Here is a 56679-nt window from a genome sequence, read left to right as displayed (position 1 = left end):
TCCTCCGGCGAATCACCCTCGATCTGGCTGGTCGCATCCCGACACGCGAGGAAACCGACGCGTTTCTCAACGAGGAATCACCCACGAAGCGGGCACGGCTCATCGACGATTTACTCGCCGGTGTGGACTTTCCCCGGCAGATGGCCGAACGCCTCAACATTTGGTTGATGGAACGGCGTGGCGAAAACGCGGAATGGCAAAAGTTCCTACGAACGGCGTGCGAAGAAAATCAATCTTGGGCGGAAATCGTGCGGCGGATTATCAAGCCGGACGATGCCGACGAAAACGCACGCGGGGCAGCATTCTTCATCACGCAACGTCTGGTTTCCCGGGGTGCAATGGCGGCCGTCGATGTGCCGGGACTTACCCGCGATGTCGGGCGGTTATTCGCAGGTGTCGATTGGCAATGTGCTCAGTGTCATGATCATCTCACCGTCGACGATTATCACCAGGAAGATTTCCAAGGTCTGCACACGATTTTCGAAAATGTTGCCACGCGTAATGGTGCCAAGTTTCCGGCGATCGACGAAAAACTGATGACCACGCCGCAGGAATTCATGTCAGTGTTCATTCAGGAACCTCGTACGACACCGCCGCGTGTGCCCGGTGGTGCAGAAATTGCGATTCCCGAGTTCCCCAAGGGTGAGGAATACGAAGTTGCACCGGACCGTAAAAAACGCATTGCCGGTGTGCCGAAATTCAGCCCATTGCGTGAACTTTCCGTCGGTTTGACCGCTGCCGAGAACAGGATGTTCAGCCGCAATATCGCGAATCGCTTGTGGTGGATGATGACCGGTCGCGGATTGGTTGAACCGCTCGACTTGCATCACACCGCCAACCCGGCGACGCATCCGGAATTGCTCGATCTACTGGCGACAGAATTCGCCGCCCATGATTTTGACATCCAATGGATGCTCCGACAAATCGCACGATCGAAGACCTACCAACGCACCAGTCGGCTGCCCGAGGAAACTCCATCACCGGCAGCGTACTCTGTTGCGAGCGAGAAACGACTTTCTGCCGAACAACTCTTTTGGAGCGTCTTGATTGCTACCGGCGAATCCGATCGACTTGCCGAGCCCGGTCAATCGCTGGAAGAAATTGTAAAAGCTTCGAAGGAACTGCAAAACCTGCGGAAAACCTTTGTCGACACTTTCGCCAATCCACCGACCGAAGCGGAAATCGACTTTGAACCGTCTGTCAAAGCTGCTTTGTACCTGATGAATAACGACGACGTGCAGGGACTGCTCAAACCCAAAGACGGCAACCTCATTAATCGACTCACAAAGCGTTCAGATGCGGAAATTGCCGACGAGATGTTTCTGACGATCTTGATTCGTCGTCCCACCGACGAAGAACGCCGAGACGTTCAAAGTTATCTCGCCGAGAATTCGAATCAACGAGACCAAGCCCTTCAGAATCTCGCCTGGGCGTTGTTGTCGGGGACCGAGTTCTGTCTGAATCATTGATAATTCCCATATGTGCCACGGTTCTGTGAGCCGTGTAAATCGATGTCCATTTGGAAACACGGCTTACCGAGTCGTGGCATACGAAGTGATAGAAACCGAGGAAAACTAACATGGCTCATCCTCGTTGTCAGATTGCAGATCACACGTTGTCACGACGTCGTATGCTCGGCACGCTCGCCGGGGCGGCGGGTGGCCTGGCCTGCGGCGGATTGCTGCAACCAACTTTTGCCGAGGAGTTGAAGAAGAGTGACAAGCAAATGCTGCTGATGTGGCTCGACGGTGGTATGAGTCAGCTGGAAAGTTGGGACCCGAAGCCCGGCACACAATTCGGTGGCCCGTATCGATCGATTCCGACCACGCTGCCGGGTGTGCACCTCAGCGAACTGATGCCCCGACTCGCGAAGCAAATGCACCGCTTCAGCATGGTTCGTAGCATGCGGACCGAAGACCCGAATCACTCCAGCGGAGTCGGCAAAATTCTTCGGGGACATCCTAAAAACCGCGGCGTGGAATACCCGTTCATCGGCTCCGCGTTGGCGAAACTGATGGGACCGACGGCGAGTAGTCTGCCGCCGTATGTGTGGGTCAAACCGGGCAACGGCGGGTTTATCTCGAAACACGCTGGTTTCCTCGGGGCAAAATATGGTGCGTTTGCGTTAGGCAACGGCAAGCCGCCGCAGAATTTGGTGCGTCCCGATTCGATTTCCAACGAGGATGATCACGCCCGCCAAATGCTTCGGGAGAAGTTCAACCGCCGATACGCGAAACTTCATCCCCCCAACAATAGCGAAGCCAATAGCTATGTGTTCGACGTCGCCCAAACGCTGATGAAACATGCGGACTTGTTCGACGAAGCCACGCTGGCCGACACCGACCGCGAACGTTACGGCCGAACGGATCTCGGAAAACACACGCTTTTGGGGCGGCGGCTGATCGAAGCTGGCGTGCGGTTTGTGCAAGTTCAGTCGTACGGTTGGGACACGCACGGCGACAACTTCAACGCCCATGCCAGTCGGGTGCCGAAGGTCGATCAGGCGTTGTCCGCACTCCTCGAAGATCTCGACGAACGCGGCCTGACGGAGCGGGTTTTGGTCGTCGTGATGTGCGAATTCGGTCGCACACCCCGGATCAACGGTTCGGTCGGTCGGGATCATTGGCCGAATGCTTGGTCGTTGGCGATGGCGGGGTGTGGCATCCGTCCCGGAACGGTCATCGGTGAGACGACGGCCGACGGCACGGACATCGTCGGTGAGCCGTACGACATCGGCGCTCTGTTCCACACTTGGTATCACGCTCTGGGGATCAACCCGGAAGCGACTGAGTTCATGAACGGCACCCAACCGCTGCCAATTGCCCACGACGATATGCAACCGATCCGCGAACTGTTGAGCTGAACAAGGTTTGAGCATGTTCAAGACCGAAGACACCACTCCACAAGAAGTCCTCGCGAGCCACGCGGATCGACAAATCGCGACCGCACGCTTTCATCCGACTGGCGAATTCCTCGTGACGGGCGGTTACGACGGTTCGCTGCGTCGCTGGCGAATTGAGGATGAAACGTTCACCGAAACCGCGTCGATCAGCGGGCACAACGGCTGGATCGAACGGATCGCATTTCACCCGAATTCCGCCGTGGACATCCTCGTAAGTTCCGACTCATGGGGACGGCTGATGATGTGTCATCCATCCGGCGAAACCATCGAACCCGCCTGGCGACACGAATCTGCTCACGATGGCCGGATTCATGCGTTGACATTATCTGCAGACGGCGAGCGAATCATTACTGGCGGCCAAGACGGGCATGTCCGTATCTGGGAAACGAAAACCGGCCGACTGCTGCACGAGTGGAGGGCTCACGAATCGGAAGTCATGGCGACAGCGATGCATCCGAATGGAAAATCTGTCGTCAGCGGCGATCTGTTCGGCAACGTTCTTGAGTGGAACATCGAGTCAGGCCAAAGTGTTCGCGAATTCGATCTGTCGCAGATGCACTATTACGAACGCGACCAAGACGTTGCCGGTCTGAAGCACTTACGATTCTTGGACGGTGGTGCGACACTCGTTTGTGCCGGTTCGGATCCGAAACGCACGGGCAACGTGAACGGCATTCCCAGTCTGCATTTCGTCAATTGGAAGACTGGGACAATCGACAATTCGCTCTTGCTGGGTGATACTTCGATGGGGTTTGTCTTCGACTTTGAAAAACTCGACGACGGTTCGTTCCTCATTGCAACCAGCGGAGCACCGGGCAACGGTCGTGTGCTCTGGCGACATCCGACTGAGGAGTCGTTCCGCTTCGAATTCAAGAAGCTATCGAATTGTCATGCGTTGGCATTGCATCCTGATCGGCGACGGTTTTTCGTCTCCGCTACGAACCGCAATAGTCAAGGAAATGGGGCGGTTCGGGACAAGGAAACCGGTGCGTATCTTGGCAATACGTCACCCATGCACTTGTTCGCACTGCCCGAGAACGCTGCTCAGTGACGCAACCGAAGATACACCGCAAGCCGATCGATTTCCGTAAAGCCGATGTCGTGATAAATCCGTCGTGCCACGTCATTCCGTGAATCGACCGCTAACACAACTCCGCTTTGTCGATGCTCCCGGGCGGCATCGAGCGCGTGTCGAATCATCGCTTGTCCAAACTGGTGTCCCCGCGCCTCCGGCACAACGCCGACATACACTAACTCCCAGATATCATTGTCACGCGGGTTCAGCAAACACAGTCCGATTGGCTTGTTTTCGACTATGAATAGCGACCAGAACAGCTTATCGCATTCCACGCCCTCCCGATGACCTTCCAAGGCCTCCGCACCCGTGCGAAGTCCGTTTAGCTCTGGGCAATCTTGCGTGGCTTGCCAAGTTCGCTCAAGCACATCGGCGAATAACCGGACGCTCTCCGAATTGTGATGATCATACGCGGTTCGCACCCAGTCCGGTGAGACTTCCGAAGATGACGTCGGCTTCAAAGAATGCAATAAGTAGTGCAGATCGGTCGTCCAGCGAAACCCGCCCGCTGTGAACAGTTCGCGTTCAGACGGTTCGGGTCGCGAGAGAATTTGACCGATGCGAACATTCTCGGCATCCAACCGATGACCGATTTCACGGAGCAAGGCAATCTGAATCTCCTCCGTCGACGGGTCGGAAGGCAAGACCAAACAGCTTGGGTCTGCCATCGGCTTCCAGACAAAAGCCGTCGAACCGGGGTGTCGGGAGTAGAACCCCACTCCAACCGGCCGCCCTTGCACCAAGGCCCAAATCAACCCATCCAACGGAACCTCGCCCGATGCGTTCGCCGCTAACCACTGTTCCACCAATAGCTTCCGTGTAGTCGGCAAGTTGTGATGGAAGAATAGTTGCAACGCTTCCGAACGTCGGTCCTCTGGGACCGTTTCAATCTGGATCGCCGGGAGTTGCTGGTCTGGAATGGGCGTCAAGGGGGTCCCGTCGTGATCACGAGTCGAAGTTGGTCAGCCGCAATGATCTTCTATTCCAATGTAGCGAGAGTTGGTCGAGTGTCGAGTCTGCCATGTCGGTTGCCGACGTGCGAGTTCCCGGTCTACAATCCCTCCCCGCAGTCAATTTTGCCGAACGCAACCACTTGCTGGTTCCCGACGACCGAATCATAACTACGCTGTGCACGGACCGAGTTTATGTCATCTTCACTTTCGCACGCCAAAAGCAAAGCCGAATTTCAGCGAGCCTCGCAGTCTATTCCTGGTGGCGTAAATAGTCCCGCGCGGGCCTTCGGTGCGGTCGGTGGGCAACCGGTGATCATGGCACGTGGCGAAGCACAGTATCTCTACGACATCGACGGCAACCGATATCTCGATTACATCGGTTCCTGGGGGCCACACATTTTGGGACATCGCCCGGAATTTGTGACGTCTGCGATTCAATCCGCTTTGGAAACGGGCACAAGTTTCGGGGCTCCGACGGAACTCGAAACGCAGATGGCCGAACTCGTTTGTGAACTCGTGCCAAGCGTGGAAAAAGTTCGCATGGTCAACAGTGGCACCGAAGCCACCATGAGTGCGATTCGGGTCGCACGTGGATTCACCGGGCGGGACGTGATAGTCAAATTCGCCGGCTGTTACCACGGGCATGTCGACGCACTACTCGTGCAAGCCGGAAGCGGTGCGTTGACACACGGCACGCCGTCCAGCCCTGGAGTTCCGGCCGGTTGCACCTCCGATACGTTGGTTCTGGAATACAACGACATCGAAGGGCTTACGGCGGCATTCGAGAACGAAGGTGACAAAATTGCCGGGGTGATTCTCGAACCGGTCGTCGGAAACATGGGGTGCGTGTTGCCGGAACCAGGTTTTTTGGAAACTGCTCGGGAACTATGCACCAAATACGGATCGGTGCTGATTTTCGATGAAGTGATGACGGGGTTCCGCGTCGCGCTCGGTGGTGCTCAGAAGCGATTCGGGGTCACGCCGGATATGACGACCCTCGGAAAAATTCTCGGTGGCGGTTTGCCAGTCGGTGCATATGGCGGACGTGAAGACATCATGCAAGCCGTCTCCCCAACCGGCCCGGTTTACCAAGCGGGTACGCTCTCCGGGAATCCATTGGCGATGGCATCCGGACTGGCGATGTTGCGGGAACTCAAAGCCAATCCACCGTACGAACGGTTGGAAACGCTGACTTCAAAACTGGTCGAAGGTCTTCACCAAGTGGCCGAAGACGTGGGAATTCCCCATGCACTTGCCCAATGCGGCAGCATGTTCACGCTGTTCTTTAACCCAGAGAAAGTCACTAGTTACGCGGTTTCCGCCAAGAACGACACGGATCGATTCGCCCAGTACTTCATGGGCATGCTCGACCGTGGCGTGTATTTGCCTTGTAGCCAGTTCGAAGCGAATTTCGTGTCCAACGCCCATACGGATGCGGATATCGAAACCACGATTTCTGCCGCCCGCGAAGTTCTCTCCATCCTCTGATCGATACGATCTTCCAAGTACCATCCGCTATGCGAACCGCAAACCGGTTGCATTGATCCGCATAGCGGACCCTTCCTGTTGACTGATCTTCTCCACAACGAGCAAACGTTCGATGAAAGCACTTATCTTCGATCTTGACGGAACATTGGTCGATACGGTTTATGCACACACGTTGGCCTGGCAGCGGGTGTTCGCCGCTGCCGGTTTTGCAGTGCCGGCGTACCTGATTAGCTCTCGAATCGGCATGAACGGAGAGCTGTTCGTGCGATCTGCGTTGCGGGAGATTGGCGAAACGGTCACCGAGGAACAATCCGCCGATTTGCGAAAGCGACACGGCGAAGTTTACTTGGAAATCCTTCCATCCCGTACACCATTGCCTGGGGCCGTCGAAATTCTCCGTTCACTCCGAGAACGCGACATACCGCATGCGATTGCAACTTCGGGCAAACCAACGTCGATCAAAGAATCGTTGGATGCTTTGCAATTCGAAGGGGAAACAGCAGTGGTGGATGCGTCCGATGTGACGCAAGGCAAACCGCACCCGGAAGTGTTTTTGGTGGCAGCCAAAAAAATTGGCATCGCCCCGGAAGATTGTCTTGTCGTGGGGGATGCCGTTTGGGATGTATTGGCGGCTCGACGAGCCAGCATGTGGTGTGCAGCGGTATTATCGGGTGGCAACGAACGAGCTGAACTATTGCAGTCGGGGGCCTACCGTGTTTTCCGCGATGTCGGAGAATTGCACGAAAATCTGGATCTCTTCGGATTCGCGCCCGTCGAACAGTAACGGTCCCATACGCTTACGCCACCACGAGTGCAGCCGACCGTTCCGATTCTGGCGTGGACTCCGATTGATACATCGCCCGCAATTCGTGTGTCATTTTGGTTTTGAATTCCGACAATGTCGGCCAATCCTCACGATTGGGGTGAGCCTTGACCAAACGCTCCCGCAAATCAAATAGACACTGATTGATGCGTGGGTCCGAATTCAATTCTTGAATGACTTCATTCAGTGAACGTTGTGTTTCATCGGTCATGTCGACCTCAATTCCCATCTGACCCTTTGAGAGTTCGAGAGTTTATGCGACGGCTCAGTTGAGCAAAACTACGCCGTCTAAAGAGAGTGCCAGTAGTATAGAGTGCGTATTTCTCAAAAAAGGTTCCGGACAAATTTGGTGATTCCGCTTCTTTCTACGAACAACCTAGTTCACCGGTTCAGTAGATTGGGCAAAGAAATCCATTTTTTCGGCGATTAGTTTGTCCCTATTTAAATACCCTTCGCAACGGCCGATTAGCCGGACTTTTCTTGGCGATTCCAAGAAATGGCTGGAATTTCATCGCATCGCGCATAGAGAGTATTCCCTGCGAAGACAGGGGCAGATACCCGGCATCCGAGCCTGAAGAATGGCATCTTTCAAGCGGAGCATGATATGGAAGTGCCTGCAAACGCTGAGGTTAGCGCACTTCCCATAGAGCGGCATTCGGTCTGACTGTATTCCAGCCTTCCGTGTTCGCCTTAAACGCGAAAACGCTTTGGTTTTGCGATTTCCGCCAGACCGAATCCGCTGTGAGCCAATGCAGATTGCTTTAACTGAATCGAGCGTAAGCAGGGATGTCGCCGACTAGCGGGCGAATATAGTCCATGAACGCGGCGGTAACGTCCATGCCATCCTCGGCGATGAACTCCTCCGGCATGGGGCGTTCATGATTGGCTACCTCTGACAACGGTGCGGAACCGAACGCGGTTTCGTACGGATCGTTTGAACGACGGTCGATGGTGACCATCTCCCCGCTTTGACCGGCAACGGCTCGGCGAACCGCCTCCTGACCGCATCCGTAAGCCTCTTCGTAATCAAGACTTACTCCACGATCCGCGGCACACATTTGCAGCGATTCGGTCACTTGGAACTCACCACGCCAACCGAATTCGTCGGACAAAATACGATGAAGCATCATGGCTGCACTTGTGCCGCCCATCGCTCCGAACTCGACGTTATCGAATTTGTCGCGTGTCGTTGATGCACTTACCGGGTTGCCATCGGCATCGGTAATGCCCTCGCCGCACACAATCGACACAAACCCGTACTCACTCTGGGCTTGCTTCACTTTCGCGAGAAATGCTTCGCGATCGAAGGGACGTTCCGGCAGCAGAATAACATGTGGCGCATCGCCAGATTGATGGCGAGCCATTGCGGCCGCCGCTGGTAACCAACCTGCGGAACGCCCAACGGTTTGGAAGATGTTGAACTGATCGACTTTCTGCATATCCCGAGCCAGAACCCCGGCTTGGAGCACGCTTAATGCGACATAACGGGCGGCACTTGCAAACCCAGGCGTGTGATCGGTGCCGAACAGGTCGTTATCGACAGTTTTCGGCACACCCACGCCACGCAATTCGTAACCCTGGGTAGCGGCGTACTCGGTCACACGGTGGATGGTGTCCATCGTGTCGTTCCCGCCGATCATAAAGAAATACCGAATGTTACGTTTTTTCAAAGCCGCAAGAATCGGCTCGAAATGGTCTTCTTGAAGCTTCAGACGAGTCGAACCCAACGCGCTACTGGGTGCTTGTCGGATTGCATCAAGCAACTCGCGGGGTTGTTCGGAAAGCGCGATGAGATGGTCGTTCAACACGCCTTCAATGCCGAATCGCATTCCGTAAATCGTTTCGATTGCGTCGGCTTCGATACAGGCATCGACCACCCCGATCAATGACGAATTGATCACTGCCGTCGGTCCGCCAGATTGTCCCACAATCGCATTTCCACTTGTCATCAGTTTGCTCATTCTTGTCGTCTAAAATCGTGATTCAATTGTCAGCTGGCTTTTTGCGCGAGTTACGCCAGCCAAAACTCGCAGTCAGGGTTGAGGGATACGCCAATTTGAAACTCTAAGTCGTCGTTGACGTCTAGAAACCCATCATCGGCGAGGTAGTAAGCCCCTTGAACATAACATTCTTTAACAGTTTCGAGAAACGACTCCAGATTCGGTGAGACGAGTGAAGTGCCTTGCGAATGATCGAGCCAATAAATTCCGGAGTTATCATCTGCGGTTAGGAAATAATCACTCGAATAATTCGTTAGAAACGGCGTTCGCCCCAGTACATTGAAAAGTTCGTCAACTCCATAGAAGCTCTGCAACGATTCACGGACCGAGGGGATCTCTGTTGCCAGCATGAGTCGATCTCCAGGCAAAAAATCCATGAAGGATTGCTCGGTGATATCGTGTGGTGTGCCCACTGCATACTGATAAATCGCCATCAAATTGGTCGGTAGACCGACAGGCTGGTAGCCGCCAACTTCTGTGAATCCAATGCTTTCTGCGTAACCGGGCCGCGATTTGTCGGCAATTTGGATGATTGATTTCAACGTGAACATTGCTCAAAACCGTTTGGGGGCGTAGCCCCGTCACTCGGCTCTCTTTCTCCGCAGATATGACAGCAACTGCTTCCAAAATTGGGCGTACAGATCACCGACTTCGATGGGTTCTGCACCGGGGGCTTTGCCTTCGACGCGACCCTCGCCCCAATCGACCCAGCCGCCGACCCAATGTGGTGCAACATCCGTCGCCAGAGCGGCCGTGTGCCCTTTGTCGTAAGTCCCGACCACTAACAGTGGAAGGGTTTCAGCCACGTCGAGATGAATCGCTCCCGCCTGGTCGATCGTCAACTTGAGTCGATCCGCTGACAGGAGTTCCGTTGCGTCGGGTTTTGTTTCGAACCGATTCAGACCGCCGATACATGGAGGTCGGTCTCGCCAGGGAAGTCCGTCGATGGCGGGATGATGGTGTACAGACCGCACGACGGCAGACTGATCGCAATTGATCCGGTCGTCGTCAGACCGCATAACCACCGGCAACGCCTCTGCGATTCGTGTTCGGTCCCAATTCCCACCAAGCCCGTGAAACGATTCCCAACCGCCGATCATCAGCAATCCGGTGTCTGCGCGAACTGAACTCAGTAACGTCGCTTGGGCGTCGTCACTCATCTGGTCGGCAGGGTAATCGGAAAGAATGACCAGATCGCGGCCAGTCAACTGGTCTGGTTTGACGCATTCCGTGCTGGGAATATAGTCGAATTCCCAGCCCCACGACGACATCATGCCCACCAAATACGAGGCGGCCGTATCCAGACTTGTGTCGCCACAATAGAGAATCGAAGTCATTGATTGTTGATCGTGTCGTAATCCAAGGGAAGGAAACTGGCAGCCATTGTTGTCCAATCCATCGGCAAACACAATTCACTGGACAGAGTCCGACGGGAGATCGTTTTCGAAGATAGTCGAGGCGGACGCGAATCGTTACACTCGGTGGTTTGAAAGCGTGTAATTCAGACTTCACCCCAACGGTGCGATGACCAACTCCGAATCTGCAATTTGCGTTGTTCGCCCCGCTCACACTCAAGACGTGGCGGAATTGGCGAGCTTCATTGAACCTTTCGTCGAGTTGGGCCAACTGTTGCCGCGAACTCCAGATGAATTGGATGGCTTAGTCCATCATGGTTTTGTCGCGGTAATTGGCGACCGTATCGTGGGCTTCGCCGCGTTGGAAGTGTATTCGAAGAAGTTGGCCGAGGTGCGAAGTTTGGCGGTCGATCCGAATGTGCGTGGCCTGGGCGTGGGTAAACGGCTTGTCCAAGCGTGTGTGGATCGTGCCAAAGAAATGCATGTGCTTGAAGTGATGGCCGTCACCGCGACCGAGGAGTTTTTCCGCGCGTGCGGGTTTGATTTCACCTTGCCCGGCCAAAAGAAAGCGATGTTCATCCAAACACGAGACGAAGTATAATCGGACGACAAGCCGCAAAAGACAGCCGGTAGAGAAAGTAATCCGCGAGCATGATTCTTGAAGGCATTGTGACGACCTATAACGTGGATCGAACGGTGAACGTCGCCCCGATGGGACCGATCGTCACCCCCGAAATGCATACGCTCCGGCTGCGTCCGTTTCAAACGTCGACCACGTACCAGAACCTTAAACGTCACGGGCAAGGCGTGTTTCATGTGACGGATGATGTGTTGCTCATTACGCGGGCGGCTTTGGGATTGTTAGAGCAAACGCCACCGACGTTTTCTGCTAAGAATATTGACGGTGAAGTGATCTCGGATGCATGCCGTTGGTATGAGTTTCGCGTCAGTTCGCTCGACGATTCTCAAGACCGCACCGAGATTGATGTGGACGTGATTCACACCGGACGGATTCGGGATTTCTTCGGATTCAATCGGGCGAAACATGCAGTGATTGAGGCGGCGATTTTGGCGACTCGCATTCACTTATTGAACGCCGACGAGCTCACGCAGCAAATTGACGCACTGCGTTCGCCAGTGGAAAAAACCGCCGGACCTGTCGAGCAAGAAGCGTTCACACTCGTCGAGAATTTCGTGGCCGAACAGTTGGCGGCAGCGTGTGGTGAATCGACATGACGACGATTCGCGTGGAAACCGGTTGCCGACTTCACTTTGGTTTGCTTTCTCAGGCCGGTAAGAACCATGGACGGTTTGCAGGTGTGGGGATGATGCTGGACACACCCGGCGTGCGTCTCGTGGCGAAGACCTCACCGAACGATCATGTGGTCGCGGATCAGTTCAACACGACGGCCCGAGACCGAGTTCGCCAGTTCGTTGCGCGGTTCCGAGACGCGTGCCCACTTGACCTACCCAAATGTGAAATCTTGGTGGAATCGGCGATTCCTTCGCATGCGGGGTTGGGCTCGGGCACACAACTCGGGTTGGCCACCGCGACGGCCTTACTACGGATCGGAAAACCAACGAATGAAACCGAACCGTGGGAACTCGCGGACTGGGTCGGACGCGGGCGTCGATCGGGCATTGGCATCGCGGGGAGTCTCGGTGGTGGCTTGCTGATCGATCACGGCGAACGTGGAGACACTGCAGACCGAGTGCAGCGAATTCCCGTGCCCGATGCATGGCGGGTGGTGCTCGTGACGCCGCTCGACGAGACTGGTCTTTCCGGGGCCGATGAACTCCAAGCCTTCGCGGAAATGCCGGACTCTTCTCAAACCCAGGTCGACCACTTATGGCAGTTGGCCACCGAAGTGATCGCCCCGAGTTTGCAGCGGGGAGATTTTGCGGCATTCAGTGAAGCGATTTATCAGTACGGTTTCGGTGTCGGACAGACGTTTGCCGCCGTTCAGGGCGGACCGTTCGCGAACCCGACGACGTCAGCCATTGTGGAATTTCTCCGAGCCAACGGTGTGCGAGGTGTCGGGCAAACGTCGTGGGGACCGACGGTGTTCGCATTGGCGACCGATCGGAACACCGCTGGCGATATCACCAAAAAACTGCATGCACAAACGAAATTCGGTCGACTTGCGGTTCACATCACCCGCCCCCGCAACACGGGCTTGATGGTCATTCATTCCGATTGATGTGTCCGCATCACAGATTCACGTGTCAGGGGAGTGGTTGCATGGCACGTCCATCGTTGCGTTCAATGCGGAGACGAATTTGCTCCTCGTTCGCAGCGACTGCATTGGAAATAAACCGAACCGCTCCATCACAAAAACACGCGTGGTAACCATCGTCGTACCAACCGCCGAATTTCGGGAGTCCTTTGGCTTCTGGGTCGTAAGCAATGTCGTCCGGTTTGGTCCAGGGGACTTTCTTTTTCGCTTCGACGAGCATGATGGTATTTGAGCTGCCGTCGATGATGTCACGCAGTCGCACACCGTCCCCGTCCTTCGGCCCCCACGCGGTTTTCTCACCGACGATGGCAAAATAGCTGGTGTTCGTTGAGTCCGGTTCGTCTTCCGGATGTCGAAATACAGGCGGCATTTGATCGAGCAGTTTTTTGTTGTGCTCGCTGTCCCAAGGTTCGTCGAAATGGTACTGCTTGTGGAGTTCGTTCGCATCGAGGAAAGGCAAAATCGCCACTCGCCAACTGACCGGTGTTTTTCCGTCGGGGCCGATGATCACCGGCGGCGGAAATTGCTTATGGGTATCGTGATAGTTGTGCATGGCAATCGCGAGTTGCTTGAGACTGCTCTTGCATTGTAGTCGGCGTTGCCGATTCCTCGCCTCAATCAAGCTCGGCGCAAGAGCGGCGAGCGTTTCATTGATCTTCTTCATTGGCACACTTGCGGTGATTCGAATGGTATGATCATCACGTGTGATTTCGGTCGTCCTCACCAACTCGTCCGAAATCTGCAGGATGGCCGTAAAGGCTTTCGATTCGGCGTTATCGAGTTGTTGATCTTGTTCGGTCATAAATCCGAATGCATTTCGTTTCAGCACACGCATGGCATGAAGCGTTTCTTCGACTTCTTCAACGGAACCGTTCTCTTCGACACTTGCGATCGCGTCCAACTCCAGGGCATCGCTGGCAGTAAAATTCCAGACGATTGTGTCCAAATCCTGCCAGAGCGGGGCGATCATGCCCACAAGTGGTAGAATCATTCCAAGGTCGAGCGAGACGGAAAACGGGCGGCCTCTGCCAGGCCCAACGGACCGCAACATATTCACGCCCATTTCGATGAGTTCCTCGGCCCGAGCGGCGTTCTCGTAGGCAAATGCGGATGCATCGGGTTTGACGTGTGCTCGCCAAGTGGGGGAGAATTTTAGGTCGACGGCATCGATGACCGCTTCCATCCCACCATCGCCTTGCGTAATGACGTATGTGTTCGCATCCGGGAACCATACCGAGAGCGCTTGAAATTGAGCATCGGTGTCCTTGCGGTATTTCTGACCGCCGTACAGGACTAGACGACTATGCGGCATCACCGTCTGAATGATGCTTTCCGAGTCGATTGGCTCCTTCGTTTGCAAGACGATCGCGGATTGATACCGACCCTGCGTCGGGTCGATGAGCGAAAACGTCATCATGAGTCGTTCGACATCCTCGATCGGGACGCCATGAAGCGGACGGAGCAGACCGGCGTGTTCCGCGAGTGGCTTCATGCCTTGCAACGGTTCCGCTGCGATGAGTTGAGCGGGACGAATTCCAATGGCGAACAACGCGTGTTTCGGAACATACCGTACGGGAAATGCCGACTTCGATTCCTGTGCAAGCACGCCAGAGGCTAACAGCTTCAAGGCGAGACAACCGAGAACGCTCACCGTGATAGTTTGCCGCAACGTGTTTCGACCCATAGGAAGCCTCCTGAAACTAAGACGCGATTGCTGGTCTTTTGTTTCAGTCTACTCCGGTTCGGTCGACTTGCCAATTCGTTGGCAGTCGGCATGGAAATCGCGTTGTTGGTCATTGGGCGGCAAAACCGTTTGTGTTTGTTGCTCAAATGCCTCACGAACTGGTGCGATGTCGAATAACCGCATCACACAGGTTTCGAAAAGGCGACACGATTATCAACTGGTATAGTGTGATTCTCATGACAACTCTCGAATTCGCAAAACGAATCCAACTCAGTCGGCTATTGCTTGGTGTCGCCGTGCTGGGCGTCGTGCATGTCATTGAAGATGTCGCAGCCGCAGGTGATTGGATGTATCGGCGGTCGTACTACAGCCATGAGATCCCTGAGGAAGTCGCCGAACACCTTCCGCCACCACCGCCACGACGCACAGCTTATCGACAAGCAATGACCGGGTACGGCCCCGGATTCGCGGTGCGAGGGGCTTACCGTTGGAACCGGATTACGCTCGGTCGTGGTCGCAACACCGATACCACGATCCTCCGCGAAAACTTCTTTGAGTTCCGCCCGTGAGTCGAATCTGATCTTGCCGAGTTTGGCGAAGATCTGTTATTCCCCCCGCCTCTCTTCACTCACTTTTGATCATCTTCAGCTTGTCGTTGGCATGGGAGGCCGATTCCGTGTTACGAACCCTTGCGCTTATATTCGGCGTGGGATGGGCAGGGTTCGCTGCCGTCTCCGCCGCTGAGACAGACGAGATTCCTCCGGCTCCTCTGGTGCCGCCTAGTCCAACGACCGAAGACACAACTGTCACTGAAGACGTACCTGTCGAAGCGATGGGAACGGCGACGATTCAACTCGCACCGCCAGACGAAGTGTTCGCCACGACCGTAGTCGATGACAAAACAAATACCGAAAGTTGTACGTCAATCCAGGTTGGGACGGACAACGATTCCGATCTCTGGCCGAAAGTGGCGGACTTTTCGGCGTCACGATGGTACCCGGATGGCGGCGGACTCACGTGGTTGCCGGGACATCGGGATCGATTCGGCATGTTCACGCTGCGTTCGGAATCAGCCACTCAAATTAGCGAGTGGGATAATCTGTCGTTCCTCAGTGGAATGGCATTTCACTTTCTGAACGGGCCGGTGAGCACCGATTTGCCCGGAAAGCTATTCGATTTCGACTGGGGGTTGCATTGGAATGGGGAAGTCACGGATGGCTGGTGGGCCAATCTCCGCGTGACCGCCGGTGTTTATTCCGACTTCGAGGACAGCGCCCGTGACGGTTGGCGGTTTCCATCGGAAGCGATTGTATTCACCGACTGGTCGAACGATGTGCAGGCCGTGTTTGGCGTGGAATACTTCGATCGTCGCAATCTCACGCTGTTGCCGGTCGGTGGCGTGATTTTGCGACCGGATGACGGACTTCGACTGGAACTATTGTTCCCCGAGCCCCGAGTTGCCTGGCGAATCGCCGAGGATGATGACGATGGCGAACGGTGGTTATCGTTGTCTGGTCAGATTGGTGGTGGCGAATGGGCCATCGAACGCTCTGACACGGATTTGGCCGATGTGGTCACCTACAACGATTACAGCCTAGTCTTCGGGTTTCATTCGTTCACACCTGGGAAAATCGATAGCCTGTTCGAAATCGGTTATGTGTTCGCCCGTGATTTGGAGTACCGCTCCGGCGTGGGCGACTTCGAACCGGACGATTCTGTGTTCTTCCGGTTGTCGGCTCGTCATTGATCGCGACAGGTTCAGGAATTCCTTGATTCGACCCTGCCCAAACTCTAGGGACCGTCGTAGAATGGAAACCAACTTGCCGGCGGAGTCCGGCGAATGATCTTCCGTTCCCGAGGTTGCCAATCCATGAATGAACCGTTGACTGCCGCCGAGTCTACTGCGATGGAGTTCTCAGCCGACGAAGCGAACTTTTTTGAGCAAAACGGCTTCATCATTTCCCGCGGATTGTGCGAAGAAAGTTTGCGGGCGGAGTTGATGCAACTGACGCTCGACGGACTGGAGCGGGAACTGCAGCCGATCGAGTATGAAGCCGACGTGCATTACCCAGGTTCGCCGGAATCCCGAACGGCCACCGGCGGACGTACCGCGCGACGCCTCAAACAAGCCCACAGCCGAGGAATTGCGTTCACGGAATGGGCGATGCATCCGAAAGTTGTCGGTCGCCTGCGTCAATTGCTCGGGCCGGAGTTGGTCATGCCATTGGCTCATCACAATTGCGTGATGACCAAACAACCGCAGTTCAGCAGCGACACCGGTTGGCATCAAGACATCCGTTATTGGTCATTCGCCGAGCGAGAATTGGTCAGCGTGTGGTTGGCCCTTGGTACTGAGAATGCTCAGAACGGTTGTCTGCAAGTCATTCCTGGTACGCATCGGATGTTGTTCGATCGGGAACGCTTCGACGACGACCTCTTCTTTCGCACCGATCTGCCCGAGAATCAACAATTGATCCAGCAGAAAGTCATGGTGGAGTTGAATCCGGGTGACGTGCTGTTCTTCCATTGCCGCACGTTCCATGCAGCGTCGCGGAATCACACGACGCAGACCAAATACTCTCTGGTCAACACTTACCGGCCGGAGATGAACCGCCCCCGTCCCGGCACACGATCCGGCACTTGGCCGGAGTTGGTGATCCCGCCGATGGAATCTCCGTAGTTGCTCCTACGATTGGGTTTGGCTCTCTACTGGAATTCCGTCCCGCTCGTCGATATATTCGGGTCCCATCGAACCCCGTCCCTTTGCGATCGAAGTTTGCGGAAACGGTTATCATGCCCACGGTCAATTTCGTTAACGAGAAGAAAAAGATCGAAGTCCCCCAAGGCGCGAATTTGCGGAAAGAGGCCCTGAAGGCCGGCATTCCGATTCATCCGCCGTTCAACCGTGTGCTGAATTGCAAGGGCTTAGGATCGTGCGGGACATGCCGGGTGCTGGTTCGCAAAGGCGTGGAAAACGTCAGCAAACAGGGACTCCGCGAGAAGCTGCGTTTCCTAGCTGGGCCGCTGTTGTTCTTTGCTCGATTGGGGAAAGAAGACCAACTGCGACTCGCCTGTCAGACAAAGGTCAACGGCGATTGCGAAATCGAAACGCAACCCGATAACAACTGGCACGGCGAAAAATTCTGGGCGTAGTCGTTACCGAGTCAATCCGCGAATCGGAGGGAACCCGTGCGAGACATCCGCATTGCGGCCGCTCAATTCGAGCACAAGAACGCCGATCCGTCGTTCAATCTGTCTCGCATCGACGCACTCACCAAGCAAGCCGTTGCGGCCGGTGCGGAAGTCGTCAGCTTCCATGAATGCTGTCTTTCCGCGTACTCCTTCGTGCAGGCGTTTTCGAAAGCCGAATTACTCGACGTCGCGGAACCCGTGCCTGACGGACCCAGCGTGCAAGCGTTGATGGAACTTTCTCGTGAGCATGGTGTGCCCTTGCTCGCCGGTTTGTTCGAACGCCGACGCGAAGCCGACGGCGAGGACAACGTTTACAACACCTACGTCTGCGTCGATGGGAACCGACTCGTTGCCAAGTTCAGCAAACTGCACGCGTTCGTGAATCCGCATCTCTCATCGGGATCGGAATACGTCGTATTCGATTTGCTGCGGTGTCGGTGCAGCATTCTAATTTGCTACGACAACAACTTGGTCGAGAACGTGCGAAGCGTCACACTCAAGGGGGCTGAAGTGGTTTTTATGCCGCACGTGACGGGTTGTCTGCCGTCCGTGATGCCCGGCCGCGGCGTGGTCGATCCGGAATTGTGGGCCAACCGAGATCGTGATCCGGTGCGATTGCGACAAGAATTCCAAGGTCCTAAGGGACGCGGTTGGCTAATGCGTTGGCTGCCCGCCCGGGCCTACGACAACGGCATCTACGCGGTCTTCACGAATCCAATTGGCCTTGATGATGGCGAAGTCCGCAACGGCAACGCGATGGTGCTGGACCCATTCGGCGAAGTCATCGCAGAGTGCGACAAACTCGGTGACGACGTGACCGTCGCCCTCTGCACGCCCGAAAAAATCGACCAATCCAGCGGCCGCCGCTACATCCGCGCCCGCCGCGTGGACCTCTACGACGAACTCGTCAAACCCTCCAACGAACCCCCCGTGACACAACCGGGTTGGACACTGCGAACGACACGCTGAATTTGTCTAAATCGCAGGGACTTGTCGACTGTGTCGACAGGTGACCGGGTTAGTCACTGTTGCATTCAACCCAAGAATGGTCTTCGTACGCAAAGCGAAAGAACTCGATCAGCCGGATTGCGGACGCCGACAGCGACGGAGGCAAAGCATTCGAGCTTCTCGCATGCTCAAGTTCGTTTGCAAGGCGGCCACAACGGTCCGGGGGTATCCGTGGACCGTCGTAGAATTCCTCCCATAGTCGGCTCAACTCGGGGTAGTGACCATCACGATACGTCGAATCCAGAATCACTTCCTCATCCCGGTCGATACAATCTTCCCGATGATTAGCAGTCATGTGGAATGCCATTGATGTGGACTTAAGCAAGGTAGGGAAATCGTCAATCGACAAGCATCCAATGCCTATACGATTTTGTCGAATCCCGCACTAAGGACCGAATTCACCGAAACTCCATCCAGCATACTCGGTTTGATACGTACGGATTAATTCGTCCGCAAAATTTTCAGATTCCGTAGAATCAGAATCAACGACCGAGAGGGAATGCCGATGCGTCTGTTCGTCATGTTGTCCGTCGTGTTCTTGGGAATTCACTCGGCCTCCGCTGAGAATTGGCCGCGGTTTCTGGGGGCGGATGGTCGGGCAACGAGTGCAGACAGCAAGCTTCCCACCACGTGGAGTGAATCCGAGAACCTCAAGTGGAAGGCGGAAATCGGGGCCGGTTCGTCGAGCCCGATTGTATGGGACGACACCGTTTTCGTAACCAGCTACACAGGGACCGGTGAGGACGTCAAGCGAATCTTGCACTGCTTCGATCGTGCCGATGGCTCCGAAAAATGGACCTTCGAAGTCGCGAATTCCGGACCGGAAGACCCGTATCGCGGGTTCATCAACGAGCACGGTTACGCCAGCAACACACCTGTGACCGATGGAAAACTCGTCTACGTATTCTTCGGCAAAATGGGCGTTTACGCGGTCGATTTCGAAGGCAATCAGAAGTGGGAAGCCCAAGTCGGTAAGGAGTCTAGCAGTCGTGAATGGGGTTCCGCCGCTAGTCCGATCCTCTATGAGAACATGCTGATCGTGAGCGCTGCAGATGAAGCCCGGGCCGTCTACGCATATGACAAAACGACTGGCAAAGAGATCTGGAAAACCCCGGCCGAAGGTCTGGAAATGGCCTACAATACGCCGATCGTGGACGAAAAGCATGACACCATGATTCTCGCTGTCCCCGGCGAACTTTGGGGCTTCAATCCAGAATCCGGCAAACTCCGCTGGTTCGCCGAGACGAACGTTGGCGGCAATGTCTCCCCAAGTCCGATTCTTGACGGCGATACTGTCTATCTTTTCGGTGGCATTCGTTCATCTGGAAGTCACGCGTTTCCGACCGGTGGCACAGGTGACATCACCGAAAAAGAAATTTGGAACTCCCGAACGAGTTCCTATGTCGCGACGCCTCTGTTGCACGACGGGCACCTCTACTGGTTCGACGATCGCGGCATTGCCTACTGTCAACGCGCATCTGATGGCGAATTAGCCTATCGCGAACGAGTACCCGGACTCGCCAGCGGCGGTCGCCCGGTGTATGCCTCACCCGTGCGAGCCGGCGATAAAATCTATATCCCCAGTCGACACGACGGCACCTTCGTCATCCCCGCAAAACCCGAATTCGAAGTTCTCGCTCAGAACAAATTCGAAAACGACGACACCGACGCCAGCGGCACTCCCGCCATTAGCAATAATGAATTGTTCCTCCGGACTGGGAAGTATCTGTACTGTATTGCGAACGAATAACGGCTTCACTTACCGGAGAATGGAAACAATGCGCTCGATGACAAGTCTGTTTTTCGGTTTGATTCTTGGCTGGAATATCGGATGTGATTCTGGTCAATCCGGGCAGGGCCAACCGGCGAATGTCGGGCAACCCGCCTCCACCGGACAACCACCCAAGAGCGGCGATTACATCCACGCTGAGGATGCCACCGGCGTTTGGAACCAATCGCAAGTCGAGCAAGTCACCCGCGAGGAAGGCAAGTTCACAACGCTTAACCTCCAAAACGCCGGCGGTGGAAACTATACCGGGACCGGCACGCGAGAAGACGGTCGGGAATACAATCTCGACATCAAACAAAAACCCGGTGGCATCCGCATCATCTGGACCAACGGCCAAGGCAGCGAAGGTGAGTATGTCTTTGGCACGATGACAGACGAATAGGAGTTGATCCGTCCGATTCGGCTGGTGGCAATGACGGACGTTGACTGCTAGAGATCGTCAGTCACAGCGTGACCTGCAAGACGCTCCGGGTTATTGGTCCGTCCGACCCCGATTACTCGAGTAACAATGACGGTCGATAGAATCGGAATGATCGTTAGGATCTTCCGATTTTCTCCTCTGCGAATGAATTCTTCGCACCCAACCCAATCGGTTGGGCAGATTACGCCTCATTTCTCTTAGTCCGTTTGTTCTTAGAAGAAACGGGACTTCAAAAGTGTGCTGGAATGTTCAATTTGAGTCGCATAATCGTTCTATACTAGAATGACTCTGCTACTGATTAGTCATTGAGTGATGAGAGACTCGTCGACGGTATATTCGATGACATTCCACATACTTCAACGAAAAATCCGTCGGATTAGTCCTGCTTTGGCTGGTTTGATCATCGCGTTGCTAGTGTATCTGGCGGTATTGGACGTCGACCGTTCAAAAAACTCCCAGTATCTAAAGGATGTTCAAAATAGCACGCTAGAGCAACTCTCGACGTTGCGAGCCCGCACAGAAATCGCAATCAACACGCGAGTCCATTTGATGCGGGGACTACGGGCACACGTTTCCACCCATCCGGATATTGATTCCGAAGAATTTGCAAACCTAGCTTCAGCGATGATGAAGGAATGCGAAGGAGTTCGCAGCTTCTCGCTTCTCAAAAATAATATCATCAATGATGTCTTCCCTCGAGAGGGCAACGAGGGTGCCATTGGGTTGGACTTGCTAAAGCATCCCACACAGAGCGTAGCAGCCCGGCACGCTATGCGGACCGGGCAACCGTGGCTAGATGGGCCTGTCAAACTCGTGCAGGGTGGCAATGCATTTATCAATCGAGCCCCTGTGTTTATACTTGAAAATCTTGATCATCCCCAGGCCGGGAAGTATTGGGGAATGGTTTCAATCCTATTCAATGCGGAAGATCTTTTCTCGGAGCTGATTCGGGATCAACCCCGTGGTCTACGTTTCGCGATTCAAGACCGGGACGACTTGACCAATAGCAGTCGATACATTTTTGGGACCGCTTCCATTGAAGAATTGGCTCCCCTGGACTTAGAGATTTCGCTTCCAAAGGGAGCTTGGCATCTGTTAGGCGTCCCCGAGGAAGGTTGGCCAAACCAAGCCCCTTCTTCCAATACATTGCGTTTGATAGGAGGGACGATTTCCTTCTTGGCGGGATTTCTGGTGAGCCTGCTCCTGCGATCGAATCAGAAACTTCTGCAAGCCCGTCAATCTGCCGACGCTGCTTCCGTCGCCAAAAGCGCGTTCCTTGCCAATATGAGCCACGAAATCCGCACGCCGATGACGGCTATTCTCGGATATGTCGATGTCTTACAGAACGATCCAGAGATTGCTGAGTCCCCCCAAGAACGATTAAAAGCCCTAACTACCATCCAACGAAACGGCGAACATCTAGCAACCGTTATCAATGACATTCTCGACTTGTCGAAAATCGAATCCGGCAAGATGACAGTAGAACAGGTCCAATGTTCCCCGACTCAACTCCTTGAAGAAGTCGGGACTCTGATGCGTGTCCGTGCGCAGTCTAAGAACCTGGCTTTTCATGTCGAGTCAAACGGTTTAGTACCTGAATCGATCATTTCGGATCCGACCCGAATCCGACAGGTCTTGGTCAATCTCATCGGGAATTCCATCAAGTTCACAAATGCTGGTCAAGTCGCTGTGCAGATGCGATTTGTTCGGCAACCTACACCAAGGATCGAATTCGATGTGCGGGACACAGGCATTGGAATGACTCCGGAAGAGCAGAAATTGCTCTTCCAGCCCTTTAGTCAAGCGAACGAGACAACGACGCGTCAGTTCGGCGGGACCGGGCTAGGGTTATCGGTTTGCAAACGACTTTCAGAGATGCTGGGCGGAGGTATTATCGTGCTCAGGTCAGAACCACACGTGGGCACAACATTTCGGTTTTGGATTGAACTAGAGTCTTTCCAGAATGTTTCTAACCTCCACGTTTTCAATAGTCCCGCTGCGGCTACTAGTCCGGAGGCAACACACTGTCCTTCTCCTGCTCCCGTCATGCTGAAACCCGGCAGTCGGATACTGCTTGCGGAAGATGGACTCGACAACCAGCGTCTGATCTCCTTCATCCTGAGAAAAGCTGGGGCCGAGGTAACGGTGGTCGAGAATGGAAGTCTTGCTGTCGAAGTCGCAGACCAAGCCTTACAAACCGGAGCCCCATTCCAATTGATTCTCATGGATATGCAAATGCCGGTCATGGATGGGTATGCAGCGACTGCTTGTCTGCGATCTAAGGGTTATGATCGCCCAATCGTGGCCCTAACTGCGCATTCGATGAAAAGCGACCGCCAGAAATGTCTTGAAGCGGGATGTGATGAATTTCTTTCGAAACCGATTGAACGGTCATTACTAATACAAATCGCAGCTCAGCATATTGAGCGGACAAGCGACGAACGCCAAAACTGCTCCGCATCCCTATAGCGATAATGATGAATCAATTGACCGAACTCGGAGACGAAGCTCGCAGGAGCAAACGTAGGTCAGGCTGTGCCTGACGACTTACTCAACGTCAATCCGCTTCACAGAGTTCAACCTCAACACCAGCTGCAATCATTTCCGAAGCGATTCGTGCGGCCTCGTCGTTGTCTTCAATGACCCACATCAGGTCGTTCGTTTTGTCGATGGGAAGATAGCTGGTATATGAGCAATTGGTAATGTTCAGTCGCAAGTCGAGTTCCTCCGCTGCCGCCTCCAGATCACGACACTCCTGCCCATTGAATGTGCCGACTTTGTATTCTGTCAGACCAGCAAGATTCGATTTTAGCTCGCTGATCGGCATCGCCTGAATCCGCGGAACTAGTTTGCGAAGACTCATTAGGGTTTGAACAGAAAGAGGGTTGTCGAGGATCACTACAACATCAAACTGGTGATGGAAAGTCTTGACCAGAACCCACTCAAGCGAACGATCCCAATCCATCTTTTCATTCATCAGTCATCGTCCAATCGTAAGCCCTCTCCTTCAACTTATCTCTCCCACTCACGATCATACTCTGGCCAATCGTTGGCGAGCAATCTTTCGAACACCCAATTGATTGTGTCTGCGACTGAACCTAGTAAGTGAATATGACCGGTTTCGTGGTTCACCCAGCCACCACGATCGTCTTCGGTGTAGACCAGCATATCGCCGCTGTCGCTACGACCCCAAATATGTGTCGTCGCCAGTTCGACGTCGGCCCCGAAATATTCGTAGTTGTAACAGGACAAAGTCTTGTGATCGGTGGCACCAACAAGGCCACCTGCACAACCGAAACAATTCCACAGTATGACATCGAGGTCGGCATAGAAGTCTTGCATTGTCGACGGATACAAATCCAGATCCGGCGAATCAGGGAGCCCAATCAACGCCCCGGATACGCCTTCACATCGCCAGTGAAATCCTGCCAGACTAGAGTTTCCCCACCCTAAATTAAGTTCGAGTTCCCACCGACCGGCTGTCGTCAAAGTATTCAGCCAACGCCTCAGCGAGTCGTAAGGCGTACGACTTGCGATCGTTTGGAAGTGAGACACGGGATCAATGAATGCTTGATGAACCCCTGCGTGAACAAGCTCCCGGTGTTTGGCCGGAACATCACCAAACGCGTCCCCCGGTTCCAGAACAATCGTCTCGTAGCCTTGTTCGTTGACTATAGTTCTCATCTCGGCTCCGAGCCTAACCATTCCACGATTTGGCAACGACAATAGAAACTCGCAAGCGTGGCCCTCGCAATGAATTGTTAGTGATATTTGGAGACACGAGCCAGCAATATGCGCTCGCACTGGCAAAGCCAATGGCGCCCAGGCGATTCTTAGATAAACCTAGGCGTGCTTCACTTTGGGCGTTTTAGTGCGTTTCGATAGTGTTCGAACGCCGCTGTGACATTTTCTTGACGAACCTTGATTTCTGCATGTTCATCCAACTCAAAGTCGACGGAAGACAACCAGTTTCGCCCATTCTCCGGCAACTGAAACAAACCGCCTTGACGACTATTAGCTTCCGCTAGTCCTGGCAGAAACTCGGCCGCAATGAAAAACCGATCGTCGATTTGATTGATGACACGGCATCTCGCGAGTCGTGTCAATGCCCGTGATAGTTCACCCGAAGTCGGGATGGCGTGATTCATTGCATCGGCCGTCGCGATGAGATCGGGCAAAGAAACGCCTCCTGGTCCATGTGCCAAATAGACAGACATCAAGATCCATCCGTCGTTAAAACTCCAGTCAAACTGCGAAGTCATCAGATGATTCTGCTTGCAAGGTCCTCGGGGGCACATCGTTCCACTGCACTACTCCGGTTCGGTCACGTCCTCGCTGGGCAATCGGTGGCCCATTTTGTCTCGTTTGGTGGCTAGATATTGTTCGCGGTGGTTGTGGGGTGGGGGGGCGATGAGGGGGACTTGTTCGACGACTTCGAGGTCCATGCCGGCGAGGGTGAAGGCGTCGGTTTTCTTCGGGTTGTTGGTGAGTAGACGGATTTTTGTCAGCCCTAAATCCTTGAGGATTTGCAAACCGACCATGTAGTCGCGGTGGTCGGCCTTGAAGCCAAGTAGTTCGTTCGCTTCAACCGTATCGCGACCTTGGTCTTGAAGTTGGTATGCTTTCAACTTTGCCATCAAGCCGATGCCCCGACCTTCCTGCGGCAAATACACAATCGCTCCGCTTCCTTGCTCGTAAATCGATTTCATCGCCAGATGCAGTTGGTCGCCACAATCACACCGCAGCGAATCGAGTAGGTCGCCGGTGAAACATGACGAGTGCATCCGCACGAGCGGCGGTTTGTCGGGGTTCTTCAAATCGCCCCACACAATCGCAAGTGGTTCCTGCGATTCATGCTCGACTCGATAACCGATCAACGTCGGATTGCCATACTGACCGGTCGGGATCTCGACTTCCGCTTCCCGGTGAATCAACTGTTCGCGGACGCGACGATAACGAATCAGTTCCTCGATCGAGATGATCGGAATGTCGTGTTCGGCTCCGATTTCGCGGAGTTCGTCGAGCTTCGCCATCCCTTTGCCGGTTCGACTGCAGATTTCGATCAGGCAACCGACCGGTTTGTGTCCGGAAAGTCGCATGAGATCGACGGTCGCTTCCGTATGTCCCGCGCGTCGCAACACACCACCGTCTTTCGCGAACAATGGGTTCACGTGCCCAGGACGCAAAAATTCCGCCGGGGTGGACTTCGGGTCCGCCAACTTCTGAGCCGTCAACGCGCGGCTTTCCGGACTCACACCGGTACCCGCGTCACGGTGATCGATGGGAATCAGCATCGGCGTGCCATGCGGCGCGGTGTTTTGATCTTCCTGCACCATCGGACGCAGGTCCAATCGGTCGGCCACTTCCATCGACATCGGCGTGCAAAACACACCACGTCCGACAGAGAGCATAAAGTGGACTTGTTCTGGCGTGATGGTTTCGGCTGCGCAGATGAAGTCGCCCTCGTTCTCGCGTTCGGCGGCATCGACCACTATCACCAATTTCCCCGCCCGCAACGACTCGACAGCTCGTTCGACCATGTTGAAATCGTTGCGTTGTGCGTCTGTCATGATTTTCGGATCCTCGTTCGTCATCGAAGTGGTCGGCGATTGCATTTGACCACATGCGACCGGCCTTTCACCCAATTATTAGAAGATGGCACGCCGAATGACTAGTCGCCATGGAGTTCAAACACAAAAACTGGCCTAACTCAGTAGCGAGACACAGGAAAACTTTCGTAGGATCACCCGACCACAATCAACGGACACGCCGAGCGTCGGAGAAAAAGACACCAATGGCAACAGATCGGTATCAAAAACGCCGTGAGAAACTTCTGCGAGCGCTGAAGAAGGCGGACGCTCCGCGATTGCTGGTCACGAACGAGACGAACGTTTCCTATCTGACGGGGTTCACCGGCGACTCTTCGACATTGCTCATCGACGCGGACCGCACGATTTTCGTCAGTGACACCCGTTATGAGACGCAAATCTCCGATGAGTGCCCGGATTTGGAGACGGTCATCCGCACGAATCGCGAGAAAATGACCGACAAACTCGGCGAGTTGGTCAACAAGCTCGGTTGGTCGTCCTTGGGGTTTGAAAGCGATGCGACACCGTATTCGCAATACTCGGCGTTGAACGATGCCACAGAATCGACGGAGTTGGTGCCGTTGTCCGGATTGGTCGAAGAACTCCGGTCAATCAAGGATGCTTCGGAGATCAAAGAACTGCGACACGCAGTTGCGTTAGCCGAACGTGGGTTCGATGCATTGAAAGCCACTTTGCGACCGGAAGCGACCGAATTGGAAGTCGCGCATGACCTGGAACATACGGTTCGACGTTTGGGTTCGCCGGGTTTGGCGTTTCCGCCGATTGTGGGTGTCGGTGCGACGGCTGCGTTGCCTCATGCTCACCCTGGGACACAACGCATTGATGCAGCAGGGTTTGTGTTGGTTGACTGGGGTGCCACTGCCCCCAGCGGCTATCGAAGTGACTTGACGCGAGTTTTGGTGACCGGTAAAGTTCCGGCGAAACTGCGGAAGATTTATCAAGTCGTTTTGGAGGCTCAACTTCGGGCCATCGAAGCGATTCGCCCGGGAATCCCGTGCCAGGAAGTGGACGCGGCAGCCCGGAAAGTGATCGAGGACGCCGGCTTCGGTTCCCGGTTTGGTCATGGGTTGGGTCATGGCATCGGCTTGGACATCCATGAATCGCCGCGAATGTCGCCGGTGGAGAAATCAGAACTAAAACCGGGTATGGTGATTACCGTCGAACCGGGGATTTACATTCCACACTGGGGTGGGGTGCGAATCGAAGACGATGTGCTCGTCACGAAAGACGGCTGCGAAGTGTTAACGTCAGTCCCCAAAGACTGGGACGAAGCGATCGTAGCGTTGTGATCACTCGGCAGCGGACATCGAGAGTCAAAAAGGCAGAGAATAATGGATCAGGAGCACCACGACTCACCACAAGAGTCGGAAAGCGGTTCATTCGATCTCGACAAACTCCGAGAGCTTGTCGAAATGATGGAAAAACACGAACTGACCGAGGTTTCGCTTCGGCGTGGTCGGGAACGCTGGCATTTGAGACGTGGCCCGCAGGAGGTCTATCAAACGACGCCTGCAGCGTACACGCCGCCACCGTCCGCTCCCGCACCAGCGACACCCGCACCGGCAGCGAGCGCTTCCACCGGGGATAGCGAGCCTGCGAAACCAGGTTTAATCATCAAAGCGGAAGCCGTCGGCACATTCTACACGTCGGCCTCGCCGGATGATCCGCCATTCGTGCAAGTGGGCTCGAAAGTCGAACCCGACACCACGGTTTGCCTGATCGAAGCCATGAAGGTGTTCAATCAAATTCCAGCTGGTCTCAGCGGAACAATTGCCGAGGTGCTCGTCGAGAATGGAGAAGCCGTCGAATACGGTACACCATTGTTCCGCGTCACCCCGTAGTGTTTGAGCATTGCAGAAATATTGGAGAGCCGGTTCCGAATTTCGACATCAACTTCCAATTGGAATCGAGGATCGAAGAACACGAAAAGAGGGACGCAAAACTTTGCTTTCCTCGATCTCTTGCCTTCAATTCTCGAACATGAACGTCGAAGGAGTCAGAACGACGTTTCGACTGCCTTCAACAATTCAGGTTTGATGACCCGCTAAATTTGTCCGTCCGCAAACATCCGAAGCCACGACCGACGTCGTCGAGAAATCATGTTTCAACGTATATTGGTGGCCAACAGAGGCGAAATCGCCCTGCGAATCATTCGAGCCTGTCGCGAGATGGGGATTGAAACCGTTGCGGTCTACAGTGAGGGCGATCGCGGTGCTCACTATCTGAGTTTGGCGAATGAGTCGTACTGCATCGGCCCGGCCTCTGCGTCTGATAGTTATCTGAACATCAAGCAGATTATCAGTGCGGCGGAAGTTGGCAATGTGCAGGCGATCCATCCGGGATATGGGTTCCTCTCCGAGAACGCCCACTTCGCGGAAGTCTGTCGCGACTGCAAAATTGCATTCATCGGCCCGCCTCACGAAGCGATGGCGAAACTCGGTGACAAAGTCACCGCGCGGGAAATTGCAGAGTCGGCGAATGTTCACACCGTTCCCGGTAGTGATGGCCTATTGACGACGGAACAAGAGGCCTTGGAAACCGCCGAACGCATCGGCTATCCGGTGCTCATCAAAGCAACCGCCGGTGGTGGCGGCAAGGGGATGCGTGTCGCCCGGAACGACATCAGCTTGAAAGCCGGTGTGAAGCAAGCCGCGCAAGAAGCGGAGAAAGCGTTCAAGAACGCGGGCGTGTATCTCGAGAAATACATCGAACGACCGCGACACGTCGAGGTGCAGATTCTCGCCGATCAGCATGGCAACGCTGTTCACCTCTGGGAACGTGATTGCTCACTGCAGCGGAAGCACCAAAAGCTCGTCGAGGAATCACCCGCTCCGAACTTGCCGTTGGCCGTGCGACAGGACATTTGTAAGTCAGCCGTCCGCTTGGTTCAAACCGCCGGTTACTACAACGCGGGGACCGTCGAATTCTTGGTCGATCAGGACAACCAATATTACTTCATCGAAGTCAACGCTCGGATTCAGGTCGAACACCCAGTGACCGAGCAAGTCACTGGAATCGACCTGATCAAACAGCAGATCCGTGTCGCAGCCGGTGAAGAGTTGACGATGCGACAACGGGACATCGAATGCAACGGTTCGGCAATTGAGGTTCGAATCAACGCCGAAGACCCTGACAACGATTTCCGCGGTTCACCAGGTCGAATCACGAAACTTCGGTTGCCAGGCGGTCCGGGAGTGCGGTTCGATTCGCATGTGCACGAAGGCTACTTCGTGCCGCCGTATTACGATTCGATGATCGGCAAACTTATCGTGCATCGAGGCACGCGTGCCGAGTCGATTGCGTCCATGCGACGAGCATTGGACGAGTTCGAAATCGAAGGCATCAAAACCACGATCCCGCTCCTGCGGAAGATCTTCAATCACTCCGCCTTCGCCGACGGCCAAGTCGATACCACGTTCATCGAACGCACCTGGATGAGCTAACACGACAACGCAGACGGACAGTTGCAGACAGCATTTCTCGGGTTTTGCAATCTCTTCGTCCACCGAGAATCTTTCGGTTTCAGCGTCAGCCATGGGGCGTGCAACAACTGTGAACCGGCGGAATTTCTGCGGTCGGATTGCGGATGCGGACGGCTCCGAGAATTCTTTTCAAACAACAACAAGACTCGGATTGCCAGAGGTGGGAAAGTTGTTATCCTGAACCGATAGAGGCCCGCGATGGACTCTGCGACCTCCATGATTGCCTTGCGATCATGCATTGATCCTCCTGACTCAGACAACTGCCCCATGCCCACCACCAGTAAGTCTCGACAGGCGACTACCCGGTTCCGTTACCATCACAACGCTTACCGGTTTCTATTCTCGGCACTTCGACACGTTCAAGACGAGCGTCAAGACGGCCTTGGCATTCAGTACAACGAAGACTCTGACGATGCCCACGTCACCGGCCAGGAGTTGCTGGAAGGTGTGCGGGAGTTGGCTCTGCAAGAGTTCGGTTGCTTAGCGACAACGGTGTTTCGTCGCTGGGGTGTCACTTGTACCGAAGACTTCGGCAAGATGGTCTTCGAAATGGTCGAACGCGGCGAAATGCGAAAGACTGAACAAGACTGCATCGAAGACTTTATCGATGTTTTCGACTTCGGGACCGCGTTGGATCAGGGCTACCGAATCGACGCCAGCCGAGCGTTCAAGCGGTGAGTTCGGGCGACCAGGTGAAAACCGAGACAACCAACACACAGGATGTCGTCACCGTCGACCCGGTCACCGATGCGAAACTCCGGCTGCGATTGTTCGCCGGATTGCTGTTAGGCGGTGTCTGGCTAACTGGTTTGGCGGTGTTGGCATGGCAGACCGCAAACCCGGTCACGCTTAACCGAGAGCAAATTCGGCGTTCGCGGTGGGTCGTGGTCGGTACTCTCGACACAAAAACGAAATTGCTTAAAATCGAGAAAGAATGGCAGCCCAACGAGCGATTCAAAAAGCCAGGTGTTAGCATCACCAATTTGGACGCGACGCGACTGCGACCGGGGCAACGATACATCGTACCGCTTCAACGCGATAGTCGAGATACTTATAGCGCTCCCACTGGCTGGGAGGTGACGCCCACGCTATTGCCGAACAAAGAACCGCTCGTCTATCCGGCCACCGACGATGCACTCGCACAACTCAAACGCATCCAGCAAGAGTTGAAGGAAGCCGACCAGTAGCCGGCAACCTCACACTTCGAACTCATACAGCGATTGCGTTTTGACGACGGCCAAGCTGTCGGGAAACGTGTGAAACGCGTGGATCAGCAAGCTATCTTGTGCTGCATCGATTCGCATCAAGCTAATCGGCACCGAACCAAATCGCGGGTTCGCTGCAAAGGCACACGCTAAATCCGCGGTTCGAATATCGAGCGTCAGTTCGTCGTGATATCGCTCGTAAACGTTCGACTCCAACCGTTCAAGTTGGAAACTCGCATCGTAACGAGCCGCCTCGAACGTCTGAGATTCGTGCTGGCATCCCTGCAATCGTCGTTCGACGCGTCGCCGATGCAAAGGCAACATCTGCTGACGAGTGGCGATCACTTCCGTCAAACACTCCGAACGATGACGGACAATGATCACGTGTCCGGCATCCCAGAGACGGAACTCCGCCGTATAATTCTCTCGCTCGATCCGACGCTCTGCCGATACCTGAAAAAGTTCGGGGTGAACCGATCGGTCATACATTTGGAACGTCAGTTCGGAGACGTCCGGCCGAGCAATACCAACCGTCATTCGGAGTACCCAGTGATTTGAGGTTTTCGTTCGATGAACCTTCTGATGACCGAAGGTCAATTATAGTTCTTCCAACGGAGTCGAGGGAAGATCTGAAAGCTCGGGAAAACTCGGATTCAACGGATCAAGAAAATCTCTGGCTTCATCCCTTGCGTCCGCTTCTGAGATTGTTCTCGGCGGCGATGGTGGCAACAAACTGATCTCGTCAGAAACTTGGGATTGAGTAAAACGTGCGGTAGCGTTCGATTGACTATCGACGAACCATCCCCCAAAGGTGAATGGCCATGCGCGATTTGACAAGACCGACCATCCTGATGTGCCCACCCGATTACTTCGGAATCGAATACGAGATCAACCCGTGGATGAGCCGTTCTCGACAAAGCGACCATGCCGTCGCTGTCGCCCAATGGAATGCCTTGCGAGAGAAACTGGTTGCAGTCGGTGCTGAGATCGAACTGATGGAGGCGGTTCCCGGGTTGCCGGATTTAGTCTTCACCGCCAATGCGGCACTCATTTGGAAAGAGACCGCGTATCTCGCAAGATTCCGCCATCCCGCGCGACAAGGTGAAACGGCAGTTGATGCAGCATGGTTTGAAGAATACGGCATGAACACCAAGACGCTGCCGGAACCTTGGGCATTCGAAGGCGCGGGAGACGCGTTGTTTTGCGGCGAATCTCTATTCGCGGGCTACTTGATTCGCAGTGAAGCGTCAGCGATGCAATGGCTGGGCAACGAACTCGATTGCCGGGTCATTCCGGTCCAGCTTGTCGACGACCGTTACTACCATCTCGACACATGTTTCTGTCCGCTTCTCCCCGATATGGCTCTTTGGTATCCGCCCGCATTCGATACCTACGCTCAACGCGCGATTCGCGAGCACATTCCTCAGCTCATCGAAGTGGCCGACGACGAAGCCACACGGTTCGCTTGCAACGCCGTCGTTGTTGGAAAACATGTCGTGCTTAACACGGGTTGTCCGCGTCTGTGTGACAGCTTATCGACGCAAGGGTTCGAACCGCACCCAACTCCCTTAGACGAATTTATCAAAGCCGGAGGAAGTGCCAAGTGTTTAACGCTTCGGCTAGATGGCGAAGACGCTGCCATTTGGAATGCCTAGCGCATGGAAAAGATCCGTAGGGATCGCTTGATATTACTTGACTTTCTGCACCGAAGCGGTGAAGATCAAGCGAAAACCATCCATGTGAAAATCAAACTTTCTGGTCCTCACACTGGAACGGCTCTCTTCTAGAACCCCGCGACGAAGGCGGAATACACCAATGTCAGCTGCCGGTCATCGACGTCTCGAAATTGAAGAAGTGGGGGACGTAACCGTCGCCCAATTTGTCGATCGAAAAATTCTTGATGAAACCAATATTCAGATCATTGGAAACCAACTATTCAGTTTGGTCGACGACGACGATCGTGAAAAAATCATTCTGGATTTTTCCAATGTCGAGTACCTCTCGAGTGCCGCTTTGGGAAAATTGATCACGATGGATAAGAAGGTCAAGCAGGCCCGCGGTCAGCTTCGACTTTGCAGTATCCGTCCGGATATTTACGAAGTGTTCGCCATCACAAAGCTCAACAAGCTCTTTAGTATTTACGAGAATCGTGACAAAGCGCTCGAGGGGTTCTAACGAACGCGTCTTGTTGGTAGGCCGCTTCCTTTGGTAGGCCGCTTCCTTCGAGTTTGGAACACACGTATCACTCGGTGAATACCAGTATTTGTGATGTGGCGATCTTGTCCTGACCCCAATATTGCCAAGTCGATTGATGAAGCAATTCGTGGGCTCGAGACATCCTTATTGAACCATCGGCCGCTCATCTATTCCACAGCGAAGTTTGGGCTTTGCGTTTTGACCAAATTAGGGATGGCAACACCATATCGATTTTTTTTGGCGGTCACGATTATTGCCTCCTGTCAAAGCCTCGGTTGGATAACGACACCTAGAGCAGTACACAATTCACCGTAGCGGGCTATGTCTCGTGGAAGTGCGATAAAGCGTAGATTTGACGCATCCACCACAGACACAGAAAGCCACGATCCGGTCTAGGTTGAAAAAACGAATGGACTACCAAGAGCAATTCGAGGTCAGTATTCCGAGTGACACCAATGAAGGTCACGCGATTCAAGAACGTATCATCGGTTTGCTGGAATCGATGGAGTTTCCGCCTCGCGATGTCTTCAGTGTCCGCCTCGCACTCGAAGAAGCTCTCGTCAATGCCATCAAGCATGGCAACAAATCCGACAGCAGCAAGAAAGTTCATATTGGCTGCTGGATCAATGCCGATATCGTTCGGGTTCGAATTTGCGATGAAGGCCCGGGATTCAAACCCGAAGACGTGCCCGATCCGACGGCTGTGGAGAACTTGGAGAATCCCTCCGGCCGAGGTTTGATGCTCATGAAAGCGTTCATGAACGTCATCGAATTCAACGAAATCGGCAACTGCGTCGTTCTCGAAAAGCACCGCGGTGTCGACAACGACGACGATTAAACCGCCTCGATCTGGAAAATCGATTAGAACCCAGGATTTTCCCGCGAACCCCTCCCAATACTCTTGCATCCGATGTAAAGAATCACTTTAATACGTCTCTGCACCGCAACAAGCAGTGCCACTTTTCCCCGATAGCTCAATCGGTAGAGCGAGCGGCTGTTAACCGCTAGGTTCAAGGTTCAAGTCCTTGTCGGGGAGCTTGGAAAAGCCGGATCACAATCCGAACCATTAACCCTCAGTCGCAAGTTGTTTTGTGGCTGAGGGTTTTTGTCGTTCGAGTCAAGGTAGAGTGGATTCTGGTTCGGGTCATAACTCTGTTCTGAATCAGGTCTCCGATCCGAACCGAAGGAGTTTGGAGCGATCGAGATATCCGCAGAGTCCACACGATGTTGTTCATTCCGGTCGTGACGTGGTTTTTCATGATGCTGTTTTCAATGAGCTTACTATTTCGCGGGCTTCGAGTACTCGTTCCAGTGTTCCTGGATCATGTTCGCGTCGGTTGCGTTCGATGTCACTAGGTAGCGGTAGCGGGAAACGTATTCCTTTCCTGGCTCGATTTTGAATGCACCCTCCACCATCGGAGCAAAGCAGAAATAGGGTTTGTTGGGATGGATCCGGACGGGCTGCGGCGCTCGGAAGTTCTCCGGGCTGCAAAACACTGCAGCCGATACCTCCTTGCCGTCGATCTTGCCGGAGAATCCAGGTCGGACGGGTGTGATTGCCTTCCCAGCGATCTTTGCCTTCGCTCGTTAGAAACTGCAGGTCGCCCGAATGGATGCTGTGATCTTCCTTTTCCTTCAGCCACTGATAGTTACCGCGAATTGCCATGCCACCGTAGTGATACTCCGCTAGGCCCAGCGGTTTGTCGGAGGCACATTGCTGAACGCTGACGATGTCGAAAAGAAAATGATCCGCCGGCGTCTGGTGAACGGTGACGTTCCAAGTCTCGTGGAGTGCATCGATCCACTTGTCACCGTCCTTAACCATGAACGCGTGCTTGACGGTAAAGGCGACCTTTCGCTCCTCTCGACGCAGATTCACCACTTTGCGAAATTCGATTCTGCCAAGATCCTTTGCCTGATTCCAAAAGTCTACCTTCTGACCGTCAAACTTGCTCTTCACCCAGGCGAAAAACAGAGCGTGTTGATGCGCATGATCTGCCGGATAATCGCCAGTGAGTTCCTGACCCGTCGGCGTGTAGACCGGATGAATGTAGCCGCTACGACTAGAATACTCCGGCGTCCCTTCGGGAACTGGCTGCGCTTTCTTGATGTACCGGAGAACTGGTTTTCCGCGCAGCATGACGCGGATCGTGTCATCCGTCTCGGTCAGTTTTAGGTCATCGCCAGCGGCTGCCTGTGCGGTAACACTGAATGAAGACAGCAGAAAGAACAGAGCGATTGATATTTGCCTCATTGTGGTACGGCTCGCATTGTCGTTAGAACTTCAAAGGCTTCTTCTTTTTCGGCGGCGGAACGAACGTGGGATCAACGAACGGTATTCGATCGAATGTGCTGCCGTCCCCCATTACACGAGGGTCGCCGGTGTCCCGGAGTTCCGTCATCAGGCGATCGGTGAGTTCTCGGAGAATGTCCGAGTATTGTGGGCTCGTCGCGACGTTGTTGATTTGATCGGGATCGCTCTTCAAATCGTAGAGCTCGAATTCGGGGCGGACTGAGAAGGCAATGTCGAAGAACTTGCGATAGGAATCGGGCTTGGTCATCAGCAAGACCTTCGTGGGACTCGCGTCCATATCCGGGTAGGCAAGGTAGTGATCCTGCAGCAAATGCTCCGCAGTCGCCTCGCTGTTGTAGACGTCTCCCATGGGCATGCGTTCTGGTTTGAAGTTGCGAATCAGCAGAAAGTCGGCGGTGCGAATGGCACGTGACGGGTATGGAGCACGATCCCTGCGAGCTTCGCCAACATGACGTTCACGACCGATGATCACGTGATCGCGATCCCGATCGATAACGCCATTCTTTTCCGATGTAAGTAGTGGCATCAGGCTTTTCGCCAGCATGTGATTCGGTCGCTCGACGTTCGTCGCTTCGAGTACGGTCGGCGCGATGTCCATCAGGCTGACAAAGTCGTCGACGCTTCTGCCAGGCTTCACGCGATCCGGCCAACTGACCAACAACGAGACCATTGAACCAAAATCGTGCAAATTGCATTTCCCCCGCGGCATGCCGGGCATCCCGTGGTCACCGGAAACAATGACCAGTGTGTTCTCAAGTTCGCCGCGTGCATTCAGTTCCTCGATCAGTTCGTTAACCATGCCATCCCACGCCAACGCCTCACCAAGGTAGTCAGTCAAGTCTTCTCGGACGTCGTGTACATCTGGCAGGAACTTTGGCACCTTGCCTTTCAGCGAATCTGGCTCGAGCCCCCACAAAGCCTTGCCGGAACCTCGTGTCCATTGACGGTGCGAGTTATGCGGGCCGAACCAGTAAAAGAACGGTTTGTCGTCTTTGTTGTCGTCGAGGAACTTGCGGAAGTTGGATCTGACAAACGAGAAGATCTCTTTCTTGCGAGCTTCCTTGTCGGATGCTGCGGAGACAGCCTGAGAAAAATTGCAAATCGGATCTTTGTGCCTAAGGTCGCGTTTCTTGCCCGCCTTGTTGGTTGTCTTTCCCCAGTGCATGACGTGATATCCATGCTTCACCAGTAACTCCGAAAAGCCGGGCAGTGACTTAAACGGATCGGGGGCGTTGCCGTATTCGCGGCAACGAAGAAACGCATTGCTACCGCAACGATAGAACGGCATCCCCGTCACCACGGCAGCGCGGCTCGGAGTGCAACTTGGAGCGCTGACAAACGCATTGTTGAACACAACCCCGCTGCGTCCAATCGCATCAAGTGCCGGCGTGTCGATCACATCATTCATCCCCGGTTTCGCCGGGTCGCGGAAGATACTCGCGTAGCGCCCCCAGTCGTCGGAGAAGCAGAATAGCACGTTCGGGCGTTCGCCAGCCGTCGCCGAATACGTGAGACAGAGACTCATGAAAGTCGACACAAGGAGTCTTATCATTGATCTTCCTTTGATGTGGATGCTGCGGCGGCGTCTTGTGCCAACTTCACCAGGGCATAAACCAGCAGCCGCGGAGCTTTGGAAGCGCTCGAATACAAGTACAGGGTGTCGCCTTCTCGATAGAATACTGTTCCGCGAAGACGATCGTTGAGGGGTGGTTCCGCTGGCGGATCAACCAGAACGGGGCGCTCGCCGCTGGAGCCAACGGAGTTCAGTTCGCGATCGACTTCGACACACTTTAGATTACCGCCACGCCATGATGTGTGGTCCTGATAAGTGATAAAGTTACGGCCTTTCAGGCGCAGCAGCGCCGGTCCATAGCAGTCATTCATCTCACCTTCGACGGGTTCTACCAACGGAGTCTTGACCTGTGCCCAGGTCTTCGCGTCCTTTGAATGAGCCAGCCAGATGCAACGGATTCCGCGTTCCTCGATGAAGCCTGAATAAAGCATGATGTACTTGCTGCCGAACTGCTCGAGCGGGTATTCGTAGACACGGTTGTAGGTTGCGTTTCGAGTGCCGATATTGCTCGCTTTGATGCTGACGCTGTCGTACTCGAAGTGGATTCCATCTTCGCTGGTCCACAGTTCGGTTTGACTGTTCTTGCGATGCCCCCACAGGAAGAACTTGCCGTGCTCGTCAATCCAGCGAACCTCGGGCGCCGACGGGCCTTCCACGACTGGGTTTGCTTTGTACTCGATCCACGGTCCATCCAGGCTGTCCGAATACGCCATACTCGTCGCGATGTGCTTGTGAGGCGCATAGTACAGATAGTGCTTCCCCAACGCGTTCTTAATTCGCCCCTCCGTCTTGACGATCGCCGGGTGTATCAAATCGTTATTCGGTGAGTAGCGAAGATCCTGCGGATGAAGCGCGATGCCCTGAAACTCGAAGTTTGGTAGGAGCCCCTGTGCCGGTGTGTCATTTCCCGAGCACAACGCGACAGCCAGACAGTACGCAACGATAAGTCTGAGATTATGCATGGTTCACTGCTTTCCTGGCTTCGTGACGAGCACTATTGCCGTGATGGACCATTCTAGTCCCGAACTGGAGGGGAATTTTTGCGCAGGTGTTGCTACCGTTCATCTTCTTCCAGTGGCCGACTTCCTTTGAAGGCTCCCCAGTCTTTTCGCTTTCGGTAGTCTTTGTCCTGCTCATAAACCTTCAAGTCAGCATCAGGGTTCAGCTTGGGGATTCTGGCTCCGACCTTTTCAAAGTAGCTCATCATCTCAGCGTGGAGCTTCTTGTGCTGGTCTGGATGCTGCGGAGCGATATTGGTCACCTCACCGATGTCGTTGGACAAATCAAACAGCATCGGAATGTCGGGTTGATCGTAGAAATGCAGTACCTTGAGATCGCCGGAAACGATCGCCGAGTGCGGCAAGCCGGAACGGTAATGCGGGTAGTGGAAATAGAGGTTGCGATTCAAAAACGCCTCGTCGGGCTTCGCTCCCGCCATGTACTTTGCAAGGCTAATGCCATCTAGATCTTTGAGTTTGCTTGAGCTGCCACCGGCCCAGTCGATGAAGGTCGGCAGAAGGTCGTAGTTGACGACATTGCCGGTGAATGTGGTTCCCGGGGCAATGCCAGGACCTTTGACGATCATCGGCACGCGAATGCCACCCTGCCAGCCCCACCACTTGGCTCCATGGTGCGGCTGAGTCAGCTCGGGCTGAAGCTCGATCTGTTCGTGTCGATATCCGTTATCCGACACCATGACGACGTAGGTGTTGTCTTCGATCCCCAGCTCTTTGATTCGGTCCAGCACGGCTCCGATGCGACCGTCCAGGTCATCCGCCATTCCCAACCAAACGGCAGGGTCATCGCCAAGCCGAACCGTGTCTTTGTGTTTGTTGTTTGCTTGGTACCACGCCTGCACCAACGGGTGATCGGCGTATTTCTCCCGCGTGGCGGGCAAGCATTCCTGCCCCGCGTGCATCGCATAGTGTGAAATCTGCAGATAGAACGGCTTGCCAGCTTGGACTTGCTGGTCCATAAACAGCAACGCCTTTTCAGTAACGCTGAACATCAATTTAGGGTCGGTCAGTTTTGGCGGAAGTCGTCGCGGTTTTGGCTCACCTTCTTTCACAAAGCTTCGCAGCGTATTGCCGGGATTGTTGTTTGTATCGCCGTCGTGAAGGACATAGCCTTCGTCCCCCGGATCGCCTCGCATGTGCCATTTTCCAATGTGGGCACTCACGTAGCCGAGTGGCTTCAATGCTTCCGGGATCGTCACGGTGTCCTCGTCGATCGTCATGTCCGAGATGCAGGGAACGACGGGGAAATTGGGATATCCCTTTTCGTCGAAGTAGTCCTGTCCGCGGTCGTTCATGTAAACGGTGAATCCGTTCCGCGGTGAGGACTGACCAGTTTGAATGCAAACTCGCGATGGAGAACACTGCGGTGACGCGTACGCATTGGTGAACTTCATGCCCTCGCGGGCCAGTCGCTCGACATTCGGCATCTGCAAAACCGGCATCCGCGAGTTTTCCATACCGTCGCGCATCGGAATGGGCGTGCCGTTCCACGCCCAATCGTCGATAAAAAGGAGCACGATATTTGGCTTCTCTTCGGCAGCACATGTGCCGACCAACAACCATCCAACGATTAAGAGCAAAACTGCTGGGGTGACTTTGGTACTACTCATCACGGCTTCCTGACTCGGGCTGCGTGCAAGGCTATTCTCATGTTTGGTGATATTCCCTCGTTTGGATTGTCGCACTCGATTATTTCTTCTCGATTCGACGGACGCGAATCGACCGAAACGAAACGTGCCGCGCTTTCTCCGGTGACTTCTTGACGCCGTGTACCTGCAGTGCAATCACGCCCGATGGATACTTTGCGTAGGCCTCAGGATCAGTGACATCCCCCGTCTGTTTGCCATTGATCCATGTTTGAATTCGCGGCCCTTTGGCCAAGACTCTAAGCTTATTCCACTGGCCGTTCACCATCGCTTCATTGCGGATCAGATCTTCTTTCGGAGTGATCCATGCGCCATTTCCCTGGTTGAAGATGTAGCCACTTCGTCCGGGAGATTTTCCAATATCTACCTGTGGTCCGTGAACGGACGCACGAACCTTTCCAGCATCGTTGGTGCGCGTCAGTTGAGTCCGGATTTGAACGCCTGAATTCAGGTCCGTGTCGTGAAGTTTCACTTCCAGTTCAAGCTCAAAATCACCGTACTTTTCTACCGTGTGCAGAAACTGAGTCTGACTGGAGCTCGTCCCGACGATCACTCCGTCGGCAAGCGAAAACTGCGTGTTGTCGCGTGTTGGTTTCCAGCCTTCGAGGCTTTTGCCGTCGAACAGACTTGCCCAATCATCGGCAAAGGTAGTGCCACACCAAAGCGAGACCGCAATGAGCGCGATGAGTGAGAAGTACCGTTGCGTTTTTGCGCGATCAGAATGACAGTTTATGAAGGAAAGCATTTGAGCTCCGGTTAAACATTGGGAAGCGCGAATTCGCGACGTCGCTCTTTGGTCAGCAAGGCATTGGCGGCATCATCGCCGATAATTTGCTCTTTGGTGGCGTCCCAGTTGATCGTACGGCCGGTAACCCGACAGATATTGATAAGGTGCGCGACGCTGGTAATCAGATGGCCGATTTCCACTGGTGCATTGGGTTCGTCGCGAGTTTGAATGCAATCCAGCCAGTTGGCGACGTGCGATTCGGTCTGTGATCCGGTGAAAGGCTGAAGCAGGTTCTTCGGATTGCAGGCGAAGCGTCCTCGATTGATTTCCATCTTGCCCTTTTGGCCTACAAAGATTCCGCCAAAAGCCGGTCCGTCGGTACTTTCCAAACGAATGACGGTACCGTCCGGGTAATACAGCCTCACACCGCGATCCCTAACACTGTCCGCTTCTGTAGTGGGTTCGATCCGCTTCGGTGCAACGTTCTCCCAGCCCATTGCCAGATGAACCATGTCCAGTGCATGTGACCCACGATCGCAGATTGGTCCTCCGGTGAACGTGTCAAAGTTCCGCCACCGACGATGAAGCTGTTCGTGATAATCGAGCAACTGTGCCTGGTCACAAAAGCGATTCCAATCCATGCCTTCGGGAACGGGTTGCGGGTCGAGGCCGGTAGCAGGCCGAGAGCCTGAGTATTTTTTGACTAGGATCGTTGCGACTTTCCCCAAGCCACCATCGCGCACGAATTCACACGCATACTGATTGATCGGCGTACTGCGTTGTTGCGTGCCGACCTGGAGCACGCGCCGGTGTTTTCGCACTGCTTTGACCAGAGCCCGACCTTCGGGAATGCTGAAACTCAGTGGCTTTTCTGCGTAGATATCGAGGCCTTTGCTGCAGGCGATGATCGCTGCTCGAACGCGCACGTGATCCGGCGTCGCGATCATTACCGCGTCGAGATCTTCAGAATCGAACATCTGTTCGTAGTTCTGATAACGTTTCCAGGCTTCACCGGCCTTTGGATTTTTCGTGTTATCAGCTGCAAGGGCATCGATCTGTGGCAGGTAACAGTCGCTGACGGCAACCAGTTCCGCGCGATGGGATTCGCGAGACAGCGCACGCGTCAACCATTTGGCCCGATTGCCCGCGCCAATCAGACCGACTCGCAATTTTTTATCTTCGGATGTGCGCGGTGCGGCATAGATCGTCGACGTCAGCAGGCCGGACGCTGCCAGCGTGGTCGTCGCGCCGATCGATTTCAACGCTGATCGACGTGAAGTCTTGTTTTCAGGGGAAGGGTTCATCGTTGATCCTGTTGTTTCAGCTTGTTTCATGATGTGAAAGTAATTGGATTATTTCGTCTTCGCTCTTCGAGACTCCCTGCGCTTCCTGGTCAGGGCGGAGGGAAGGGGGTGAGCGGCCTCCTCGAAACCAGGGACCAGGGCTCGGAGTTTTTCAACGGTGGTAGCGTATTTCGGGTTGTCGATCTGGTTGGTCCATTCGTGGGGATCCCTGGAGGCGTCGTAGAATTCCTCCTGGTCGGACCCGTACCGGGTGTAGCGGCCGAGTTCATGGCGGATGCTGATATAGGCCATGTCCGTTTTCGTTTTATCGCACAATCCGGTGATGGCGGTGCTTTCCCACGGAGCTTTCGGGTCCTTGAGCAGAGGGACCAGCGAGCGTCCGTCGACGCAGGCGGGAGGCGTCAGTCCGCACAGTTCAGCCAGGGTGGGGTAGATGTCCATCAGGGAAACGAACCGTTCAGACACACCCCCGGCTTCGGTGACTCCCGGCGCGCGAAACATCAATAAGACGTGCGTTCCCTCCTCCCAAAGGGTCGTCTTTTGCCAGTGATGTTTTTCTCCCAGGTGAAACCCATGATCGGTGAGGAAGACGACAATGGTGTTGTCCTTGTAGGGGCTGTTTTCGAGGGCATCGAGGACACGCCCGATCTGCGTATCGACGTAGGTGGTCGTGGCGAGGTAAGCCTGCACCGCTTCTTCAAGTTTTCCAGACTCGATCACCTTGTCGGCGAAGCTCCCGATCCCATCGCTCACCGCTTTGGCCAGCGGAGGAAGGTCATCCAGGTCATCCTCCTTGAGTTCGGGAAGGACAATCTGGTCCAGAGGGTACATGTCAAAATACTTTTGCGGGACATACCAGGGCATGTGGGGATTGAAGGAGCCGTAGGCCAGGAAGAACGGCTTGTCGTGTTGTTTCTCCAGGATCGCGATGGCCTTATCGGCCCCGCCAGTATCATTCATTTGTTCCTCGGTAAGGTGTATCGGCCCCCAATCCTGTTCGCCTCTGCTGAGTTTGGCCAGCGGTGCACCTGGAGGAGCCGGATCGCGTTTGTGGCCAACCTTAACGTCCCAGTGTTCTTTCTGGTCCCAGCCGTGGGTGATCTTGCCGTAGCCGAAGGTGCCGTAGCCGTTCTTCTTGAACAATCCGGCCAGTGACAGCACGGCCTCCTGGTTCATTACCTCACTTGTGCTGATAGTCTGCGCGTTGTTGTAGATCCCCGATTTCCACGGAGCTACACCTGAAAAGAACGCGGTGCGGGAAGGCGAACAAACCGGCGCGGCGGTGTAGGCCCGAGTGAAGTTGACACCACTGGCAGCCAGACTTCGCAGATTGGGGGCGACGACTTTGCCTGCGTACCGGTCCGCTTCCTCAAGCAGCCAACTGTTCAAATCATCGGCGACCAGAAACAGCACGTTCATTGGCTTGTCCGGCTCAGCCGCTTCGGAGGCCGAGTGTGTGAATAGCGAAATGATCGCGCCGGCAAAGACTGATTGTACGAGTGTGAAACGCATCTACCGTCTGCTCCTCATCTTTCTGTTCTTCTTTGTCGCTGGATCTTCCGCACCGGGCAGTCTGCCGATCGGTCGGCTGTTAGCTTCGAGTTCTTTGACAGCCACCTCCATAAGACGTCGCAAGACTGCGACGATTTCGGGATGGTCGGCTGAAACGTCTCGCGTCTCGCCGGGGTCGGCCTGCAGGTTGAAAAGCGACCCGGCCGGAGCTGACGGACGCTTTCCCTCTCGCCCGCTCTTGCCGCCCGGCTTCAATTCTCGAACGAGCAGCTTCCACTTGCCGTGGCGAATCACCGAGCCGGGCACGATGAACGATTCGTGCATCGGTTTCTCGGGTCTTTCGCCCTTCATGTAAGGAAGGATGTTACGACCGTCGATCACGCGGTCGTCCGGCGAGTCAACTCCTGCGATCGCGCAGAAGGTCGGCAACAGATCGATGATTCCGGTGATTTGACTGTTCGTCGAACCAGGCTCGATCGTGCCCGGCCAGCGCATGATGCACGGGACACGAATGCCACCCTCGAAATCGGTCCACTTGCCGTCGCGAAGCGGGCCAGCATCGCCGCCGTCGATCCCAAGCACTGGGCCGTTATCCGACGCGAAGATGAACAAGGTGTTCTCAGCAATGCCCTGCTCGTCGAGAACTTTCATCAGCTCACCTACCTGCCAGTCGATTTCGCGAATCACGTCACCGTAGGTGCCGCGCCGCGATGTATCTTTGAAACGCTCATTGGGAATCCAAGGCGTGTGCGGTAGCGGCGATGCGTAGTAGAGAAAGAACGGTTGTTCTTTGTTTTGCTTGATGAAGCCAACCGCGGCGTCCAGCAGTTTCGGCGAATGCTGTCCGTCGGTCTTTCGCCTGATCGACTCAACCCGTTCGAGGTTTCGATAAATCCCCGTTCCCTGATCGAGATCGATCATGAAGCCGTAGAAAAAGTCGAAGCCGTGACGAACCGGATTGAACGCATCCCATTCACCAAGATGCCACTTGCCGACGATCCCCGTGGTGTAGTCGCCTGTTTTCAGAAGCTCGGGGGTCGTGACTTCTTCGGAGCGAATTCCGATGCGGTCTTTGTTGTAGATGACTTTGGTGCAACCAGCACGATGCGCGTGCGAACCCGTCATGAACGCCAGGCGCGTCGGCGAGCACCGCTGATGCACATAGAAGTCGGTGAACTTTATACCTTGCTGGCACAGCCGATCGATGTTCGGCGTTTCAAGCGAATCGGAGCCGTAGCAACCAAGGTCACCGTAGCCCTGATCGTCCGTCATAAAGACAACGATGTTCGGCTTGTCGGCCGCTTCGATGAGACCTGCAGTCAATGCCAAAAGAACAGCGTGAGAAACGAGTGTGAGATGTAGCTGCCGTCGCCAGACGGCGGACCACGCTCCGGCGAGCGTAGCTACGAAAGTAATCGCTATGCCGCTGCGCTGTTCGAAAGATTCATTGCTCATTGTTCGCTCGCAACTCCCGCTGGACGTAAGTTCTTTCTGAGATCAGTCTCGAAAGTTGCCAGTCGCCGCTTCAGGCGTTTGGTGATGTCGGGATGCTCGACAAACAGATTGTCTTGTTCACCGATGTCCTCACGCAAATTGTAGAGCGCCTCCGCTGGTTCTCGTTTCCGACTTGTGGCCTTACTGCGTTTCTTGATGAGTGCTTTCCGCTCTTTACGAGGAAGCTTCCGCTCCTCCGCAGTCAACTCAATCTCTACTTTCGGGTCATCCTTTTCCGATGAGTCATTCACGAGGTATTTCCAGTCGCCGACGCGGATTCCTGAAACGTTTCGGCCTCGCAGGTAGTAGATGGCCTCGTGAGGTGACTTCGCATTTGGCTTGCCTGCGAGCAGGGGCCAGATGTCCTTTCCATCAATCACGCGGTCGTCGGGGACGTCGCCGCCCGCGAGTTTTGTCAGCGTCGGCAGCAGGTCCATGCCGGTGATGGCTTCGTCGGACTCGTTTCGCCCGGGAATTGTTCCCGGCCAGCGAGCAACGAACGGGACTCGCACGCCTCCTTCGAGTGTCGAGCCTTTGCCGCCATTCAACGGGCCAGCACTGCCGCCTTTGCCAGTGTTCGGGCCGTTGTCCGATGTGAAGATCACCAGCGTGTTCTTATCGATCCCAAGTTCTTTCAGTGATCGCAGAATCTCGCCGGTGCTCCAGTCGAGTTCCTGAATCGTGTCGCCATAGATGCCTCGCTTGCTGCTCCCGACGAACTTCTCGGAAGCATGCAGCGGAATATGCGGCATGTTATGAGCCAGGTACACAAAGAACGGTTTGCCTTTGTTTTCGGTGACGAAGCGGATGGTCTCGCGCGTGTACCGCTGAGTGAGCTGTGTCTGGTCCGCGGGAACTTCGATGACGACGTTGTCGCGAATCAGTGGACATGCGGCCGTCTCTCGCTTCAGGATTCCGTCGCGGGTGTAGCTTTCGCGAAACACACAGTCGGCCGCGTACTTCTTAATCGTCGGGTAATAGAACTGGCTGTTGGATGACGGCGTTCCGTACCAGTAATCAAAACCGTGGTTCAGCGGCTGGAACATGTCTTCGTTGCCGAGATGCCACTTGCCAATGATGGCCGTCGCATACCCTTGATCCTTCAGCAGCTCCGGCAGCGTGATCTCGTCAGGGTTCAGCCCGTGGTGGTTCCGAGGAAACATAACACCACCGATGCCGACACGAGTCGAATGGCTGCCGGTCATCAGCGCCGCGCGAGTCGGAGAGCAGACGGGCGAAACATAGAAGCTGCTGAACTTCGCTCCTTCGGTCGCCATACGATCGATGTTGGGCGTGGCAATGTCGTCGGCTCCGTAGCATGACAGATCGCCATAGCCGAGGTCGTCTGCGAGGATGACGATGACGTTCGGCTTCTCATCTTTTAACCCAGCATACGAAAGCGAAGTGGCTAGGCAAAGGATGGTCACTGCTGCATGAAATCGATTCATTTGTCTTGTTGTTCTATACCAATTGTGTCTGTGTTGATTCATCGTTTCAGGTTCAGTCGTCCGAATGTGTCTCAACTAAACGGGAAAACGAAACCCGAGCAACGTCGCTCACTTCTCCCGCGCTGCTTCGGGAGTATCTTTCGGCGACTTTGATTCAAATCCTTTCTCCAGATGCTTGGCGAAGAATCTCTCAAGGTGATCGAGGGCGATCGATTGATGAGGGGAAAAGTTGATAAACGCGTGAGGAGCGTTGATCAACGTGAGTTCGGCACGATCTCCTTTGCCAAGCTTCCTGAGAAGATCCATGGTGTCAGGCCCCCAATTGCGGTACTCGCGATGGTCCCACTCGTTGAGAAACAGGATCGGAGGAAGGTGGGCGCCATTGGCAATGTGAAAATCGGGTAGCGTTTCTTCTCTGAGCGGTGAACCGAGCTTGGCATTCGACCATGTCCACGACGTCCAACCCATGGGTCCGTACATTGAAACAACGCACTGGATCTCGCTGGATTGGTCGAGATGGTTGGCAGGACCGTCGAAGCGCCGATCGCCAAACGTAACAGCGGTTAGGACGGCGATATTGCCGCCGGCGGAACCGCCTGTAATACCAAATCGCTCCGGATCGAGATGATATGTTTTCGCATTTGCCCGGAGCCAGCGGATGGCGGCTTTCACGTCGTAAATGGCTGCCGGAAACATTGCTTCCCCCGCGAGGCGGTATTCCACGGTGGCGGTGGCGAAACCTCGCTTCGCAAATGCCATCGCCGCAGGTCTGTAACCGCGGTGTGATCCACGTTCCCAGCCACCCCCGTGCACAAAGATGACCACAGGAAGTGGCTCCTCTAGCGCAGATGGAAAGTAGAGGTCCAACTGCATGACACGATCGCCCCAGCGTGCATAGGCGATGTCTTCGTGAACTTCGAGGTCAGCGGTCGACGTCCTGGTGGCAAGCTTGATCAGACTGAGGTCCTGATCAGGGTAGTGCTTCCGCACCATCGGCAAGTATGTGTTGTTGAAGTACTTCTCCAGACTTGCACCGGCTTCTTGATGGCTTTCTTCGGAGCGGTACAAGAGGCCATCTTCTTTTCGCGTAAGCGGGATCTTTGTTTTAGCCGATGGACTGGGGGCCAATGGAGGGAATCCATCCATGTAGGGACGTTCTTGCGCAACAAGAGGCAAACTGCTGGTCAATGTCAATCCAATAGCCAGCGTAAAAAGCCGATTCCTCTTTCTTAGTGCGTTCATGACTTCCCCGCTGAATTTGACATTTGATCGTTTGCCGGCGCTGCACCGAATACAGAGGCCTGAGTGACGAACAGGCAAGTGGCGCAGAGCAACGCGTGAATGAATCGGTTCATCTTTGCTTCGCCTTTGCATAGTTCGCAGGCAGCTCAGCGACCCATGCCTGAAGTAACTTCCTCAGGCGGCCGACGACTTCCGGATGAGCCGCTGCGATGTTGTTGCTTTCGCTCGGATCGACGGAAAGGTCGTAGAGTTCTGGTTCGCCGCGTTGCTTTCGTGGCAGGTGCAGCTTCCATTTACCGACGCGCATCGCGGGAGTACTGCCCGTGGAACTGGATTTCCAAAACAGCGGTTTCGTGCGCTGGCGATCGGCACCAAGCCAGATGTCGGAAATGTCTTCGCCGTCAAGTTGTTCCGGTAGGTCGTCTATCTCGGTGATTGAGCACATTGTCGGCAGCCAGTCGACAAAGGAGCCAATGTTGGCGGAGTCGACTCTGCCTGCCTTTACCCGCCCCGGCCAGCGAATGATGAATGGAACGCGTGTGCCGCCTTCGTATTGTTCGTGTTTGCCGCCACGAAACTCGCCCGCGTAACCCAGCATGTTGTTCGAGAATTCGCGGGCACCTTTCTTCCCAAGGATCACCGGTGCAGGTCCGTGGTCGCTGGAGAAAACCACGATGGTATCGTCACGCAGCCCCAACTCGTCGAGCGCCTTCAGAACTCGCCCGACATTCAAATCGATCTGGTAGACATCGCCGAGATACTGCCGCATCGATTCATCGAGATCGCCACCGATCTTCAGACACTCATCAAACTTGTGTTGCATGGTCGGCGAGAAGTCTTTTCGGTCGACTGTCGCGTCTTTGAACCGGCCAGCCAGCTCGGCGGATGTGTTCACAGGAAAGTGTGTCGCGTGACCCCAGATGTTGACGTAGAACGGCTCGTCCTTGTTTTTTCTGATGAATTCAATCGCGGCCGAATAAAGGTCGGTATCTCTACCGGCTGATCTGTCCCGACTCTTGCCAATCGTTTTAACCGTATCGATCCCATAAGTGCCGTCGCTGTCGTTCGGGCCAATGTGCCACTTGCCGAAGTGACCTGTTCTGTATCCCCGCTTCTTCAGCAGTTCGGTGATCGTGGCGCGGTCCCCGAAACCGAAGTCGGCGGCGTACTTCGGAAAACGGGCTGGAAACAGTCCGGTCATGAGTCCCGTGCGGCTGGGATTACACGTCACACCCGTCACATAGAACTGAGTGAACCGCGTCCCTTCTTCGGCGAGTTGGTCAAGGACTGGTGTCTTCGCGTAGGGATGCCCGTAGCAGCGGAGATCGCCGTACCCAAGATCGTCGGCGAACATGAAGACGATGTTCGGTGGCCGATCATCCGCCGCCTGAGTCTCTGCAGAGAAGGCAAGCACCAGCAGGAATGCGAGGAACAGTTGTGATATGAATGAAAGAAGTTGCTTGTTCATTTGATGGTTTCTCGTTGAGGCGTTCGCGTCGATGACCTTCCGTCGGTGCGCTGCTGCTCAAGCAAACTTGCCAACCGGTTCACGACATCGGGATGTTTGTTGATGACGTTGTGTTTCTCGCCCGGGTCGTCCTGCAGGTTGAAAAGCTGCGCATGCAATTCGTCGCGCCGCGGGACGCGTTTCAATGTGAGGCTCGGTTTGCCTTCGATGTACTTCCACGGTCCACGTCGGATCGCAAAGTTGCCGTTGGGGCTGTGAACAATCATCGACGGACGAAGCGGTCCCTCCTTTGGCGTGCCGAGCATTGCCGGCAGCATATTGAAGCTATCTTCAGCAGCGTCTTCGTCTGGTCGAAGCGGCTGATCGATCACCGCGGCAAGCGTGGCGTAGATGTCGACGAGGTTGATGGTTTCGTCACAGAACGTTCCCGGCTGAACATGCCCCGGCCAGCGAACCAGAAACGGAACTCGAAAACCACCCTCGTAAACGCTGTGCTTGCGACCGCGCAAGTGGCCGTTGCAGCGTAGCCCCGCTCGATATGCTTCGGCCTCGGGACGTTGCCCTTCGGTCATCAGTACACCGCCGTTGTCGCTGGTGAAGATGACCAGTGTCTCTTCGGTCGCCTTCATGCGATCGATCGTGTCCAGAATCCGACCGACTGACAGGTCCAACTCGTGAATCCAGTCGCCATAGAGACCGGTTCCACTTTCGCCCATTGTTTTGTCTGACGGCGTGTAGGGAAAATGGATCGCCACGGGGGCAAAGTACAAAAAGAATGGCCCATCGACATTCTGCTTTTCGAGCCAACTGACGGCATCCGTCGTCAGTTCATCCATCACGTTCTCATCGACACGTTGAGGGGCATCGATCCCCATGAAGTTTCGACCGTATGGCGACTTCCCCGCCGGAACATTGCGGTCGCTGCGCAAGCCGACGACCTGCCGATTACGGACGTAAATTCCCGAAGCGTCTCCGTGGTTCTGGGGCACAGCAAAGTGATAGTCGAAACCAATGTCCAGTGGCCCTGGTGTCAGCGGTTTCGTGAAGTCCGCCTTCGTTGTGCAGTACCCGAGATGCCACTTCCCGATGGCGGCCGTGTGGTATCCAGCCGACTTCAGGAGCGAAGCGATGGTTGAGCGTGACGTGTCGATGTGCAGCGGGTCGGTGGTGTTGACGACGCCGTGCTTCTGATTCGTCCGCCAGTCGTAACGCCCGGTCAGCAAACCGTAGCGAGTTGGCGAACACACCGAGGACGGAGTATTCGCGTCAGTGAATCGCCGCCCCTGCTTTGCCAGACGGTCGATATTGGGCGTTCGAATGTGCGACTCATCGGCGCCGTAGCTGTTCAGGCTTCCGTAACCGAGGTCATCCGCAAGGATGATCACAATGTTGGGCCGGTCGGCCGCCGTTGCAACCCTCGGGCCGATGATCAGCACGACGAAAAGCACGGCTAACAAAGTCCGAGCCAGAAGCTCTGGCAATAAGTGATTCCGTTGATCCTTCATCGTGATTTGGCAATCTCCTCTTGAGCGGTGCGGTAAAGCGTCGCAATTTCTTTTTCGTTGAGTGCCCGGTCGAACAATGCCACCTCGTCGATTCGGCCGTCCCATACTCGCATCGCTTCGGCGTCCGTTCCGAACCAGACCGTATCAGAGTTGCTGACTGCCATTGCCGCACAAGGTGTGGACGCAACAAGCTTCCCGTCTTCGTAGAAATGCAATTGCTCACCATCAGCGGTCACGACGACATGCCGCCAGGTCTTCAGCCGCAGGACCGAGTCGCTCGCGATGGACGGTTCATCTCCATCGCTGTTCCTGATGATGGCCTGCAGCATTCCGTTTTCATCGAGAGACAGACCAAAGTTGCCCTGACCATGATTCAGGTTTGTGGCAACCATCGCGTTGTGCGAGGGTGCTTCGAGATACACGAACGCGGTCAGCGAGAAGCGTCCGGTGCTCAATCGCGGTGGCGAATCGACGCGTCCACCCCGACCGCTTGAGTCGACTCCGACTCTCAACGAACCGCCGGCGAATACACCCTTGGCATGTGGTGGACGTTTGCCTTCACCGGTTAAAACCACACCCGAATATTCGGGCGGTTCAGAAACCAGCCCTCGGTCACGAATTGGCATTCGGTAGGAGGCCAAGGGCGATAATTGCTTGACCAAGCGAGCGTAGTTCCACTTCGGCTCGTCAAAGTTGCGAATGAACCTGTCGGTCGCGATCGAGATGTCTTCGGGCTCAGTCGCCCCATCAGTAATCCGCAGGGCTTGGGACGCCTGAAGCTCAACTGACCGAGAGGCATCGCGTTTGTTGGATGCCCCGGGATGGACGCGCACGAGCCCATCAAACACATGCACCTCGCTCGCGCCGCCTTCCACATCGACGGAAAACTCAGTGCCAAAGTCAACGACTTCCGCTTCGGGAGTTTCCACCGCAAACCCAATCCCTTCAGGAGGCACTCTGGCCGACAGTCGCCCGCTATGCAGCACGACACGTTTGTCGCTGACTGCGTCGAAGCGGGCAGGCGCTTCCACGTAAACCATGACTCCACTGCCGAATTGCAGATGAAGCAGGCCTTTCTGCAAATCGTAATCGCCCACCGGGATTTGGGGGTCGTTCCATTGCGAACCGCCTTTCGTGAGCAACCCATTCACATTGCTGATGACGGAAGCCGCGTAAGCGTCAGCAGGGACTGGATCGCTGTTGCCCTCAGGCAGTACGAATGCGATGACGATACAGGCCGCCGTCACAAGCCCCAATACGGCTAGCACTAACATCTGTCGCGAGCGGAGAGCTGGCGATGAATGTGTGTCCCGCGACGATGCGCAGTTAGCAATAGCATCAGTCGTGCTCGCTTCCAACGCACTTTTCTGGATGTTTCTGCGCCGCAGAGAACGCCGCAGGTCCGAATGCAGTTCGGCACGAAGTGCAAACCGTTCGACATTGCCGCGAATTTGCAGCCAATTCTGAAACTCCGCAACCTCCTCGTCAGACGCCTCTCCTTCAAGAATGCGATCGATGAAATCGTCGTTGACGGACATTACACATTCTCCATCGCGAGGCGTCGCTCAATGCAACTGGCGAGAACCGTCCGAACGCGCGACAGCAAAACTCGCACCGAGCCGCTGGTAGTACCGGTTTCCTGCGCCATCTCGGCGGCAGACAGTTCTTCCACGTACCGCAAGTCGAGCAGCCGGCGCGACTTTGGCGGCAGTTCCTCCAGACAGGCTTCCAGTGCTTCGCGACGGTTGCTCCGACCGTCAGCCTGATTGGCAATGGTGTCAGCGAGTTGGCCGAGCAGTTCGTCGGAGAAAACAACCCGCGTGCGATCCTGAGTCCGATAGAAATCAATCACTCGGGATTTGGCGATCCACAGTGCCCACCCTACGAACGGGCGACTCGAGTCATACTCGTCGAATCGGCGCGCCAGCTCCTGGGCGATCCGTTGAACGACGTCTTCAGCATCGTGAAATCCGGAGACTGACGCGAAGACGTAAGGCTCGACCTCCAGCCAGTGATGGGTGAATTCTTCTCGTTTCTGTTTTTCGTCCATAAGCACCGACAACGCTAAACAACGGTTCGATGACCGTATGCCGAGCGCCGACGGAAATCGTTAACAGGAATCCGACAAAATATCTGATCCTATTTGAATTCACTCGAAGCGACGACCAGCTTCTCATCTGCGTGGCTGACTCGGCGGTTGGAAAGCCTCGAATCCCTTCGGCTTACAGCATATTGAGCTTTGTGCAGGCGTATTGGCAATCATCCGGTGTCACCAAATCGACGCTTGGCGGATTCATCATCGGTCTCATTCAAACGGCTTAGCACTTGGGTAACTCGGGCACGGCTTACCCCAAGATGACGCGCAAGCTCGGCCCTCGTTGTAACTACTTTCGAGTCCAGCAAATCCTGGTATTGGTGCGCCAGTCGCATTGGATCTCGCTTCGTCCGCTCGGGCTCTGTTTCGGCCCGAATCTGGTCAGAAATCGAGTTCCACCTAAACATCTCGATGTACGGCAATCGTCGTAACCTCTTGGTACGAAAGGCACCTAGCTCAACGAATCCGCGGTTCGGATTGAGACCGCCTCGGGGAGAGGGAGCGACTAAAAACGCATTGTATCAAGGTTCACCATCATGCACTACATAGCACGAGGGTGTCGATATAAGTCTTGATGGTAGCAACAGCTTGTTCGACCTGCCAGCTCCTACAGAGTGTGCGGTAAGAGAGCAAAAGATCGGTAGGTCCGGTCTCGGCATCACGTGTGGAAGTTGGCACCGACAGCATCCCATAACTCCCGTTGCCTTTCCCAATCCACCTCCTGCGCGATCGGCCGCAATTGGCACTCAGTCACTGTATCCTTCCCCCGTTTTACTAACGGCAAAAACAGGATCGCCTCTTGAATGTCAGGTGCCGGGTTCAAAAGACTCATGATTTGCGTGAACCGTGCCCGTGAAACGGGTCCCAGCTGGCGAGTTCCGTCTGGTTCTGAATCACGCCCTCGGTGAGAAGCCACTCGAAGCGGACCGCTCGGGCCAACAATTTGGACAACCACCGGCCCTGTGAACGTAAAGACCTGGGCTTCGGCTCCTGGCAACGCTCCGCGTGTCATCTCTGATCAATCGGAACTTCTTATCAAGCTCTTCGAGATGAGGTTGATCGTTCGTAACCCAGGGGCGAGCCTCTTGTGTTCAGTGCGCCTGGTGTCAGTTTAACCAATGGGACCAGGTCGGCTAATGTGGTACGAACTCTGGCGAAGCTGCAGGTTTCTTGTAACGGCTATTCCAAAGCCTTCATTGCTATGGGTGAAAGTTCGCACCGGAAGCACGGGATCCGATCAGATAACCGACACTGCCTATCAGCCAGGGTGTCTCAATCAACTGCATGGGGACGCCAAAAGTTCGGGTAGGCTGTTTCGCAATCGTTGACCATCGTTCTGGCAGGTACTGGTGACGCAACACTGAAGACAATCGGCCTTTGTAACCGTGGTCGCTACACCGTTTGCGGTGCGGACATATCCGTTCATCGACCTTGAAAATGGAAAAAACCGCATCAGAGGTTGACGAGAAACTGAATACCTGTATGATACAGGTATGTGTGGGCGGTCGTTAGCCCGCCTCGTCAAGTTGTTGATTCTAGTGAATCGAGAATGACTACACTCAAAAGGTTCGACGTTCGGTTGCCCCGGCTTGAGTTTGTCGTGCGACTCCTCTTTGCGATGTTTTTGTTTGGCACTGGAATCATGACTATTGGCTTAGCGATCAATGGCCTACCGGAGACTAGTTCGTCGGATCGGGTCGGGCAATTTATGATCGCTCTGCACGAGACTGGCTATCTGATCTATTGGGTCGGTCTATTCAAGGCTGTGACGGGCGGACTGATGTTTGTTCCTCGAACAACACCGCTAGCCATCTTGATGGTCTTGCCTTATTCGGTGAATATTCTGCTGTACGTAACTTTCTTCGCGCACAGATACTTCATGATTGGTCTTCTCGATTTCGTTGCGTGTGGGTTGCTAGTTTACGGTTATTGGGACTGGTACCGTCCGATCGTCGTAAACTCCACAGCGGCTTCGATTCATACATCGTAGGGAGGTGTACTTGCATTTCGATTCCGAATCTTCCCCAGGATTTGCAATCGGTCGGGTTGCATACCTAATTCGTACAGCCATGGCTTCGGTGTTGAAAAGTGCCGGTTGGCCATTCTCGCCTGAAGAAACGCAAACGCTTATCACTTTGTCGGATGCTGGCCAACCGCTGAGCATGAATGAGTTGGCATCACTCATGATTCGTGATCCGACCACAGTTAAACGACAGTTGGATCGACTCGTTACACAAAAGTTCGTGCGGCGAACGGTTTCAAGTGAGGATGCCCGTGTAGTGATGATTAGTTTGACGCCGCAAGGCGAGCGAAAACTCCAGAAGGTTCTTCCCCTTTTGGACGAACTGCGAAAAACCACACTTGAGGGTGTTTCCAAGTCAGACATTGATACAGCTCAAAGTGTTCTGCAAGTGATGCAGGAAAACTTGTTAACACATCAATCAAAGAGGTAGCGTTATGAAATCCGCAAATCGATTATTTAGTCTTGTGTTGGTCGGTGCGTTCGTGTTGACGGCTCATCCTGTCGTCGCGCAGACGCAGGTCGAACCAGACAAAGCCCTCGAAATGCTAAATGCGCAGCAACAGCAGTTCGAGCAAGAAGTTGTTCAGGTCTCTGATAATGTGTTTACTGCTGTCGGTTTTCACGGAGCGAATACATCAATGATCGTAGGTGACGATGGTGTCATTATCGTCGATACACTATTCGGGCCTAGCAGCGCAGCGAATGCATATCAGGCATTTCGGAAGCACAGCGACAAGCCAGTCAAAGCGATTATTTATACTCATAGTCACGGGGATCATACTGGTGGTGCGAGTGTTTTCGTTGGCAAGCAACGACCTGATATCTACGCCGCTGAGGGTTTTGGATCGGCGGAAGGTGTCAATCAAGCGGTGGCTCCGATTAAAGCCAAACGGAATGTTCGTCAGTTCGGTCGAAGACTCTCGGAGGCTGAGAGTACCAACCGTGGCGTTGCTCCTGCGAACACGATCGACACTGACCGTGGCGAAGGTTTTATTCCTCCGAATATTACAGTTCCGAATAGTGGACTCAAAACGACAATCGCTGGTGTCAAACTCGAGTTTCACATCGGTCCAGGAGAGACCGACGACGCGATGTTTATCTGGCTGCCTGAAGAAAAGGTGCTGTTCGCTGGTGATAACTTTTATCGTTCGTTTCCCAATCTCTATGCAATTCGAGGTACGGCCTATCGAAACGTTTTGAAGTGGTCTGAAAGTGTGGGGAAGATGGCTGATTACCAACCCCAAGCATTAGTTCCCGGCCACACGATGCCGATCCAAGGTGAAGAAGCCGCGACGATGGCCTTGAAGGACTACAGCGAAGCAATTCGAAGTGTGTACGACCAAACTGTTGAAGGTATTAATGCTGGCAAAGGTCCTGATCAACTCGCTCACGAAGTCGAACTTCCCGACCATCTGAAAAATAAGCCTTATCTGATTGAGTTTTATGGTTATGTACCGCATGCAGTCCGAGCGATCTATACCGGGCTTCTCGGTTGGTATGACGGAAACCCAACAACTTTGAATCCATTGGCGCCGAAACTCAAAGCTCAAAAAATGGCTGAGCTGGCCGGTGGCACACAACAACTTACGCAGCAGATGGAAAAGGCCCTAGCGAACGAAGAGTATCAATGGGCCCTCGAACTCTCGGACCATGTGAAATGGTTGAGAGACGCCGACAGAAAGCTAGCTCGGGACGTCAAGATCAAAGCTTTGCGAGGCCTAGCTGCTAGAGAGTATAATGCCCCGAACCGCAATTACTATTTAAGCTATGCCAACGAACTCGAATCCGGACAGCTCAGTGAAGTTTGGTTCTAGGTCGGTGTCCTTTCCAAGCTGTAACATGAGGAGGAAATGATGCCTCAACAGAATATTATCGGAGTCACTGCAGCTAGTG

General features: G+C 54.5%; 55 protein-coding genes and 1 tRNA gene (2 of these 56 running past the window's edge). 29 read left to right on the top strand and 27 right to left on the bottom strand.

What is annotated here, in order from left to right:
• From AC5DDB_RS21630 to AC5DDB_RS21620, 3 genes are all read left to right on the top strand, one after another.
• A protein-coding gene (locus AC5DDB_RS21630) for a DUF1553 domain-containing protein (protein ID WP_491741854.1) crosses the window boundary here: on the top strand, nucleotides 1-1469 show its 3' portion. 151 nt of this gene lie to the left of the window's left edge; the window shows 1469 of its 1620 coding nt (coding positions 152-1620); its start codon lies off the left edge, out of view; it ends in the stop codon at nucleotides 1467-1469.
• 110 nt (nucleotides 1470-1579) lie between these two features.
• Nucleotides 1580-2863, top strand: coding sequence for a DUF1501 domain-containing protein (locus AC5DDB_RS21625; RefSeq protein WP_491741853.1), 1284 nt, complete (start codon nucleotides 1580-1582; stop codon nucleotides 2861-2863).
• 13 nt (nucleotides 2864-2876) lie between these two features.
• Nucleotides 2877-3953 carry a WD40 repeat domain-containing protein gene (locus tag AC5DDB_RS21620; protein ID WP_491741852.1) on the top strand — a complete coding sequence of 359 codons (1077 nt, stop codon included), beginning with the start codon at nucleotides 2877-2879 and terminating at the stop codon, nucleotides 3951-3953.
• Here AC5DDB_RS21620 and AC5DDB_RS21615 read toward each other — a convergent pair.
• A complete protein-coding gene (locus AC5DDB_RS21615) occupies nucleotides 3947-4906 on the bottom strand; it encodes a GNAT family N-acetyltransferase (protein ID WP_491741851.1) in 960 nt (319 codons plus the stop codon). The two genes, AC5DDB_RS21620 and AC5DDB_RS21615, sit on opposite strands and share 7 nt — an antisense overlap.
• A gap of 216 nt (nucleotides 4907-5122) precedes the next feature.
• On the opposite strand from AC5DDB_RS21615, the gene hemL reads away from it, so the two are divergent.
• Complete coding sequence (gene hemL, locus AC5DDB_RS21610; RefSeq protein ID WP_491741850.1) at nucleotides 5123-6418, top strand: glutamate-1-semialdehyde 2,1-aminomutase; 1296 nt, start codon at nucleotides 5123-5125, stop codon at nucleotides 6416-6418.
• Nucleotides 6419-6530: 112 nt separating this feature from the next.
• Entirely contained in the window at nucleotides 6531-7202 is a 672-nt protein-coding gene (locus AC5DDB_RS21605) for an HAD family hydrolase (protein ID WP_491741849.1), read from the top strand.
• A 13-nt stretch (nucleotides 7203-7215) separates the two neighbouring features.
• Here AC5DDB_RS21605 and AC5DDB_RS21600 read toward each other — a convergent pair whose 3' ends face one another.
• The 4 genes from AC5DDB_RS21600 to AC5DDB_RS21585 all read right to left on the bottom strand — a co-directional run bounded on the left by AC5DDB_RS21600 (nucleotide 7216) and on the right by AC5DDB_RS21585 (nucleotide 10578).
• Nucleotides 7216-7452, bottom strand: coding sequence for a hypothetical protein (locus AC5DDB_RS21600; RefSeq protein ID WP_491741848.1), 237 nt, complete (start codon nucleotides 7450-7452; stop codon nucleotides 7216-7218).
• 550 nt (nucleotides 7453-8002) lie between these two features.
• Nucleotides 8003-9190, bottom strand: coding sequence for a diphosphate--fructose-6-phosphate 1-phosphotransferase (locus AC5DDB_RS21595; RefSeq protein ID WP_491741847.1), 1188 nt, complete (start codon nucleotides 9188-9190; stop codon nucleotides 8003-8005).
• A gap of 62 nt (nucleotides 9191-9252) precedes the next feature.
• The gene (locus tag AC5DDB_RS21590; protein WP_491741846.1) at nucleotides 9253-9792 is read right to left on the bottom strand and encodes a hypothetical protein; all 540 of its coding nucleotides are present in this window, start codon (nucleotides 9790-9792) and stop codon (nucleotides 9253-9255) included.
• Nucleotides 9793-9822: 30 nt separating this feature from the next.
• Nucleotides 9823-10578, bottom strand: a complete 756-nt coding sequence (locus tag AC5DDB_RS21585) for a glutamine amidotransferase (protein ID WP_491741845.1) — start codon at nucleotides 10576-10578, stop codon at nucleotides 9823-9825.
• Between the two features lie 187 nt (nucleotides 10579-10765).
• Here AC5DDB_RS21585 and AC5DDB_RS21580 point away from each other — a divergent pair, with 187 nt between their 5' ends.
• Genes AC5DDB_RS21580 through AC5DDB_RS21570 form a run of 3 tightly spaced genes read left to right on the top strand, consistent with a single transcriptional unit; the run spans nucleotide 10766 to nucleotide 12797 of the window.
• Nucleotides 10766-11197, top strand: coding sequence for a GNAT family N-acetyltransferase (locus AC5DDB_RS21580; protein WP_491741844.1), 432 nt, complete (start codon nucleotides 10766-10768; stop codon nucleotides 11195-11197).
• Between the two features lie 50 nt (nucleotides 11198-11247).
• Entirely contained in the window at nucleotides 11248-11832 is a 585-nt protein-coding gene (locus AC5DDB_RS21575; RefSeq protein ID WP_491741843.1) for a DUF447 domain-containing protein, read from the top strand.
• The gene (locus AC5DDB_RS21570; RefSeq protein ID WP_491741842.1) at nucleotides 11829-12797 is read left to right on the top strand and encodes a GHMP family kinase ATP-binding protein; all 969 of its coding nucleotides are present in this window, start codon (nucleotides 11829-11831) and stop codon (nucleotides 12795-12797) included. Before AC5DDB_RS21575 ends, AC5DDB_RS21570 begins: the two co-directional genes overlap by 4 nt.
• A gap of 25 nt (nucleotides 12798-12822) precedes the next feature.
• Here AC5DDB_RS21570 and AC5DDB_RS21565 read toward each other — a convergent pair whose 3' ends face one another.
• Together AC5DDB_RS21565 and AC5DDB_RS21560 are read right to left on the bottom strand one after the other, a co-directional pair.
• Complete coding sequence (locus AC5DDB_RS21565) at nucleotides 12823-14517, bottom strand: DUF1559 domain-containing protein (RefSeq protein ID WP_491741841.1); 1695 nt, start codon at nucleotides 14515-14517, stop codon at nucleotides 12823-12825.
• Between the two features lie 48 nt (nucleotides 14518-14565).
• Nucleotides 14566-14700 carry a hypothetical protein gene (locus tag AC5DDB_RS21560; protein WP_491741840.1) on the bottom strand — a complete coding sequence of 45 codons (135 nt, stop codon included), beginning with the start codon at nucleotides 14698-14700 and terminating at the stop codon, nucleotides 14566-14568.
• Nucleotides 14701-14753: 53 nt separating this feature from the next.
• Here AC5DDB_RS21560 and AC5DDB_RS21555 point away from each other — a divergent pair, with 53 nt between their 5' ends.
• The 8 genes from AC5DDB_RS21555 (at nucleotide 14754) to AC5DDB_RS21520 (ending at nucleotide 23396) form a co-directional block, all read left to right on the top strand.
• Nucleotides 14754-15086: a hypothetical protein gene (locus AC5DDB_RS21555; protein WP_491741839.1), complete on the top strand. Its 333-nt coding sequence runs from the start codon at nucleotides 14754-14756 to the stop codon at nucleotides 15084-15086.
• A gap of 107 nt (nucleotides 15087-15193) precedes the next feature.
• Nucleotides 15194-16264, top strand: a complete 1071-nt coding sequence (locus AC5DDB_RS21550; RefSeq protein ID WP_491741838.1) for a hypothetical protein — start codon at nucleotides 15194-15196, stop codon at nucleotides 16262-16264.
• A 123-nt stretch (nucleotides 16265-16387) separates the two neighbouring features.
• Complete coding sequence (locus AC5DDB_RS21545; RefSeq protein WP_491741837.1) at nucleotides 16388-17197, top strand: phytanoyl-CoA dioxygenase family protein; 810 nt, start codon at nucleotides 16388-16390, stop codon at nucleotides 17195-17197.
• 113 nt (nucleotides 17198-17310) lie between these two features.
• On the top strand, nucleotides 17311-17670 hold the full coding sequence (locus AC5DDB_RS21540; protein WP_491741836.1) for a 2Fe-2S iron-sulfur cluster-binding protein: 360 nt from the start codon (nucleotides 17311-17313) through the stop codon (nucleotides 17668-17670).
• A gap of 36 nt (nucleotides 17671-17706) precedes the next feature.
• Nucleotides 17707-18678 carry a nitrilase family protein gene (locus tag AC5DDB_RS21535; RefSeq protein WP_491741835.1) on the top strand — a complete coding sequence of 324 codons (972 nt, stop codon included), beginning with the start codon at nucleotides 17707-17709 and terminating at the stop codon, nucleotides 18676-18678.
• A 544-nt stretch (nucleotides 18679-19222) separates the two neighbouring features.
• A complete protein-coding gene (locus AC5DDB_RS21530) occupies nucleotides 19223-20467 on the top strand; it encodes an outer membrane protein assembly factor BamB family protein (RefSeq protein ID WP_491741834.1) in 1245 nt (414 codons plus the stop codon).
• 37 nt (nucleotides 20468-20504) lie between these two features.
• Nucleotides 20505-20888, top strand: a complete 384-nt coding sequence (locus AC5DDB_RS21525) for a hypothetical protein (protein ID WP_491741833.1) — start codon at nucleotides 20505-20507, stop codon at nucleotides 20886-20888.
• A 378-nt stretch (nucleotides 20889-21266) separates the two neighbouring features.
• Complete coding sequence (locus AC5DDB_RS21520; protein ID WP_491741832.1) at nucleotides 21267-23396, top strand: ATP-binding protein; 2130 nt, start codon at nucleotides 21267-21269, stop codon at nucleotides 23394-23396.
• An 88-nt stretch (nucleotides 23397-23484) separates the two neighbouring features.
• On the opposite strand, the gene AC5DDB_RS21515 is transcribed toward AC5DDB_RS21520, so the two are convergent.
• The 4 genes from AC5DDB_RS21515 to ribA form a co-directional block, all read right to left on the bottom strand.
• The gene (locus AC5DDB_RS21515) at nucleotides 23485-23904 is read right to left on the bottom strand and encodes a hypothetical protein (RefSeq protein WP_491741831.1); all 420 of its coding nucleotides are present in this window, start codon (nucleotides 23902-23904) and stop codon (nucleotides 23485-23487) included.
• Between the two features lie 35 nt (nucleotides 23905-23939).
• Nucleotides 23940-24611, bottom strand: coding sequence for a hypothetical protein (locus AC5DDB_RS21510; RefSeq protein WP_491741830.1), 672 nt, complete (start codon nucleotides 24609-24611; stop codon nucleotides 23940-23942).
• Nucleotides 24612-24781: 170 nt separating this feature from the next.
• The gene (locus AC5DDB_RS21505) at nucleotides 24782-25144 is read right to left on the bottom strand and encodes a hypothetical protein (protein WP_491741829.1); all 363 of its coding nucleotides are present in this window, start codon (nucleotides 25142-25144) and stop codon (nucleotides 24782-24784) included.
• 93 nt (nucleotides 25145-25237) lie between these two features.
• Nucleotides 25238-26497: a GTP cyclohydrolase II gene (gene ribA / locus AC5DDB_RS21500; protein WP_491741828.1), complete on the bottom strand. Its 1260-nt coding sequence runs from the start codon at nucleotides 26495-26497 to the stop codon at nucleotides 25238-25240.
• A gap of 224 nt (nucleotides 26498-26721) precedes the next feature.
• Between ribA and AC5DDB_RS21495 the strand changes: the two genes are divergently transcribed.
• The 5 genes from AC5DDB_RS21495 to AC5DDB_RS21475 all read left to right on the top strand — a co-directional run bounded on the left by AC5DDB_RS21495 (nucleotide 26722) and on the right by AC5DDB_RS21475 (nucleotide 31205).
• Nucleotides 26722-27825, top strand: coding sequence for a M24 family metallopeptidase (locus AC5DDB_RS21495; protein ID WP_491741827.1), 1104 nt, complete (start codon nucleotides 26722-26724; stop codon nucleotides 27823-27825).
• 42 nt (nucleotides 27826-27867) lie between these two features.
• Complete coding sequence (gene accB, locus AC5DDB_RS21490) at nucleotides 27868-28377, top strand: acetyl-CoA carboxylase biotin carboxyl carrier protein (protein WP_491741826.1); 510 nt, start codon at nucleotides 27868-27870, stop codon at nucleotides 28375-28377.
• 258 nt (nucleotides 28378-28635) lie between these two features.
• Complete coding sequence (accC, locus tag AC5DDB_RS21485; protein ID WP_491741825.1) at nucleotides 28636-29979, top strand: acetyl-CoA carboxylase biotin carboxylase subunit; 1344 nt, start codon at nucleotides 28636-28638, stop codon at nucleotides 29977-29979.
• A gap of 306 nt (nucleotides 29980-30285) precedes the next feature.
• Nucleotides 30286-30696 carry a Minf_1886 family protein gene (locus AC5DDB_RS21480; RefSeq protein WP_491741824.1) on the top strand — a complete coding sequence of 137 codons (411 nt, stop codon included), beginning with the start codon at nucleotides 30286-30288 and terminating at the stop codon, nucleotides 30694-30696.
• Complete coding sequence (locus AC5DDB_RS21475; protein ID WP_491741823.1) at nucleotides 30693-31205, top strand: hypothetical protein; 513 nt, start codon at nucleotides 30693-30695, stop codon at nucleotides 31203-31205. The genes AC5DDB_RS21480 and AC5DDB_RS21475 overlap by 4 nt, the downstream gene beginning before the upstream one ends.
• A gap of 9 nt (nucleotides 31206-31214) precedes the next feature.
• Here AC5DDB_RS21475 and AC5DDB_RS21470 read toward each other — a convergent pair whose 3' ends face one another.
• The gene (locus AC5DDB_RS21470) at nucleotides 31215-31760 is read right to left on the bottom strand and encodes a DUF2617 family protein (RefSeq protein ID WP_491741822.1); all 546 of its coding nucleotides are present in this window, start codon (nucleotides 31758-31760) and stop codon (nucleotides 31215-31217) included.
• 284 nt (nucleotides 31761-32044) lie between these two features.
• Between AC5DDB_RS21470 and AC5DDB_RS21465 the strand changes: the two genes are divergently transcribed.
• The 4 genes from AC5DDB_RS21465 (at nucleotide 32045) to AC5DDB_RS21450 (ending at nucleotide 34455) form a co-directional block, all read left to right on the top strand.
• Nucleotides 32045-32878 carry a dimethylarginine dimethylaminohydrolase family protein gene (locus AC5DDB_RS21465; protein ID WP_491741821.1) on the top strand — a complete coding sequence of 278 codons (834 nt, stop codon included), beginning with the start codon at nucleotides 32045-32047 and terminating at the stop codon, nucleotides 32876-32878.
• 160 nt (nucleotides 32879-33038) lie between these two features.
• Entirely contained in the window at nucleotides 33039-33398 is a 360-nt protein-coding gene (locus AC5DDB_RS21460; RefSeq protein ID WP_491741820.1) for an STAS domain-containing protein, read from the top strand.
• A gap of 430 nt (nucleotides 33399-33828) precedes the next feature.
• Nucleotides 33829-34257 carry an ATP-binding protein gene (locus AC5DDB_RS21455; protein ID WP_491741819.1) on the top strand — a complete coding sequence of 143 codons (429 nt, stop codon included), beginning with the start codon at nucleotides 33829-33831 and terminating at the stop codon, nucleotides 34255-34257.
• Nucleotides 34258-34382: 125 nt separating this feature from the next.
• Nucleotides 34383-34455: transfer RNA gene (locus tag AC5DDB_RS21450), tRNA-Asn, on the top strand.
• Between the two features lie 219 nt (nucleotides 34456-34674).
• Here AC5DDB_RS21450 and AC5DDB_RS21445 read toward each other — a convergent pair.
• The 15 genes from AC5DDB_RS21445 to AC5DDB_RS21375 all read right to left on the bottom strand — a co-directional run bounded on the left by AC5DDB_RS21445 (nucleotide 34675) and on the right by AC5DDB_RS21375 (nucleotide 53775).
• Nucleotides 34675-35673 carry a DUF6807 family protein gene (locus tag AC5DDB_RS21445; protein ID WP_491741818.1) on the bottom strand — a complete coding sequence of 333 codons (999 nt, stop codon included), beginning with the start codon at nucleotides 35671-35673 and terminating at the stop codon, nucleotides 34675-34677.
• Between the two features lie 22 nt (nucleotides 35674-35695).
• A complete protein-coding gene (locus tag AC5DDB_RS21440) occupies nucleotides 35696-37285 on the bottom strand; it encodes a sulfatase family protein (RefSeq protein WP_491741817.1) in 1590 nt (529 codons plus the stop codon).
• Nucleotides 37282-38268 (bottom strand): glycoside hydrolase family protein, encoded by a 987-nt coding sequence (locus tag AC5DDB_RS21435; RefSeq protein ID WP_491741816.1) that lies wholly within the window; start codon nucleotides 38266-38268, stop codon nucleotides 37282-37284. The genes AC5DDB_RS21440 and AC5DDB_RS21435 overlap by 4 nt, the downstream gene beginning before the upstream one ends.
• Nucleotides 38269-38360: 92 nt before the next feature.
• Nucleotides 38361-39932, bottom strand: coding sequence for a sulfatase (locus tag AC5DDB_RS21430; protein WP_491741815.1), 1572 nt, complete (start codon nucleotides 39930-39932; stop codon nucleotides 38361-38363).
• Between the two features lie 79 nt (nucleotides 39933-40011).
• Nucleotides 40012-40713 carry a 3-keto-disaccharide hydrolase gene (locus AC5DDB_RS21425; protein ID WP_491741814.1) on the bottom strand — a complete coding sequence of 234 codons (702 nt, stop codon included), beginning with the start codon at nucleotides 40711-40713 and terminating at the stop codon, nucleotides 40012-40014.
• 11 nt (nucleotides 40714-40724) lie between these two features.
• Nucleotides 40725-41999: a Gfo/Idh/MocA family protein gene (locus AC5DDB_RS21420; protein ID WP_491741813.1), complete on the bottom strand. Its 1275-nt coding sequence runs from the start codon at nucleotides 41997-41999 to the stop codon at nucleotides 40725-40727.
• 48 nt (nucleotides 42000-42047) lie between these two features.
• On the bottom strand, nucleotides 42048-43511 hold the full coding sequence (locus tag AC5DDB_RS21415) for a sulfatase (RefSeq protein WP_491741812.1): 1464 nt from the start codon (nucleotides 43509-43511) through the stop codon (nucleotides 42048-42050).
• Entirely contained in the window at nucleotides 43512-44966 is a 1455-nt protein-coding gene (locus tag AC5DDB_RS21410; RefSeq protein ID WP_491741811.1) for a sulfatase-like hydrolase/transferase, read from the bottom strand.
• Nucleotides 44963-46453: a sulfatase family protein gene (locus AC5DDB_RS21405; RefSeq protein ID WP_491741810.1), complete on the bottom strand. Its 1491-nt coding sequence runs from the start codon at nucleotides 46451-46453 to the stop codon at nucleotides 44963-44965. The genes AC5DDB_RS21410 and AC5DDB_RS21405 overlap by 4 nt, the downstream gene beginning before the upstream one ends.
• A gap of 108 nt (nucleotides 46454-46561) precedes the next feature.
• Complete coding sequence (locus AC5DDB_RS21400) at nucleotides 46562-47827, bottom strand: alpha/beta hydrolase fold domain-containing protein (RefSeq protein WP_491741809.1); 1266 nt, start codon at nucleotides 47825-47827, stop codon at nucleotides 46562-46564.
• Nucleotides 47805-49163, bottom strand: coding sequence for a sulfatase family protein (locus AC5DDB_RS21395; protein ID WP_491741808.1), 1359 nt, complete (start codon nucleotides 49161-49163; stop codon nucleotides 47805-47807). The genes AC5DDB_RS21400 and AC5DDB_RS21395 overlap by 23 nt, the downstream gene beginning before the upstream one ends.
• Nucleotides 49160-50668: a sulfatase family protein gene (locus AC5DDB_RS21390; RefSeq protein ID WP_491741807.1), complete on the bottom strand. Its 1509-nt coding sequence runs from the start codon at nucleotides 50666-50668 to the stop codon at nucleotides 49160-49162. Before AC5DDB_RS21390 ends, AC5DDB_RS21395 begins: the two co-directional genes overlap by 4 nt.
• Complete coding sequence (locus tag AC5DDB_RS21385; RefSeq protein ID WP_491741806.1) at nucleotides 50665-52206, bottom strand: LamG-like jellyroll fold domain-containing protein; 1542 nt, start codon at nucleotides 52204-52206, stop codon at nucleotides 50665-50667. The genes AC5DDB_RS21390 and AC5DDB_RS21385 overlap by 4 nt, the downstream gene beginning before the upstream one ends.
• Complete coding sequence (locus AC5DDB_RS21380) at nucleotides 52206-52718, bottom strand: sigma-70 family RNA polymerase sigma factor (RefSeq protein WP_491741805.1); 513 nt, start codon at nucleotides 52716-52718, stop codon at nucleotides 52206-52208. The genes AC5DDB_RS21385 and AC5DDB_RS21380 overlap by 1 nt, the downstream gene beginning before the upstream one ends.
• A gap of 703 nt (nucleotides 52719-53421) precedes the next feature.
• The gene (locus tag AC5DDB_RS21375) at nucleotides 53422-53775 is read right to left on the bottom strand and encodes a hypothetical protein (protein ID WP_491741804.1); all 354 of its coding nucleotides are present in this window, start codon (nucleotides 53773-53775) and stop codon (nucleotides 53422-53424) included.
• 537 nt (nucleotides 53776-54312) lie between these two features.
• Here AC5DDB_RS21375 and AC5DDB_RS21370 point away from each other — a divergent pair.
• The 4 genes in view from AC5DDB_RS21370 to AC5DDB_RS21355 are tightly spaced (at most 36 nt apart) and all read left to right on the top strand, a layout consistent with a single transcriptional unit that may run on beyond the window.
• Nucleotides 54313-54753: a hypothetical protein gene (locus tag AC5DDB_RS21370; protein WP_491741803.1), complete on the top strand. Its 441-nt coding sequence runs from the start codon at nucleotides 54313-54315 to the stop codon at nucleotides 54751-54753.
• Nucleotides 54754-54763: 10 nt separating this feature from the next.
• Nucleotides 54764-55216, top strand: a complete 453-nt coding sequence (locus AC5DDB_RS21365; protein WP_491741802.1) for a MarR family winged helix-turn-helix transcriptional regulator — start codon at nucleotides 54764-54766, stop codon at nucleotides 55214-55216.
• A 4-nt stretch (nucleotides 55217-55220) separates the two neighbouring features.
• Nucleotides 55221-56600, top strand: coding sequence for an alkyl sulfatase dimerization domain-containing protein (locus AC5DDB_RS21360; RefSeq protein ID WP_491741801.1), 1380 nt, complete (start codon nucleotides 55221-55223; stop codon nucleotides 56598-56600).
• A 36-nt stretch (nucleotides 56601-56636) separates the two neighbouring features.
• Nucleotides 56637-56679 carry the beginning of an SDR family oxidoreductase gene (locus AC5DDB_RS21355; RefSeq protein WP_491741800.1) on the top strand. Its footprint extends 827 nt past the window's final position, so 43 of the gene's 870 nt are visible here — the first part of the coding sequence; the start codon lies at nucleotides 56637-56639; the stop codon falls past the right edge of the window.

The sequence above is a fragment of the Thalassoroseus sp. genome (assembly GCF_984380535.1).
Note: the sequence above shows the minus strand (reverse complement) of the source record. Positions and strands in the feature narration are given on the sequence as shown.

What these genes read in the sequence shown, in the direction of transcription:
- AC5DDB_RS21545 (WP_491741837.1), top strand. Translation starts at nt 16,388, where the DNA reads ATGAATGAACCGTTGACTGCCGCCGAGTCTACTGCGATGGAGTTCTCA.
- AC5DDB_RS21605 (WP_491741849.1), top strand. Translation starts at nt 6,531, where the DNA reads ATGAAAGCACTTATCTTCGATCTTGACGGAACATTGGTCGATACGGTT.
- AC5DDB_RS21620 (WP_491741852.1), top strand. Translation starts at nt 2,877, where the DNA reads ATGTTCAAGACCGAAGACACCACTCCACAAGAAGTCCTCGCGAGCCAC.
- AC5DDB_RS21415 (WP_491741812.1), bottom strand. Translation starts at nt 43,511, where the DNA reads ATGCGTTTCACACTCGTACAATCAGTCTTTGCCGGCGCGATCATTTCG.
- AC5DDB_RS21470 (WP_491741822.1), bottom strand. Translation starts at nt 31,760, where the DNA reads ATGACGGTTGGTATTGCTCGGCCGGACGTCTCCGAACTGACGTTCCAA.
- AC5DDB_RS21575 (WP_491741843.1), top strand. Translation starts at nt 11,248, where the DNA reads ATGATTCTTGAAGGCATTGTGACGACCTATAACGTGGATCGAACGGTG.
- AC5DDB_RS21430 (WP_491741815.1), bottom strand. Translation starts at nt 39,932, where the DNA reads ATGAGTAGTACCAAAGTCACCCCAGCAGTTTTGCTCTTAATCGTTGGA.
- AC5DDB_RS21395 (WP_491741808.1), bottom strand. Translation starts at nt 49,163, where the DNA reads ATGAACAAGCAACTTCTTTCATTCATATCACAACTGTTCCTCGCATTC.
- AC5DDB_RS21400 (WP_491741809.1), bottom strand. Translation starts at nt 47,827, where the DNA reads ATGCAAAGGCGAAGCAAAGATGAACCGATTCATTCACGCGTTGCTCTG.
- AC5DDB_RS21530 (WP_491741834.1), top strand. Translation starts at nt 19,223, where the DNA reads ATGCGTCTGTTCGTCATGTTGTCCGTCGTGTTCTTGGGAATTCACTCG.
- AC5DDB_RS21410 (WP_491741811.1), bottom strand. Translation starts at nt 44,966, where the DNA reads ATGAGCAATGAATCTTTCGAACAGCGCAGCGGCATAGCGATTACTTTC.
- accC (WP_491741825.1), top strand. Translation starts at nt 28,636, where the DNA reads ATGTTTCAACGTATATTGGTGGCCAACAGAGGCGAAATCGCCCTGCGA.
- AC5DDB_RS21520 (WP_491741832.1), top strand. Translation starts at nt 21,267, where the DNA reads ATGACATTCCACATACTTCAACGAAAAATCCGTCGGATTAGTCCTGCT.
- AC5DDB_RS21405 (WP_491741810.1), bottom strand. Translation starts at nt 46,453, where the DNA reads ATGAATCGATTTCATGCAGCAGTGACCATCCTTTGCCTAGCCACTTCG.
- accB (WP_491741826.1), top strand. Translation starts at nt 27,868, where the DNA reads ATGGATCAGGAGCACCACGACTCACCACAAGAGTCGGAAAGCGGTTCA.
- AC5DDB_RS21370 (WP_491741803.1), top strand. Translation starts at nt 54,313, where the DNA reads ATGACTACACTCAAAAGGTTCGACGTTCGGTTGCCCCGGCTTGAGTTT.
- AC5DDB_RS21375 (WP_491741804.1), bottom strand. Translation starts at nt 53,775, where the DNA reads ATGACACGCGGAGCGTTGCCAGGAGCCGAAGCCCAGGTCTTTACGTTC.
- AC5DDB_RS21555 (WP_491741839.1), top strand. Translation starts at nt 14,754, where the DNA reads ATGACAACTCTCGAATTCGCAAAACGAATCCAACTCAGTCGGCTATTG.
- AC5DDB_RS21595 (WP_491741847.1), bottom strand. Translation starts at nt 9,190, where the DNA reads ATGACAAGTGGAAATGCGATTGTGGGACAATCTGGCGGACCGACGGCA.
- AC5DDB_RS21540 (WP_491741836.1), top strand. Translation starts at nt 17,311, where the DNA reads ATGCCCACGGTCAATTTCGTTAACGAGAAGAAAAAGATCGAAGTCCCC.
- AC5DDB_RS21625 (WP_491741853.1), top strand. Translation starts at nt 1,580, where the DNA reads ATGGCTCATCCTCGTTGTCAGATTGCAGATCACACGTTGTCACGACGT.
- AC5DDB_RS21560 (WP_491741840.1), bottom strand. Translation starts at nt 14,700, where the DNA reads ATGCGGTTATTCGACATCGCACCAGTTCGTGAGGCATTTGAGCAACAA.
- AC5DDB_RS21445 (WP_491741818.1), bottom strand. Translation starts at nt 35,673, where the DNA reads ATGAGGCAAATATCAATCGCTCTGTTCTTTCTGCTGTCTTCATTCAGT.
- AC5DDB_RS21380 (WP_491741805.1), bottom strand. Translation starts at nt 52,718, where the DNA reads ATGGACGAAAAACAGAAACGAGAAGAATTCACCCATCACTGGCTGGAG.
- AC5DDB_RS21570 (WP_491741842.1), top strand. Translation starts at nt 11,829, where the DNA reads ATGACGACGATTCGCGTGGAAACCGGTTGCCGACTTCACTTTGGTTTG.
- ribA (WP_491741828.1), bottom strand. Translation starts at nt 26,497, where the DNA reads ATGACAGACGCACAACGCAACGATTTCAACATGGTCGAACGAGCTGTC.
- AC5DDB_RS21565 (WP_491741841.1), bottom strand. Translation starts at nt 14,517, where the DNA reads ATGGGTCGAAACACGTTGCGGCAAACTATCACGGTGAGCGTTCTCGGT.
- AC5DDB_RS21420 (WP_491741813.1), bottom strand. Translation starts at nt 41,999, where the DNA reads ATGAACCCTTCCCCTGAAAACAAGACTTCACGTCGATCAGCGTTGAAA.
- AC5DDB_RS21360 (WP_491741801.1), top strand. Translation starts at nt 55,221, where the DNA reads ATGAAATCCGCAAATCGATTATTTAGTCTTGTGTTGGTCGGTGCGTTC.
- AC5DDB_RS21390 (WP_491741807.1), bottom strand. Translation starts at nt 50,668, where the DNA reads ATGAAGGATCAACGGAATCACTTATTGCCAGAGCTTCTGGCTCGGACT.
- AC5DDB_RS21515 (WP_491741831.1), bottom strand. Translation starts at nt 23,904, where the DNA reads ATGAATGAAAAGATGGATTGGGATCGTTCGCTTGAGTGGGTTCTGGTC.
- AC5DDB_RS21495 (WP_491741827.1), top strand. Translation starts at nt 26,722, where the DNA reads ATGGCAACAGATCGGTATCAAAAACGCCGTGAGAAACTTCTGCGAGCG.
- AC5DDB_RS21505 (WP_491741829.1), bottom strand. Translation starts at nt 25,144, where the DNA reads ATGTCTGTCTATTTGGCACATGGACCAGGAGGCGTTTCTTTGCCCGAT.
- AC5DDB_RS21600 (WP_491741848.1), bottom strand. Translation starts at nt 7,452, where the DNA reads ATGACCGATGAAACACAACGTTCACTGAATGAAGTCATTCAAGAATTG.
- AC5DDB_RS21590 (WP_491741846.1), bottom strand. Translation starts at nt 9,792, where the DNA reads ATGTTCACGTTGAAATCAATCATCCAAATTGCCGACAAATCGCGGCCC.
- AC5DDB_RS21435 (WP_491741816.1), bottom strand. Translation starts at nt 38,268, where the DNA reads ATGCATAATCTCAGACTTATCGTTGCGTACTGTCTGGCTGTCGCGTTG.
- AC5DDB_RS21580 (WP_491741844.1), top strand. Translation starts at nt 10,766, where the DNA reads ATGACCAACTCCGAATCTGCAATTTGCGTTGTTCGCCCCGCTCACACT.
- AC5DDB_RS21455 (WP_491741819.1), top strand. Translation starts at nt 33,829, where the DNA reads ATGGACTACCAAGAGCAATTCGAGGTCAGTATTCCGAGTGACACCAAT.
- AC5DDB_RS21480 (WP_491741824.1), top strand. Translation starts at nt 30,286, where the DNA reads ATGCCCACCACCAGTAAGTCTCGACAGGCGACTACCCGGTTCCGTTAC.
- hemL (WP_491741850.1), top strand. Translation starts at nt 5,123, where the DNA reads ATGTCATCTTCACTTTCGCACGCCAAAAGCAAAGCCGAATTTCAGCGA.
- AC5DDB_RS21585 (WP_491741845.1), bottom strand. Translation starts at nt 10,578, where the DNA reads ATGACTTCGATTCTCTATTGTGGCGACACAAGTCTGGATACGGCCGCC.
- AC5DDB_RS21525 (WP_491741833.1), top strand. Translation starts at nt 20,505, where the DNA reads ATGACAAGTCTGTTTTTCGGTTTGATTCTTGGCTGGAATATCGGATGT.
- AC5DDB_RS21465 (WP_491741821.1), top strand. Translation starts at nt 32,045, where the DNA reads ATGCGCGATTTGACAAGACCGACCATCCTGATGTGCCCACCCGATTAC.
- AC5DDB_RS21385 (WP_491741806.1), bottom strand. Translation starts at nt 52,206, where the DNA reads ATGTCCGTCAACGACGATTTCATCGATCGCATTCTTGAAGGAGAGGCG.
- AC5DDB_RS21460 (WP_491741820.1), top strand. Translation starts at nt 33,039, where the DNA reads ATGTCAGCTGCCGGTCATCGACGTCTCGAAATTGAAGAAGTGGGGGAC.
- AC5DDB_RS21440 (WP_491741817.1), bottom strand. Translation starts at nt 37,285, where the DNA reads ATGATAAGACTCCTTGTGTCGACTTTCATGAGTCTCTGTCTCACGTAT.
- AC5DDB_RS21510 (WP_491741830.1), bottom strand. Translation starts at nt 24,611, where the DNA reads ATGAGAACTATAGTCAACGAACAAGGCTACGAGACGATTGTTCTGGAA.
- AC5DDB_RS21425 (WP_491741814.1), bottom strand. Translation starts at nt 40,713, where the DNA reads ATGCTTTCCTTCATAAACTGTCATTCTGATCGCGCAAAAACGCAACGG.